The following is a 57671-nucleotide window of genomic DNA, read 5'->3' on the forward strand; positions in this document are numbered from 1 at the left end:
GTCGACCACTGGGGCCGAGGGAATGCGATAGGTCAAGAAGAACTGACTGACATCGATCACGCTGGAATCAGGCGTCACCGAGCTGACAACCTGGGTCATCGCATCGGCAGCAATCGCTTCGCCGAAGACTGGATCAACTCGATTGGCGGAATCTGCGGCGGCCTTCTTCAGATCGTTAAAACAAACGATCTGGTTGCGTCCGCTCCCCTTGGCTTCCAGCAGACATTGATCGGCGATCTCGACCAGGTCCTCAGGATCTTCCATCTCGGCCAGTGACTCAGCGATGCCCATACTGATGGTCACATTGACGACGGCAGAGTCGAGGATGATGTCGCGTTCGGAAATACGTTTCCGCAGTTTCTCGGCCCAGATGGCGGCCTGTTCGGAAGTGGCTTCTGGCAGCAAGGCACAGAACTCTTCGCCACCATAGCGACAGATAATATCGGAGTCACGCACCGAATCGGCGAACACGCGTCCCACTTCTCGCAGCACTTGGTCACCGGCGGCATGGCCGTGAATGTCGTTGACTCGTTTGAAGTAGTCGATGTCGAACAGCACACATGCCAATGGACGTCGGTAACGTCGGGCTCGGCCCCATTCCTTCGAGACCAGTTCCTCGAAGACGCGACGCGTCGGCAGGCCGGTAAGTAAGTCGCTATTGGCGAGATGCGTGAGCCGGGTTTCGAGATCGAGGATACGTTGACCAGCCCGCATACGGGCGATCAGTTCGCCGCGATCAATCGGCTTGGCGAGGAAGTCGTCGGCCCCAGCATTGAGGGCACGGGTCAGATTGTCTCGATGGCCATGCGAAGTCGCCATCACGATATACATGTAATGCGAACAAACCACGTGGCGAACGTGACGGATCAGATCGATCCCGGAACCATCTGGCAGTTCCCAGTCGGTCACCAGGAATTTGAATTCGTTGCTGGCCTCTTCCAAAATCGAGAGGGCGTCGAGGCAATTCTCGGCAAGCACGACTTCATAGCCTTCACGGCTAAGATATTCGTGCATCAGCGTGCGCATGAGCCGATCATCGTCCACGACCAGGACGCGGCCGTGGGCTGGTTTGTGCTCAAGTTGTGGACTATGAATCGTGGTCAATGTGTCGCTCTTCGAGTCGGAGACGCCCCTCACAACGCCGGTAACTGATTACCGTCTCCCAAGATTAGAATACGTTCTTTTGCCAAGCGTGAGTTACTTACTGGTAAATCCATTTTCCAGGTTCCTCCTCTTCTTTCAGCCTCTGGCGTCGCCTCGATCTGGCTGTAACGGTTATCCGGAACGTTCATCTCCTACGGCGTGTATCAGGTATGACTTCCAGCCTGCGCAGGACTGGCTCTGGTGAGTCCGGTTTGAGTGATTGCATCGTTTTGGATTGGTCGATTCCGTCTTTAGGAATCGATGTGCCATTCCACGGATCGGAGTGCGCCACATCACGCGAGTCTTCATGGATGGAAAGATGGATCGACCTCTGCCCTCAACAACCCAGGTTGGGATTGTGCTGAGTTTGGCGATTGCAATGATCGCCGGATGTGGACGCACGCCTGAACTGGCCGATCACACGCAAACACCGGCTCCCAAGGTCGTTGCCCCGAATCGTTTCCAGGCACCGGACGATGTTCGTCCTATGACCCAGTTGGCTGCTCATCTGGTCATTAGCGAAGCTCACGCAGCTGCCAGCGCGATCGAAAACTCCGACAGCAATCCAACGCGGCTACCCCCGGTCGGGCAAGATCAGAAACCAACGTCGCTCGAGACGATCCGCTTTCCTATCAGAATCGAAAAGAAGCCCTCATCGGAAAACTTACCGCAACTGGAACCTGTTCCAACTCCGGTAAAAGCCCCCGAAGCAGGATTCGATTCCTTCTTCGCGGAACCGCCACTCCCCTCGGCCGCACCCAAGCGACCTGCTTCGATTCCCGTTCAACCCAATCCAGCACCTCAACCGCAGCCAGCAATCACTCCGGCTGTCGAGGCATCTACTCCGCTGGTGTTGAACGGCCCGGAGCTGGAAATGCCTCCGCAGCCAACGCCAGCGGCCAGCCAGCCTCGGATGTCGGCGGAAGAGTTCCTTGCCAACTTGCCGCCGCAAGAGCCGCTGCCGGAACCAACCAGCCAAATGCGTGAGATCCCGAACAACACGGTTCTGCCAAACTACGTCGGTCCTGCTTCGCCGCAGAAATCGGTCCTGGAGTCGCCTGCTCCGCGGCAACCTGGTCCGCGAGCTGATTACGTCAGCCTGGCTCCGCAGCAGGTGGAACTCGCTCCGGCCAATCCAGCGATGCAAGAGATTGTGAATCTCCCCGGTCCACCGATGGATATCCGTTCGCAAATGCAGAACATGCTTCCGATCGGTCCCCAGATGGTGCCATCTCCCCAGCAGCCGACACCATCCATCGATCATGCGATGCTGGCAGTGCGTGGGCGTATGGATTCGCTGGTCAATCATGGTTTGATCCTGGCTCAGCGCGGTGCCTATTTCTCGGCTCGTGCCGAGTTCATTCAGGTGCTGCGTCTCGCTACGCAAACGCTCGATACGGCCGAGAAGTCGCATCGTCATAGCGATGCCCTGGCCGAAGCGATCGTCGCCCTGGAAGAAGCAGGCGATTTCATTCCTTCGGGTGCCCGGCTGGAAGCGAACGTCGACCTGTCGATGGTGGTGAGTTCGCACCGCACGCCGGTGCTCAAGAACCGAGACCTACAGTTTGAAACCGCGTTGACCGCGGCTCAACTCTACTTCAACTATGCCCAAGACAAGTTGTCGATCGCTTGCGGTGGCGTGCCGGAAACCGCTCGGGCCTTGGTCGGACTGGGTCGCATTCAAGAGTACCTTTACAAGACGACCGGCGATAACCGGACGTTGATTGGGCCTCGCTCGATGGCCTTGTTCCAAACCGCTTTGGCCATCGATGGATCGAACTTCGAGGCGGCGAACGAACTAGGGGTCATGCTGGCTCGCTATGGTCAACTGGAAGATGCCAAGCAGGTCTTGCTGCAAGGTGTGAAGTCTTCACCACGAGCCGAGATCTGGCAAAACCTGGCGTCGGTTCACCAGTCGCTGGGGGAAGCAGAGATGGCACAACGTGCTTCGACGGAAGCCCAGCTTGCTCGCCAGTTCTCGGAAACCAACGCCGGTCTTGATGCGGTCCGCTGGGTTTCGCCAGAAGAGATGGCCCAGCATGGCAAGGGAGACACCGGCCTCAAGCAGGCACCGAGCGGCGAAGCCATCGATCCGATTGCACGACGACAACGCACCACCCCCCGCTAGTCACGATTCACGGTCAAGGATTCGACCCAATGCGTACTTGGATATTCACCCTGAGTGGTCTGCTGATCTTCGCGTTCAGCATGTCGGCCCATGCCCAGAACATTTCGGCTTATCACCAGCCACCTGGCACGAGTGATATCTTGGTAGGTGTGGACTCGGCCGATCCGACTTGCGAAGGTGAACTTCACTGGAATGCTCGGCGACCGATTCCATGGCAGGTCTTCGCCCAAGGGGAATACGTCGGCCCCGCGCGAACATCTCACGTGCCAGAGTATCGCCTGCGTGTCGATGATGAACTCGACTTCATCTTCCGATTGACTCGCCAGGAAACGACCAGCCCCTATCGCTTGAATGTCGGCGACGAGATCAACATCGAATCGCTTACCGATCCGAACCTCAACCGCAACCTGGTAGTGCAGCCCGACGGCACGATCACCGTCTTGCTGCTGGGTCAAATCCATGCGGCCCGTCGTACGGTCGACGAACTGCGTCAGGCGTTGGACGAGAAGTACAAGAAGTACTACAAGGTGCCTGCTATCACGGTCACACCACTGAAGGTGAACACCAAGCTGGAAGACCTGCGAGCCTCGGTCGACAGTCGTGCCGGTGAAGGTGGTCAGCAGCGTCGTAGCCGTGTGACGCCCGAAGGGACGATTCAGCTTCCCGCCATCGGGAACATCCCCGCCCAAGGGATGACCCTGGACGAACTGAAACGCGAAATCGACGAACGCTATGCTCAGCAGATCGAAGGCATCGAAGTGACGCCCGTGCTGATTCAGCGAGCGGCTCGGTATGTTTACGTCCTGGGCGAAGTCCCGAACCCAGGCCGCTACGAACTGACCGGACCGACGACGGCGATCCAAAGCGTGGCAATGGCTGGCGGCTGGAACGTGGGAGCTAACCTGCGAGAGGTGGTCGTCTTCCGCCGTGCCGAAGACTGGCGTCTGGTGGCGACGAAGCTCGACCTGAAGGGGGCCCTCTATGGCAAACGCCCTGCCCCTTCGGATGAAATCTGGATTCGCGATTCCGATATCATCATCGTCCCCAAGAGCCCGATCTTGTGGGCGGATGAATTCATCAACCTGGTTTTCACCCGCGGTATTTATGGGGTCGTTCCGTTCCAAGGGGTGAATATCAGCGTGAACCGCCTGACGACCTTCTAAACGGCTGAAAATTTTAGCTTGGCGAAACCAAAAGCCCTTCGCTACAGTTAGCGAAGTAGGAAATTCTTTTCGCCAAGCCCCGATTTTCATAAGGGTTCCTGCCGTGAACCGCGCCGTTGCTGCCCTTCTTCTTGTCTGCTTTTCCGCCGGATCGCTGCTAGCCCGCGAATCGAAAGTCGAGCCGCAGCCGATCGGGAAGCAGGTCGAGGGCTTCGAGCTGAAAGACTTCCGTGGCAAGACCGTCAAACTGTCGGACTTCCAAGAGAGTCCGGTTGTCGTGCTGGCGTTCATCGGCTGCGAATGCCCGGTTGCCAAGCGGTATACGCTGACGCTGCAACAACTTGCCAACGATTTCCAAGACCAGAAGGTCGCGATTATTGCGGTCGATGCCAACCAGCACGACTCGCTAACCGAAATGGCCGCGTTCGCCAAAACGCACTCTCTGGAGATTCCGTTCCTGAAAGATTTGGCCAATCGGCTGGCCGACGAAGTAGGTGCCCGTCGAACGCCTGAGGTAGTCTTGCTCGATCAGGCTCGCACGATTCGCTATCGCGGCCGGATTGACGATCACTTCCTGGTGGGCAACGTCCGTGACGCCGCGACCCGCGACGACCTGAAGATCGCCATCAACGAAGTGCTCGCCGGTAAGACAGTCACCGTTGCTGAAACCGATCCGGTCGGTTGCCACATTGGTCGCTTGCTGGAAGCGGACGAGAAGGCCGAGGTAACCTACTCGAATCAGATCGCACGCATCTTCCAGAATCGCTGCGTCGAGTGCCACCGCGAAGGGCAGATCGCTCCGTTCGCCCTGACCGACTACGAGGAAGTGGTCGGCTGGGCCGAGATGATTGCCGAAGTGGTCGAAGACCAGCGGATGCCTCCCTGGCATGCCGACCCGAAGTATGGCCACTTCGCCAACGACCGTCACTTGTCGGCTGAAGAGAAAGACACGATCCTGAAATGGGTTGAAGCAGGAGCTCCGGAAGGAGACAGCCAGCAGATGCCCCAGCCACGAACCTTTGTCGAAGGCTGGACGCTGCCGACCAAGCCAGACGTGGTGTTGAACGTCACGAGCACCCCTTACCCAGTTCCAGCGGAAGGGGAAGTGGAATACAAGTACGCGGTGGTCGATCCTGGCTTCGACAAAGACATGTGGGTCAAAGCGGCCGAAATCAAGCCAGGCAACCTGCAGGTGGTCCACCACATTCTTTGCTTCGCGGTCTCGCCCGGGGCGCTCAAGAAAGGGATGCTTCCTTTGGAAGGGGGTGCCGGCGGATTTTTGTTTGGCTACGTGCCTGGCATGCTGGCCAAGAGCTATCCGGAAGGTGCCGCCAAAAAGATCCCGGCAGGGGCTCGTCTCGTCTTTCAGATTCACTACACGCCAATCGGCTCGCCTCAGGAAGACCTCAGCCAGCTTGGCCTGATCTTCGCCGAAGAGGAAGAGGTGAAGTACGAAGTTCGCACGACCAGCGCCGCCAATCGTTGGTTTAAGATCCCCGCCAATGAAGGCAACTACCCGGTTTTCGCATCCACCGACGAAGTGAGCAACGACGACACGCGGCTGCTCAGCTTCATGCCGCATATGCACCTGCGTGGCAAGTCGTTTCGCTACATCCTGGCGACCGAAGATGGTCAAGAGGAAACGCTGATCGACATTCCTCATTACGACTTCAATTGGCAGACCGCTTACGAACTGGCCGAACCTCGGTCGTTACCGAAGGGCTCGCAGATTCATGCGATCGCCCACTTCGACAACTCGACCGAGAATCTATTCAACCCGGATCCCGAAAAGGATGTCCGCTGGGGTGATCAGACCAAGGACGAAATGATGATCGGCTACTTCGACGTGATCGTACCGGCCGATGGCGATATTTCGGTTCCTAAGACGCAACGCCCCAAGATCGATGTCGCCTTGATTCAATCGCGTGCCAACGACATCTTAAAACGCTTCGATCGCGACAACGACGGCATTATCAAGCGCGCGGAAGTTCCCTTGCGTGGCCAGTTGCTTTTCAACCGCATCGATAAGAACAGCGACGGCGAAGTCACCAAGGACGAACTTCTGGAGTTCGGCCGAAATATGGAGCGATAACTTCGCGGTCCATTCGTCTACGAAGGACCGTTCTGCGCGAGGACATGCAGGAAGCGGCCGCCGTTGTCGTACCAACCATGCCGCGTGAAACGAGTCCACAGCAAGTCGGTCACGACCGATGCCCGGGCACCATCTTCCGATTCCAGTGTCAGGATCACGCGGCGATATGGCAGCGGATCGCGGTGGAAAAAGTCGATTCCGCGCTCGGTGATGTTCTTCCCCACGACCACCGTCGATAAATCGTTCAGGGCCTGACCGGAAGCATCGATTGGAGTCAGGTAGATCAAATGCGGGTACGGATACCGGAAGTCGCGGCGACGCTCGTTGCTGATCTTCTTCGGTAAGATTCGGCTGATCAGCTGACCTACCGTCGCACGCACCTTGGCTTCACTTGCATCAGAGCAAGTTGGAACCTTGGTGAAAGCGAACTCGGATGCGGACGGGGCGCAACTGGTCATAAGCCTGTGAACCTGGAGTTAATCGCGTAAGAAAAGTGAATCAGACGAGCGGATATCGCAGGTCGAACTGTCAAACGGATGAACGTCGGTGGGGCTAGACCGAGTTGGTACCTTCAGCGCGTAAGTTCCTCGAAATGTTTGCCCCGGAACTATTCAAAAAAATACGTCATGATTCGTTGATGGCAAATCCTCGTCCCTTGAAAAGGGCCTAGGGCGACCCCACATCGCGGTAAGCCGCGATTCGAGCAGCTTTTGGGGCAAAAAAGCTGCGGGAAGTCGTAAAGGGATCGGCTCAACTAGCTGGGGAGAAGTTGTCGATACTGGCGTCGCAACTGGGCGATTGCCAGGGGATCGCTCTCGAGGGCGGTCATCGCCATTCGCAAAATGTTCTTGGCCTGAAGCCATTCGCCCTGGGCCGTTGCGTCTTGGATCCATTGTTCGTAGATCGAACGGGTTGTGTAGCGGCTCGGCTCTGTGCCAGGGTACTGCTCAAGCAGTCGCAAGGCTTCTTCGAAACGACCAGTGCGACACCACTGCTCGATGACGGCATCGACAATCTTCTGTCGGTTCTCAGCCAGTTGCTCATCGTGCGTCGACTGCGATTCCATTTGCTCCAGGACCTTCAAGGCCTGGTCACAGTCGCGTTGGCTGACACATGCCACCGCCCAGTTATTCAAGATGGCGGTATGGTTTCGCCGAGCCGCGGCATCGTTGGGATCGAGACGCAAGGCGAACTCGAGCAATTGCATGGCCTGGGCATAGTCTCCGCCGGCAGCCGCGATGCTCGCTTTGTTGTAGGGAATCTTGGCGGCAAGACCGCGTGCCGAGAGCGTTCGAGCCTCATTTCCTGCGAGTATTGCCGGGGAAGAGTCGCGGTCGTGCGGTTCCAGCAGGAACCAGGTCGGACAGGTCGTTTCGATGTCGAGCTCGGGTCGACTCAGTAGTCGACACCAGACGTGGCCACGAGTTTGCATCGCCACGGTGGGCAAGCCAGCTTGCTCGGTCAAAATCTGAAACAAGATGGTCGCCGAGACGCAGTTATAGTCACCTTCGATCAAGGCTCCGCTCAGCGTGTTTTGATTTTCGTCGTACTTCCCATTCAGCAAACGATCGTGCATCGCTTGAAAGACCCATTCGCCGCGCTGCTGCAGAGTGTACTGGCCCCAACGCTCCGGAAGATTGTCTTCCATCCATTTCAAATGGTTAAGCAGTCGCTGCTGAGCTTCCGCCTGGCGATTGCCATCGAGGTCGGACTCGGCTGCCCAAGCATAATCAAGAAGGGTTGCCGCACTCGCTCGAATGATGGTGACGTCACGCGAAGGCATTGCCACGCTGATCGTCGTCGCCAAATAAAACAGAATCAACGTCCATAAGACGTGGTCAGATTCCTTCCAAAATCGAGCCATTCCATCACCGACCGGGATTGGGTTATCGGGAGAGTTTTACAAGTGTGCGCGCCGGTGATCTGCACGATGGAAAGCCGTCGAAGTTTTTCTGGTGCTTACCTCTTGCCCAACTGACAGATGCGGAAAAACCGCTAGAACCGGATTGTTGGACTACACAAATCGAGCAATCCGTGACCAGCCACCGGCTGATTAAATTCGCCAAGGCACATCCTTGCCCAGCGTCGGGGTGGCGTTATATTAGGTGAAGTCGCTCGCGGGTGTAGCTCAATGGTAGAGCCCTTGCTTCCCAAGCAAGTTACGAGGGTTCGATTCCCTTCACCCGCTCTTCATCAAAAAAGCCCACGCTTTCATGGCGTGGGCTTTTTTCGTTCCAAGCTTGATCGATTGGACTGGCTATTTCACTTCCAGCATGTAGTCGAAGGTCGTTGGCTTGTCGCCGGTTGGCCACTTCACCGTGACACTGACTTTGACTTTTCCCTTTTCCGAAGGCAGGACCACCACGCGTTTGTGAGCCGGTCCGAGCAGGGCCGGGCCACCGTTGACCTGCTTCAGATCGTACAACTTAGCCGTGGCAGGACCTTCGACGGCGATCTCGAATTGCGAGCCAGCAATTCCCTTTGGAGCGATCACAACGACATCTTCCGTGGTCAGCTCGACCACTTTCTTCGCGTCCAAAGCGCCTTCGATTTCCAAAATGGTCGCGGCTTCCGCAGTGGCGACGGTCCAACCTACCAGCAGCGTCAAACTGAACAGGGCAATCCAACGTTTCATCACCATCTCTCCTCGATTTGCGAATAACAGCCTGGCTTCCTCGAATCGGGAGCGGCTGATCATGTCACTTGAATCGACACCTTTCACCCGAAAGGCATCGCTACAAAACGTTACTACAGAAAACGAATGACGACGGTGTTTTGTTTCGAAGGTCGATTCGGGGTAAGCTGAAAGCATCCTTTCTGGTCCCCTTCCCTCCTCCCCTTCTTCACCATGCGAGCCACCATGTCCTATCGATTTACTGCAGTTATTGGCCTGATCTTCGCCCTGACAGCGGTTGTTTCCCCTTCGACCGCCACCGCAGCCGAACCGGTCGACGTTTATATTCTGTCGGGACAATCGAACATGGCAGGTAGTGGTGCGAAAGCGCAACTGCCGGAAAGCTGGCAAAAGTCGCTCCCTTCGGTGCAGTATTGGGATGGGAAGCAGTTCGTCGAGTTCGCTCCCAATTCGTTGAACTTGAATGGTGGCGGCCGCTTTGGACCGGAAGTCGGTTTCGCAGGCACGTTTGCTTCCCTGCTACCCAACCAGAAGATCTACATCGTGAAGTTCGCCTTGAGTGGGCAACCACTACACGCCGGGTTCAACGGAGCGAAGTGGACCGGCGAAGAGCCCGGCCCCAACCGGGGAACCTTCTACCCTGGGATCTCGCCTGACGATCCGAACATGGGCAATCACTACAAGCGACTCCGCGACCAGTTCACCAAGGCTTTCGAGGCCTTGAAGGCGGATGGCAAGGAACCGCAATTGAAAGGCGTAGCCTGGATGCAAGGCGAAGCGGACGCCAAGCAAGAGGTGTCGGCCACCAAGTACGATCAATCGATCGCGCTGTTGAAGGCTCGGATTGAAGAAGATTGCCAGAGCCAGCCAGTCCCGTTCGTCATGGGGGAAGTCCTGCCCAACGTACCTTGGATGGAACGTTTCACCCATCGCAATGAAATTCGAGCCCAGCAGGCAGCCGTCGATATGCGAAGCGGTTCAGACCTGGCGATTCGTGGTGTGTGGACCGTGCCGACTGACGGAATGCCGCTGCTAGCAGACACTGTCCATTACGACACCACCGGGCAATTGATGCTGGGGACTTCGTTCGCATTGGGCATGATGGAGGCGGCAAATCAGATGAAAATGCTTTCCGCCAACGACGATCCTGAATAAATCGTCTGCTAGCAGGCCCCCCGCTGAAATGCGTTCGCCGGCACGACTGATATTGCTGGCAAACCCAAATCGCGGTAGCTTTCTCCGGTTCCTTTTCGCCGAGCTGGCATTGGGCAATGGATGTGCCTCTGCTGCGGCGACTTTCAAGAAGCCTGGCGTTCGAATATCTCGGGCGTTTTAGGTTCCTACCGAAGATTGCACGACCCTAGCATGAAGTATCTCCTGTTCGCGATTCGCCACTGTGTTTCCAAATACCGTTGGTCAATCATTGGCTCGATGATTTGCTCCCTGTTGGTTGGGGTGCTGTGGGGAGCCAATATCGGTGCGGTCTATCCTTTCGCCGAAATTATTTTCGACGGACAGAGTCTGCATGAATGGGCCGATCGCGAAACGGTCAACTGCAACACGCAAATCGCCCGTCTGAACACCGAAATTCAAGATCTCCAGGCAGAGCTTCCGCAAGAGAACGACGCCCAAGAAGCCGCGGAGATGAAAACGCGCATTCGCCAGGCCGAAAGCGAGATCTCTGGCTGGCAAGGCAAGTTGAATAACGTCGAGAAATCGAAGCCTTACATCGAGTCGTATGCGCCCGAAAGTCCGTTCAATACGTTGCTGCTGTTAGTTGGTTTCCTGCTGGTTGGCACCATGCTGAAAGGTTTGTTCCTTTCGCTCAGCATGATGCTGGTGGCTCGGGCCACGCAGTTGACGGCGCTCGATTTGAAGCACGAACTGTTCGAGAAACTCCTCGATATCCGGCTCGGCAAAGCGAACATCTCGGCCGGCGACTCGACGACCCGTATGCAGGGCGACGTCGGCTCGATTGGTGCGGCCCTGGAAATTTTGTTCGGCAAGTCGGTTCGTGAACCTATCAAGATGTTTGCCTGCCTCGCAGGTGCGGCCTACATCAACTGGCGTCTGCTGATTCTGTCGCTGATCATCGCTCCGATCGCCGCCTTTGTGCTGTATCGCCTCGCTCGGACCATCAAAGAACTGAACGTCCGCTCGATCTTGATCAACGGCATGATCACCGGCTTCTTCCTCCAGATCATGGAAGGCTATCACGTCGTCAAAGCGTATGGCACCGAAGAATACGAGAAGGAACGCTTCGAAGCGAAGTCGCGTCAGGCCTATTGGGAACGGGTCAAAATCCAGTTCTTCAACTCGATGGTCCGCGTCAACAACGAAGTCCTCGGCCTCGGCATGGTCTGCTTGTCGATGATTGCCGGCGGTTACCTGGTGCTGAATCAAGAGACGCACATCTTTGGCATTCCTCTGGCTGATAAGCCGATGGAACTGGGCTCGATCCTGGCGTTTTACGCCTTCCTGATTGGTTGTACCGATCCCCTGCGAAAGCTGGGAGACGTGTTCGGTTCGATCCAGGCAGGTATTGCCAGTGCCGAGTTGGTTTACCCAATGCTGCAAGCCGATCCACCGATCCTCGATCCTAAAGACCCCGTTGCCATCGACAGCGTTGGTCGTGAAATCAAGTTCGAGAACCTCGAGTTCTGCTACATCGACAACACGCCGGTGCTGAAGAAATTGAACCTGACCATTCGCCAAGGGGAAACGGTGGCGATTGTCGGGCCCAATGGATGCGGCAAAAGCACGCTAATCAACCTGATGATGCGGTTCTACGATCCTGACCAAGGATCGGTCCAAGTCGGCGGGGTCGATATCCGCAACTTCACCCAGCATGACCTCCGTAGCCAAATCGCTTTGGTGACGCAGTCGACCGTCCTGTTCAACGAATCGATCCTCGAGAACATTCGTTACGGCCGCATGGATGCCACCGACGAAGAAGTGTACGAAGCCTCGAAGCTGGCCTACGTCGATCAGTTCATTCAGACGCACATGTCGCATGGCTACGACACGCTGTGTGGCGACAGCGGTAAGAATCTTTCTGGCGGTCAGCGTCAGCGAGTTTCGATCGCCCGAGCCCTGCTCCGCGATCCTGACATCATCATCATGGATGAAGCGACCAGCCAGATCGACATGGAAAGCGAACGCTTGATCCACGAGAGCCTGAAGAACTGCATCGCTGGGCGTACTGCGATCTTGATCACGCACCGAGCAAGCACACTGCAACTGGCCGACCGCATTGTCGTCATGAACCATGGCGAGATCGAAGCAACCGGCACGCATGAAGAACTGATCGAAACCAGCAAAACCTACTGCCGACTGTACGTCGAAGACGAATCGGAAGGCCAGTCGGAAGAAGCCGCCAGCGAGAAACGCTCGGCCGCCTAAGGCGTGGCCCAACCACCACGCAGCAACCACAGAAAAGGGCGTCGCTTAGACGCCCTTCTTCTTTTCTTGCATTCGCCGAACGGCTCGTTGTTTCTTGAGGCTGGTCAGAATGTTCGAGATCGGCGAGATCGACTGACCATATTTGAAGTCGAGCTTCTTGATCTCTTCGTGTGCTGCTTCGCGGGCAGACTTCTCCGTCAGAAAGCCGGTCATGTAGGCTTGCAGCAGAGGCTCGCCACCGTCGATCTTCACGCTGAAGACCACCCGATTCGAGATCGGACTGGCGGCTCGCTGGGCGATCTCGACCTGGTAGTCGAGGAAGGTTTCTACCTTGGGCGTCTGCATCCCCACGCGGCGAATCGACTTGGGTTTGCCGGTGCTATGCGACGAATGCTTGCGAAGATCGAACATGGCCAGGAACTCCTTTCCTAGAAACAACGATCAGACAAAGCTACTTGGAATTCTGTTGGTCTGGTTTCCGCCCGAAGTGAATCTGACACGCATCGCCGCAGTCTTCACCGGTATGCTTCCCGAAGCGATACCGAGCCGCGGCAACCTTCCGATACATCCACTTCCAAACCGGAAGTGAGCCCGGGATGTGCATCAGCGGCATCACCGGCCACAACAAAACCAACCGCCGCGTCAGGTACCGAAATGCTTCGGCCCCGCTATGCTGGCGACCTCGAATATCCGCCACCCACATCTCTTCCATCATTTGATCGAAGGTCAGATTGGGGGCCACATCAGCAACTCGGGCATCGTGTAGCGACAAAAACGACAACCGCTTTTGCACGTCGAGCCGGTACAGAATCTTCACCCCGCCGGTACAGATTCGACAGTGACCGTCGTAGATCACCACGTCCGTATCGGGTCGAGCGGCCGGGTCAGGCAGCCCCTTCGAGGTCTTTCGAGATTCCGTTTGCGTTACCATCTTCTCTGTCCTTGAGCCTCGTCTTGCGCGAAAAAGCAAGAATCGCTCTACCGCTTGGTATCGTCATTTTGGCAGGCGAGGCTCGTCTCATACCATCTTACCCGCAATTTCCCGAGCATTACCACTGCAACTTGGGGGCCTGTAAGTTCGGTTTTCCCTGGAAAATCAGTGGAAAATTCCGGCCCCTATCCGGTAAACTTACAAGTGCACCGATCTTGCCTGCGAATAGCCTGGGAAGATCGTAACTCTACGTCGAAAACTACAAGGACGACGTTCCATGGATACTCTTCACAAACATATCCGCAAAGCCCAGTGGCGAATGACTTTACAGCAATTCGTTGCCCGGCTGATCATTAGCCTTTCGGTGACCATGTCGCTGGCGGCCATCGCGGTTCTGCTGCCCAAATTCTGGCCGCTGGGACTCGATCGAACGGTATGGATGTGGAGCTGGATCGGCGGAGCAGGCGCCCTTGGTCTGATCCTGGCGAGCGTCTGGACCTATTTAACGCGGACATCCGCACTCGCTGCCGCCATCGAGGTGGACATTCGTTACGGCCTGAAAGAGCGTGTCTCGAGCTCGCTGTCGCTGGATGACGAAACCCGCCAGACCCCACTGGGGCAAGCCCTGATGTCCGATGCCGTTCGCCAGGTCGAACGGATCGACGTGAACGAGCGCTTCCCGATCCGTAGCGGCTGGAACGGCCTGGCACCGATCTTCATCGTGGCTGGTGCCGTGCTGATTGCGTTGTTCGTGCCAGACGCCGTGATCGATCCGAACACCGCCAACGCCAATCCAACGCGACTCGATCCAGAACAAACCAAGGTGGTCAAAAAGACCGCCGACCAGCTTCGCAAGGAACTGCAAGAGCGTAAAGAAAAGGCCGAGGAAAAGGGCCTGGAAGAAGCGAAAGAGCTGTTCAAGAAGCTGGAAGAAGGCACCAAGGGGATCGCCAAGAAGGACAAAGTCGACCAGAAGGAAACCTTGCTGGAACTGAACGACCTGGCCAAAGAACTGAAGAAGCGTCGCGACGAACTGGCTTCGAGCGCCGAATTCAAGAAGAAGCTCGAGATGCTCAAAGACCTGCTCAAGGGTGGGCTGGCCGAGGAACTGGCGAAGGCGATGCAGAAGGGCGACCTGGGCAAAGCCTTGGAAGCGATGAAGAACCTGCAGAACAAGCTGAACAACGGCGATCTCTCGAAGGAAGAACGAGAAGAACTGGCCAAGCAGCTCGGCGAGATGGGCAAGAAGATGCAGGAAATGGCGAAGGCTCATCAGCAAGCCAAGCAGGCCCTCAAGGATCAAATCGATCAGGCTCGCCAGGCCGGCAATCAGGCCGAAGCGGAACGCCTACAGCAGCAACTCGACCAGATGAACATGCAGGATGGCCAGATGCAGCAAATGCAGCAGATGGGTGACAATCTGGCGAAGGCCTCGGACGCCCTGCAGAACGGTCAGCAGCAGCAGGCCGCTGATCAGATGAACCAGATGGCCCAGCAGATGCAAGACCTGCAAGCCCAGCTCGACGAGCTGGAGATGCTGGATGGTGCCATGGACCAGATGGAAGCAGCTCGCAACCAGATGTGCAAAGCCTGCCAGCCTGGCCAGAACGGGATGATGGGGCAAAACGGCATGATGGGCCAGCGTCCCGGTAACGGCATGGGTCGTGGTCAGGGACAAGGCGATCGTCCAGAAGAGGAAAACGAAACGGGTGCCTACGACTCGCAAGTTCGTGCCGATCCGAAGAACGGCAAGGGTGTGATCGTCGATTACGTCGACGGAAAGAACCGCGCCGGACAGACCTTGATCGACATCAAGGCCGCAATGGAATCGGAATCGTCGCTCGGCAGCGATGCGTTGACCGAAACCCGCCTGTCGAGGGATCACCAGCAGAACGCTCAGGAATACTTCGACATGGTTCGCGAAGGCCGTTAATAGCCCGTCTTCGCTATGAAACAGAAGAAGCCCTGAAAGGGAAACCGGTAACTCCGGCGTCTCTTTCAGGGCTTTCTTTTTTATCTACCCCACGATCGCATCCTGATGGCAGGACCGACCCGTTCGGCTGACTAGCCGTTCATCCGCTTGGGAATCGTGAAGCTGTAGAGAATGACAATCGCTCCGCTCGACATCATGCTCCAAGGAGCCCAGTCTGGAGGCGTGAACGAACGAGGGCCACCTTCCGCGGCCATCATGGCCGAATCGACGACCAGACACTCAGCCCCGACAATGATCAGCGTGATTCCGACTGCCAAAAATAGCGACCGCCACATGGCAAATTTCCTTATTTTCCTCCGTGCGTTCCTGATCGACCTGAGACAGCTCAAGCCGCGGAGATCAACACCGTTCATCAGCGCATTTTCGAACGGCTTGTTGCGGTATTTATCGGCTAGCACCCGGGTAGCCGCTAGCGTGATTTTTGGCTGGGTACTCTAACCGATACAACCGTCGAACGATGCCTGATTCGTTCAACTAGTTCGCGTCCCATTCCGCCCCGCGAGCGCGCACCAAAAAAGCCGGCAACGCATGGCTGCCGACTTCTTAATTTGGGCTCGCAACGAATCGGGATCGGCTTATTCGACGACCCAGGTATCGCCCGAGTTGAACAGCTTTTCGAGGCTCGCTTCGCCGCGGGTTTCCTTGGCTTGCTGCACCTGGTAGTTGATCGCATCGTCGTAGCACGGAGCGTCGATGTCACGCAGAACACCAATTGGCTCTGGGAACTCAGGATGCGACATGCGGGTCAGCAAGTAAGCGAGAGTCGGATCGGCCGACTTGGCGTCGTGGAACAGCAAGTCGTCCTCGGTGATTCCCTTGCCCAGTTCGACCACTTCCGGGGTGATGCCGTTGAGACGAATCCCCTTGTCGCGATTCTTACCAAAGATCAGCGGCTTGCCATGTTCGAGTTCGAGCACGGTGTCGGCCTTCGTGTCTTTGTCGGTCGCCCACTTGTAGGCACCGTCGTTGAACACGTTGCAGTTCTGGTAAACCTCGACGAACGACACACCCTTGTGGGCGACAGCCTTTTCCAAGGTGTCGGCCAGGTGCTTGATGTGGACGTCGATCGAACGAGCAACGAAGGTAGCTTCGCACGACAGAGCGACCGACAGTGGATGGATCGGATTATCGATCGCACCCATCGGCGTGCTCTTGGTCACCTTCCCCTTTTCGGAGGTCGGCGAGTACTGGCCCTTCGTCAAACCGTAGATACGGTTGTTGAACAGAATAATGTTCAGATTCACGTTACGACGCAGCACGTGCATCAGGTGGTTACCACCAATCGACAACGCGTCGCCGTCACCGGTAATCACGAACACCGTCAGATCCTGACGGGCCGACTTCAAACCAGTAGCAAAAGCGGGGGCACGACCATGCACGCTGTGCATGCCGTAGGTGTTCATGTAATACGGGAAGCGGCTGCTGCAACCGATACCGCTGACGAAGACAGTGTCTTCGCGGCTCATGTTGAGCGTCGACATGACCTTCTTCATTTGGGCCAAGATCGAATAGTCACCGCATCCTGGGCACCAACGCACGTCCTGGTCGGTACCATAGTCCGCGGGCTTCAAAACAGGCAGTTCTGCGGATGCCATGATGGGTCGTTTCTCTATCATTGAAGGGTTATGGATTCAGGTTTCTGTGGGGGTGTTTTTTTTAGCCGAGCAGCGATTCGATCTTGTCTGCGATCTCGGTCGTGGTGAACGGCTTGCCTTGAACCTTGTTCAGACCAACCGCATCGACCAGGAACTTATCTCGCAACAGCATTCGCAGTTGGCCGAGGTTCAGTTCTGGCACCAGGATCTTGTCGAAGCTCGAAAGGAGTTCGCCCAGGTTGCTCGGGAATGGATTGAGGTAGCGGATGTGGGCATGGCTGACCGACTTGCCGGCGGCCTGCATACGAGCCACCGCGGTGCGGCACGAACCGTAAGTACCGCCCCAGCTTACCACCAGGACCTTGCCCGATTCGGCACCCATTACTTCCTGCTTCGGCACCACGCTGGCGATGTTCGCGACCTTTTTGGCTCGCGTCAGCACCATGTGATGATGGTTGGCCGGGTCGTAACTGACGTTGCCGGTACCATCCTGCTTTTCGAGACCACCCACGCGGTGCATCAGACCTGGCGTGCCTGGGATCGCCCATGGCCGTGCCAGTTCTTCGTTACGCTTGTAGGCCATGAAAGGCGGATCGTCTTCGTTACGTGGGCCTGGGTGTTTGACTTCAATCTTCGGCAGGTCGGCGACGTTCGGGATTCGCCATGGTTCACTACCGTTAGCGATATAGCCGTCGGTCAGCACGACGATCGGGGTCATGAAGCGAACGGCCAGACGCCAGGCTTCAATCGCCACGTCGAAGCAGTCGGCAGGACTGCGAGCCGCGATCACGGGGATGGGCGATTCACCGTTGCGGCCGAACATCGCTTGCAGCAAGTCGGCTTGTTCTGTTTTGGTCGGCAGACCGGTGCTCGGTCCACCACGCTGCACGTCGACGATCACCAGCGGCAGTTCCAGCATCATCGCCAGACCCATCGCTTCGCCTTTCAAGGCCATGCCAGGACCGCTGGTCGTGGTCAAAGCCATTTCGCCCCCGTAAGCGGCACCAATGGCCGAGCAGACCGCTGCGATTTCGTCTTCGGCCTGGAAGGTGAGGACGTCGAAGTTCTTGTACTTGCTCAGTTCGTGCAGAATATCGCTGGCAGGCGTGATCGGGTACGAACCCAAAAACAGCTTCTTTTCGCTCAGCTTGGCCGCGGTCATCAAACCCCAAGCCAAAGCCTGGTTGCCGGTCATATTGCGGTAGCGGCCCGGAGCCAGCTTGGCCTTATCGACCTTATAGCTGCTGCGGAAAGCGTCGGTCGTTTCACCGAAGGCATGGCCAGCTTTCAGGGCGCGGCGGTTCGCTTCGGCGACGTTGGCCACCTTGGCGAACTTCGCATCGATGAATCGCAGGGTCGGTTCCATCGAGCGGCCATACAGCCAGAACACCAGGCCCATGGCGAAGAAGTTACGGCAACGATCCGCTTCCTTCACGCTCAGATCGAGACCGTCAACCGCACCACGAGTCATGCTGGTCATCGGAACGGCAAACGTTTGATAGCCGCTCAACGATTCGTCTTCAATCGGGTTGGTTTCGTAGCCGGCCTGACCGAGCGACTTCTTGTCGAACGCATCGCTGTTGATGATCAACACGCCATTGCGTTTCAGGTCGCCGAGGTTGGTCTTCAACGCGGCAGGATTCATCGCCACCAACGCGTCGACCGCTTCCCCTGGGGTGAAGATGTCGTGCGAGGCGAAGTGAATCTGAAAACCACTCACGCCAGCAAGCGTTCCACGAGGGGCACGGATTTCAGCCGGGAAGTCCGGGAAGGTGGCAATGTCGTTGCCAGCCAACGCCGACGTGTTGGAGAACTGGGTACCAGCCAGCTGCATCCCGTCGCCCGAGTCGCCACAGAAGCGAACGGTCGCTTCTTCCAAGGGCTGAATCTCTTTTACGATCGTGGTTTCGTCAGTAGTGGTGGACATGATTATTAGGGGTTTCCGGGCAACAAACGGGGTTTCTTACTTGGAATTATTAAGAGGCGGCGTCCTGCGGCAAATGTCGCGAGCCGGCAGCTCTTCATTGGGATAGGGGTGCGATGTCGGCAAGGTGGGCGAAGGTACAACGATTGGTGAAATTCTAGTCAAACAAATAGTACCCAAGGACGCCACGCAATTCGGGCTCGCGTTCCTCCCAATTCGGGAAGAGTGCTGGCAGAAGAGAACGGATTCTCTCGCATGGACTAGACCACACAAGTCGCCGTCAGATTCGACCGCAAATCGGGCGAAACCAGGAGAGCCATCGGCCAGACGACCGGTGCTTCGGACGCAACTAGGGCCGAAAGGCATTGGCCGAATGCCATGTTGATGGCGAGGATTCACACGACGACGGTTCGGCGAACGGTCGCGACATCCTTGCTGGACGGACTCCGTTTCGTGCTTCATGGCCCTTGGGCAAATGCCAATGGATTGCTGCCATCAATGACAGCGATCCGACTTCGATCGGTTGGTTTGGTTTTTGAAATCTCAGCGCGTCGTCAAACGGCGCCCACTAATTGAAATTTCGACGAGCTACCCCGACTTTTCTGAGGCAATTTTGCCGGTTATGCCGATTTTTCGGGGTTCAATTCCCGGTTTAGTCTACCAATCTCCCCGTTTTGGTGTAACAAGACGACCAATGAAACCCGGGTAAATTGGGTAGAAATTGCCGTTTTCCAGCAAATCGGACATGTTTGTCCATTTTATAGAAGCGATCTTACGGCTTACTACCCCGATTCTCAAAAACATGCCTCAGAAATGAGGTCATCTCGAACGAACCGCAGGCCCCCGAGTCCCCCTATAGCCCGTCAATTACCGCCTAGTCGAAGTCGTCAATCGGCGGAGGGGGCATTCCTTCTTTCTGATAGAACTTCGTCAGATCGATCCCGCCTCGGTTTTCTTCTTCGAGCAGTTTGATGCGGGCCTCAAGTCGTTCCATCCGCCGCATCATCTGGGGGATCAGGAACAAGCTCTCGTCGACCTTCTTCTTGGATGGGACCTTCGGATACCCCAACTGACGCTGCAGGGCCGAGAACAGCAGCATCGGGTCCCGCTTGCGATTGGCCAGCGCAATCCGCCCTTCCCGTTCCCCGAACAGTGGCGGAAAGTCCGAGCCTGGCAGCTTTCCACCACGGCGGATCTGCTGCGTGATGTAATGCTCGCTGCGGGTGTAGATCATGTCGGCGATGTCGATCAAACCGATGCGTCGGCGATTGATCTCCAGGAAGTTTCGCCACGCGTCGTCGTACATCGGATCGAGCAGCATCGCCGCGAAGCCGGTGTCGTACTTCAAACGATGGCGACAGATCGCCTCGAACTGAAAGAGGAATAACGACTGCGGTGTCGCATGCTCGGCCCTTAGTTTGGCTTCGAGCTTTAAGATCTCGAGCCCGGTCTGAAAGTCGAACTTCCCATGATCGTCCTCGGCCGAGGCGACGATGTAGGTTTGAAAGCCGGAGAAGTAATGCCCCAGCCGCTTCATCGCCGGGCCGAACTGGCCACTATGCCGCAGTTCGGAAGCCATGAAATCGATTGCCATCGGCAGGTTGGTGGTGACGAGAATTTCGTCTCTCACCGACATCAGTATCTCTTGCATGGGGCGATTGTCGGTCAGCCCGTGCTGGATACCTTCGAAGAAATGCCGCTGCTCGATGTATTCCTCAACCTCTAGACCTGGTCCAGGGTTCGGCGCTTCGCTCATAGTTTTCCTGTCTGTGGCCTGGGCTGGCGGCGCAATGTTGCAAGATAAGCCCCAGGCGGAAGGACCGATGCTGGTGTGGCACAGAACCGCTCCGAGCACCTCGGTTACGACTCTTCGAGTTTGAGATGTCCGTCGAGGAATTTCAATGCCTCTCGCTTGGCATTGGGATCGATGAAGGTCGACAGGTGCCCTCGCCCTTCTGATTTAAAGAAGGTGGTCGGGATGCCCAGGTTGGTGAGCTTCGCATGCATCCGCTCGGCGTTGTCGATCGGAACAACCTCGTCTTCGGTGCCATGAAAGAAGAAGATTGGTGGACACTTGGCGGTGACATGCGTCAGCGGCGAAGCCTCGGTATAGGTCTCGGGAACGTTGGCTCGCGAGCCTCCAAGGAAGAATTTCAACCGTTGACTATGCAGCGGTTCGTTCGTGAAATCACAGGGAGCGCCTCCGGCGACCACCGCCTTGAGCAGCGGTGTTTCGCCATCGTCTTCGGCATCCATCGTGGCGACCAGGCAGGCCAGGTGACCTCCGGCCGAATAACCCCAGCCAGCTATGCGGTTTGTGTCGATGTGAAACTCTTCGGCGTTGTTCACCAACCAGTCGAGCGCGGCCTGACAGTCTTCGAGCTGGGCCGGGTAGATGTGAACAGGGGCGAATCGATACGTAATTGTCGCTACAGCGTAGCCATGATTGGCCAGAAACATGGCGTGCGTTGCCATGTGACTTCGTGAGCCACCAGCCCAAGCCCCTCCATGGATCATCAGCACGGCAGGAAAGGGACCTTCCCCAGGAGGCAGATAAACATCGGCTTTGAGTATCTTGTCTTCCCGCTCGGCGAATACCTGATTAGGCAGGTAACGAATCGCCCCCATTTCGGCCTGGAGGGTCGAACGCCAGGTAGCGAGAAAAAGAATTGCGAGTATGAAGGTTTTCAAGCCTGTCACGACCGACTCCGTCAAGGTGAACTATTCCGCGATAGCACGGGTCCTATAATGAGTTATTCCGCTCCCGTTGCCCATTATTAACCCTGTGGGCAATATTAACCCCGAGCATCGTGCCAGGCATCCCTTTTAATTCGGCGATGCCCCCAAGTTTTCAGGAGAGTGCTTCCCGTGAGCCACCGATTTTCTACCGTCCAGGCTGCCGTCGACGCGATCAAAGCTGGCAAAGTTATCATCGTTGTCGATGCCGAAGACCGGGAAAACGAGGGGGATTTTGTCGCTGCCGCCGAAAAGACGACCCCCGAAGTGGTGAACTTCATGATCACCCAGGGGCGAGGCCTCTTGTGTGCGGCTTGCCTGCCCGATGTCTGCGAACGGCTCGATCTGCCACCATTGGTCGAAAACAACAACGCTCCCTTGCGAACCGCGTTCACGACCCCCATCGATCACAAGAACGCCAAAACCGGGATCACTGCCAAGGAACGTTCCGAAACGATCATGGCGATGGTCGACCCCCAATCGACCGAAGACGACTTCGTCCGCCCTGGCCACGTTTACCCGCTGCTGGCCAAAGAAGGTGGCGTGCTGCGACGCGCTGGGCACACCGAAGCCTCGGTCGACCTGGCCCGCATGGCAGGCCTGACGCCGGCTGGTTCGCTGTGCGAGATCTTGAATGAAGAAGGGGACCGGGCCTCGCGCGACGAACTGATCGCGCTGGCCGAGAAGTTCAATCTCGAGATCATCTCGATCGAGCAGCTCATTTCGCATCGTCGCGTCAATGAAAAGCTGGTGGAACGAGGTGCAGAGGCGAAGCTGCCGACCAAGTTCGGCGAGTTTGACATCATCGTTTACGACGTGAAGTACGAAACCCAGGAGCCGGTCGTGCTGGCCATGGGGGACCTCAGCTCGGTCGAAGCTCCGCTCGTGCGACTTCACAGTAGCTGCTTCACCGGCGATTTGATTGCCTCGCTCCGCTGCGATTGTGGCGACCAACTGGAAATGGCCCTGCGAAAGATCAGCGAAGAAGGCGTCGGTGCCTTGGTCTACTTACCGCAGGAAGGTCGGGGCATCGGCCTGAAAGCCAAGATCCGCGCTTACGCCCTGCAAGATCAAGGTCTCGATACGGTCGAAGCGAACCACGCGCTCGGTTTCAAGAGCGACATGCGAGACTATGGCGTGGGGATCCAGATTTTGAAAGACCTCGGTCTATCGAAGATTCGCCTGCTGACGAACAATCCCAAGAAGACCGACGCGTTCATCTATGGCGGGTTCGATCTGGAAGTGGTCGATCAGGTGCCGATTCACCCAACGCCAAATCCGCACAACCAAAAGTATCTCGACACCAAACGCGACAAGATGGGGCACCGCCTGCCGTAGGCATCACAGGCGTGCGGCACGTGTTAGTTGCGTGCCATACAGACGCTGTCGACAATCTGCCCTTCGCGAAGCACGGCCAGGCCGGCTTGGCCTTGATTGGCGGCCCAAGCGGCATCGGGCGTCGAGTAATTCCAAAGCTCGTCGCCAGGGACCATTTGCTGAAAGAGACCGCCCGCCTGATTCAGGTAGTGGCGAGCCATTTCAGCGACGGCAGGGTCTGGGTTAGAACAGGTCGCCAGAATTTCGTCGACCGTAGTCGGCGCGGTGAGCCACTCACGTGGGATCGCTTCAGAATTCATCGAATCCGCCTAGATATAGAACATTTCGTCAGGCTGTTCCGCTACGCGAGCAGCGAGACTGGCCAGGGTAACATCTTCCAGAATCTTGGTGCGTTCCTGACAAATCTTACCCCACACGCCGCATAGTGCCTGGGCAGCAGGCGTTGGCCGCTGCAGGTTCGATTCTGACTGATCGCCACTTCCTTCGATTACTTGAAAGATATCGGCCAGCGTAATGCGATCAGGGGCCTGCGCCAAACGATATCCCCCGGTTGAACCACGGGTACTTTGCACGAGGCCCGCCGCTTTCAGTTGAGCCATGATCTGCACGAGAAACGGCTGCGGAATGCCTTGGGCTTCGGTGATCTCGCGCAGCCGCGCTGGCTGGTCGGCTTCGTACCGGGCAGCCAGTTCGATCATCGCGATGCAGGCATATTCGCTTTTTGCCGAGACCGTCATTTCACTACTAGGCGTTGGGGCTGTCGTCTAAGGTGTGCAAACCACACTCGGTCTTTCCAGTTCCGCTCCATCGGCCGGCACGTTCGTCTTCGCCTGCCAGAACGGCACGCGTGCATGGCCAGCAGCCAATGCTGGTGTAGCCTTGATCGTGCAGCACGTTGTAAGGCACGCCATGCTCGGTAATCATTCGCCAGACCCAGCTCTTGGTCTGGTTGGCCAGCGGATTGATCTTCACCAGGCCGAACTTCTTATCCCAGCCAACAATGCTGGCGCGGGCCCGGTCTTCGCTCTGGTCGCGGCGAATGGCACTGATCCAAGCATGCTTCCCTTCCGCACCGCGCTGCAGCACTTTGATCTTACGATCGAAGCAGCATTGGGTCGGGTTCGTCTTATAGAGCGGGCCGCCATGAAGCTGCTCGTACTCTTCGACCGTGTGCTCCGGCTTGAGCAACTCGACATCGATGCCGAACTTCTCGCGAATCTGGTCGCGAACATCGAGCGTTTCCTGGAACTGGTAGCCCGTGTCGAGATTGAAAACCGGAGTCTCCGGGGCGACCTGCGAAAGGAGATATAGAATCACACACCCTTCTGGACCGAAGGCGGTTCCCATCGTCAGCTTGGTGCCAAAACGATCCGCTCCCCAGTGAATGATCTCTTCGGGGGTGGCGGTTTCGAGCCGCTGCGACGCTTCTTCCAACTCGGCCATCAGCTCTGGAGTGGGCTGAAGCATGCCGGAAGTTGTTTGCTCTTCTTGATTTACGTTGCTGGCCGACATGGCATTCACTTGAAACGGGTTGTCCGTGGTAAGGCTTGTCAGTTGCATGGGTTACGTGCCCTTGGGTGTCATTGTTAACTAACATGACCAACTTAGTCAACAATAGATCCGATGCCGAGAATCTTCATCGGTTACACCTAGGGACGATCTCCAGGTTGATTTGTGCCGGTTCTAGCGATTGCGGCAGAGAAGGGAACAACAGCCCGTTTAAAACGCGTCGCTCTCCGAGAGCTTCTCGATCATTCCGATCAGCATGAGGGCGGTTTGCGATTCTTCGTCGGTCACGTAATCAGCCCCGACCAGGTGCAATCGCTCTCGATTGCGCTGATAGCGGCAGCGAGCCAGAATGGTGCAGCGACGGTTCATCGCTCGGATGCTTTTGACAATCTGCACCGATGCCTCGTCGTCAGGCACGGCCACCAAAACCAAGTTGGCGTGGGCGATCTCGGCTTCTTCCAGTGTCTTTCGCTTGGTGGCATCGCCGGTGACGGCTCGAAAACCAGCTTGAATCAGCGGATAGGTATTCACCGAATTCAGATCGATGAATCGAACTTCCGCCCCGGAGATTTCAATCCGCGAAGCCACTTGCCGGGCAACGGGACCAACGCCGATGATCACCGCCTCGCGAATGGTCTCGCGGGCTTCAATGGCCTTCTCTTCTTTGCTGGTGTGCAAGGAAGGATCGTTACCCAACTTGCGGATCCCCCAGCGAATGAACCCTGGCGTCAGAATCATCGTCCCAATCGCCAGCACGAGCATCTGGTTATAGTGCGACTCTTGCACGAGGTTTCGCGTCAGACCTTCCGACAGCAGCAGGAAGCTCATTTCACCCACCTGCGAAACACCGAGCCCCATCCAAAGAGCCACGCGCCAGCTCATGCCGGAAGCTCGAATCGCCAGGCCGGCACCAAGTGTCTTCACCAGCACGACCAACGGAAAGCCAATCAGCACCAGCAGCGGATCATGAAGCAAGGCTTCAATATCGAGCAGGGCCCCCAGCGAGATGAAGAAGACCGCCGCAAAACTTTCGCGGAAAGGAAGTGTCAGGGCATCGACCTGCTGGGTGAAGCGATTTCCTCCCAGGATCAGACCGGCCCCAAAGGCACCAAAAGCGGCCGGAAGCCCCAGGATATGTGCCACAAAGCAGCCACTTCCCAGCAAAGCCAACGCAAACAACAGCAACAACTCTCGGCTTCTCAGCAGCGAGAAGAGCGGCAATGCGAATCGATGCGTAACAAATGCCAGGACCGGAATGGTTGTCAAAAACAGGATCGTCACGATCCCCAGCCGCACGAATTCCAGCGGCGAATAGTTCTCGGTCGCGGCGATTAGCGGGACGGCCAACATCAGCGGAACGATCGCCATGTCTTGGAAAAGCAAGATACCGACGCTACGTACGCCAGCCGGCGACGAGGCGACATTTAGTTCGTGTAGGGCCCGAAAGACGAGCACTGTCGAGCTTAAGGCCACAGATGCTCCCAAGAGCGAAGCTCCCTGCCAGGGCAGCCCCAGCAGGATGAACAGAAAGCTCACTGGCACCGCGACGGCACACATCTGGACGAAGCCGGCCACCAGAATCCACGGCCCGACATGCCGCATTTCTTCCCACGAGACTTCCGTGCCGATCGAGAAAAGGAGAAACAACGCCCCCATCTCAGCCAGGTGCTTCAGATCGTGATTCTCGGTATGCAGAATCTGCAACGCCCCGTTCCCGATAATGGCACCAGCAATCAGGTAGCCAACAATCGTCGAGACATGCAGGTAGCGACAAATGGCACCCGACACGAAGCCGGCAGCCAGAATGACGATCAGGTTGAGTGCCAGGATCTCTAACGGGTCCACAAGTCCAAAATCCCTGGAACAAAGAACAAAGGTGCTTCCATCACGCGTTGGCCCCTTAGTTTTAAGCGGCCTGGCAAGTTTTATCGATTGGGTTGCCCCTTACTTTCCGGCGTTTCTAGCGAGAAAGCGATGATTGTTGACGTCGCTTGTGTCTATTAAACTGCAAATCCCATTTCTACTGACAGGCCAACTCCTTTTTAGGCCTGCCTGGATCTGCCCTTCCCCTGTCACCCAATCCTGCATCGTTCAAAAGCTCAACTATGTCTAACAAGACCTACCTCGCAGTCGACCTGGGAGCCTCCAGCGGTCGTGTCCTCGGTGGACGTTTCGATGGCTCGACGCTTCAACTGGAAGAAGTTCACCGTTTCGAGAATGGCCCGATCGCTTTCGCCGGGCATCTGCACTGGGACCTGTTGAAGCTTTGGCAAAACATTAAGGACGGCCTCACCGCTTCGGGAAGCAAGTTTGGCAGCGAGATCAGCAGCATTGGCGTCGATACATGGGGCGTTGACTTTGCCCTGCTGGGCCGCAATGACGAACTGCTGGGCAATCCGTACCACTACCGCGATCCGCGTACCCAAGGCATCTTCGAACGAGCCTTCGCCAAGGTGAGCCGCGACGAGATCTTCGCCGAGACCGGTTTGCAGTTCATGGAAATCAACACGCTGTACCAACTGATCGCCATGCGGGAAGCCAACAGCTCGATCCTAGAATCGGCCGAAAGCTTCCTGATGATGCCCGACCTGTTCCATTGGCTGCTAACCGGCGAGAAGGGGAACGAGCTGACCAACGCGTCGACGACGCAGCTCTTAAACCCCGTGACCAAGCAGTGGTCGAAGAAGCTGATTGAAGGCTTCGACCTGCCAGAACGGATCTTCGGCGAGATTGTCGACCCCGGCAGTGTTATCGGTCCGCTCCGGACGACCGTGCTCGAACAAATTGGCTTGAACGGCACGCGTGTCGTTCGCCCTGGCACCCACGACACCGCTTCGGCCGTCGTCGCCGTGCCGGCCAAGAGCTCGCCCGGCGAGATGCCCAACTGGTGTTACATCTCCAGCGGAACCTGGTCACTGATGGGTGTCGAAACGCCGCATCCGATCATTAACGAGCAGTGCGCCGAGTTTAACTACACCAACGAAGGAGGCGTCTACGGGACGACCCGCCTGCTGAAGAACATCGCCGGCTTGTGGCTGGTGCAAGAGTGCCGCCGTATCTGGAAACTGGGTGGCCACGAGTATGGTTACAGCGACCTCGTGCGGATGTCGCAGGAAGCCACGCCGCTGGCTTCGTTCGTGAACCCAGACCATTCCGACTTCGCCGCGCCGCAAGATATGCCGGCGCAGATTCGGGACTTCTGCGAACGTACCGGACAGATCGTCCCGCAAGCCGACGGGGCTGTCATTCGCTGCGTGCTGGAGAGCCTCGCGATGCGGTACCGCGTGGTCCATCGCAAGCTACAGGATCTGACTGGAACCAAGATCGACACGATCCATATCGTTGGTGGCGGAACGCAGAATCAGCTTCTTTGCCAGATGGCCGCCGATGCGTGCAACTGTCAGGTCGTGGCCGGCCCAGTCGAAGCGACCGCGATCGGTAACCTGATGCTTCAGGCCGTCGCTTCCGGCGACATCGGTAGCCTGGCGGAAGGCCGTGAAGTGATTCGCAACAGCTTCCCGGTTGTCACCTATACGCCGAAGACCCCAACGATGTGGGACGACGCGTTCCCACGATTCGAGAAAACTTGCAGCTTCTAATCAGGCCGCCGAGTTTTCGAGAAGAACTTTCTCTATTCGCTGACAGTGGCCAGCAAGAGTCGATTCACCTTTACTGGTACCAGAACAGACTTCCCACCTAAACCACTGCGACAAACCGCCTCGCCGAGAAGTAAGAAAGAGTAGCACCATGATCAAAGTCGGAATCGTTGGCGTCGGATTCATGAGTTGGATTCATTACCTGGCCTATCAAAAGGTCCGGGGAATGAAGGTCACCTCATTCTGTTCGCGCGATCCGAAGAAGCAAAAAGGGGACTGGCGCGGGATCAAAGGCAACTTTGGTCCGGCCGGCGAGCAGATCGATGTTTCCAAGATGGCGGTCTATGCCACATTGGAAGAAATGCTGGCGGACGATTCGATCGATATGGTCGACATCTGCCTCCCCCCTGCTCTGCACGAAGAGGCCACGATCAAAGCGTTGAAAGCAGGCAAGCATGTGCTGGTCGAGAAGCCGATCGCGCTCGATCCGGCGGCCGCCAAACGGATGCAGAAAGCAGCCGACAAGTGCGGCAAGCTGATGCTGACCGCGCACGTGCTGCCATTCTTTACGGAGTTCAACTTCGCGTTGGAAGCGGCTCGTTCAGGCAAGTTTGGCAAGGTGCTTGGTGGCCACTTCAAGCGTTTGATCAGCGATCCGACCTGGATCCCAGATTTCTACGATCTGGAAAAGGTTGGCGGTCCCCTTCTCGACCTGCATATTCACGACGCTCACTTCATTCGCTTGATGTTTGGCATGCCCACCAGCGTGACCAGCGTCGGCCGCATGCGTGGCGACTGCGTCGAATACTGCACCACGCAGTTCGGTTTCGCCGACAGCAGCTACGTGGTGACAGCTACCAGCGGCGTGCTGCATCAGCCGGGACGTAGCTTCACGCATGGCTTCGAGATTCATTTTGAAGAAGCAACGCTGCTGATGGACTTCGCTGTGATCGACGACGCCCCGGTCGTGGCGATGCCGCTAACCGTGTTGCCGAAGAAGGGGAAGTCGAAGCAACCGAAGCTGAAGGGTGGCGACCCGGTCGATTCGTTCGCTGCCGAGCTGAAGGAAGTGGAGCAGAGCATTCTGTCTGGCACCCCGTCCAGCATACTGGGTGGCGACGTGGCTGTCGACGCATTGGTACTTTGCCAGAAGCAAGCCGACTCGATTGCCAAAGGCAAGACGGTCCGCGTCTAAGGTGCCAACTTGCCTGGAGACAGGCTTCTACGGTCGACGGTGCGGCGAATCCAATTTTCAGGGGATTCGTCGCAAGATTGGTCGAGATGGGGCGAATCTCAGTGCATAGCATTGTTTCTCCCGAAGATCGACCGATGGCATTATTCCTTATTTCCCATGGCTGCGGCGTGCTTGCCCTCTGCATCCTGGTGAACTTCTGGTGTGCCCTTAAGGTCGGTTCCGACCTGGACGACAACCGAGCCCTGGGCGTGGCGATGCACACATCGTTCGTCACGGGGAATTGGGCCGCGATCTTCGGTGCTGGCTGGTCGCGCACGGATGAACCGGAAATGCTATTCACGATGGTTACCTGGACAACCTCCTTGGGAACCTTCGGAGGAACGTTGGTCCTGGCATCGCTACTTTGGGGCTATTTGTTCTGACGAGGATCGCCCTGGCAGCCCGACCTATTGAAGCAAGAAATCAAGGAACTTCTGGCTATGTTAGAAGCGATCGGGATTATCTTCGAGTTCATCGGCTTTTTCCTCGAACTCTTCGTCGCGTTGAGCAATAAGAAGAAGTAACGCGTCGACGCGTCTTGAAATTCGGTCAAATCCCCCGAAAACTGGTTGCCTGCACAAAAACGGCAACGTAGATATCTCCAGCCGGACCATGCTTCCGGAGTCGCGTTAAAACCGCTTCAATCCTGGGGAGCCGTACGAGATGAATGCCGTCGAAACGATGCTGTATGCCCTGGTCTGGGTCATTGCGATCGTGAATTTCATTTGCTTCTTCTACGTTATTTTGAAAATGTTTCAGAACAATGACGTAGGTCTAGCGCTGATCTCGCTGCTACTGACGCCCTGCTCTGGGCTGGGGATGCTGATTGTCTTCATCGCTGGTTGGGCCTATGTCGTCCGGTACGACACCTTCCGTTTTATGGCGTTCTGGAGCCTGCTCTCGTTCTCGCAGCTTCTGTTTGCGATCGCGTACGTCCTGCTGGAAATCCAGCAGCACGGGCAACTACCGATGATTGCCGGCGCGGATTAAGCAAATCGGAGATTCTCCTTCACTCCGCCATTGAATTTGCTTGCTCGGCCCTGAAATCGAGCAGTAGAACGAAGAACGGTGCTGCTTCACCGCGAAGCGGCAGTGGCCATGTTATCGGGGGAATTGCATCATGCTGGTTCTACTGTTGGCCCTCTCTGGGCTCATGGGCTTGGTTTCGATCGGCTGCTTCATCGTCATTGTCATGCAGATGTTTCAGCACGGGGACGCGACCCTGGGGATCGTCTGCCTGGCCACGCTCTTGTGCGGCCTCCTTGGCTTTCTGATCGCATTTGTGATGGGCTGGATCAATGTTGGTAAGTACCAGGCCAACAAGGTCATGATGATCTGGACCTTCTGCTGGATCGGCCAAATGGCGATCGCCGTGATTGGCAATAGCAGCGGCGCTTTCGGCGGCTAAAACAGCCACTACAACACTACAGAAATACCGAAAGGGCACCTCGGCGAGTACGAGGTGCCTTTTTCTGTCATATTGGCAGGCCTGGCCGTTACGTCGTAAACACCCTGCCACGGCGGCAAAGAGAAGACCCTAAGGCTTTTCTAAACAAGCACTTACATCGCAGCGACAATCCTATGGCACGCTTCTTGCATACTTGATTCCCCACGCAATCGTTCGCGCAACAATGGCAGGCGGTCGCGGTTTAGACCTACCGCGCCTCGTCCGTCCACCATTCATATCCCGCATCGGCGTCTCCTGATCGGAGGAGACACTAAGCCCCTAAGTTTTCTGGAGGAAGGCAATAGCATGGCAACGGCTACGAAAAAGAAGGCTTCGAGCACGAAACAACGTCTGCAGCCACTGGGCGATCGCGTAGTGGTTCGCCGCGACGAACTGGAAGAAAAGACCGCTGGTGGGATCTTCCTGCCCGAGACCGCCAAGAACAAGCCATCGCGTGGCGTGGTCGTTAGCGTCGGCACCGGCCGTCTGCTGGAAGACGGCACCCGCAGCCCGCTGCAGGTCAAGGAAGGCAACAAGGTCATCTTCAGCGCTTACGCTGGTAGCGACACCTTCACCGTTGGCGACGACGAAGTCATCCTGCTCCGAGAAGACGACATCCTGGCCGTCATCGAAGGCTAAGCCGACGTCCTTCTGGACTATCTACCCGTACACACACTCAGACGAATCAAAATACCTTTAGGAGATACCATCGATGGCCAAGATCATCGCCTTTGATCAGGAAGCACGCGAAGCCATCCGTCGCGGCGTATCCAAGCTGGCGAAAGCTGTCAAAACGACCCTCGGTCCCAAGGGCCGTAACGTCATCATCCAGAAGAGCTTTGGCAGCCCGACCGTCACCAAGGACGGCGTGACCGTCGCCAAGGAAGTCGAACTGGAAGACGTCTACGAAAACATGGGCGCCCAGATGGTTCGCGAAGTTGCCAGCAAGACGAGCGACGTCGCTGGTGACGGTACCACCACCGCCACGCTGATGGCCGAAGCGATCTTCAACGAAGGTCTGAAGGCTGTTGTCTCGGGCGTTAACCCGATCCAGATGAAAGCTGGTATCGAAAAGGCTGTCGCCGCCATCACTGCCGAGCTGAACAGCATGGCGATTCCGATCAAGAAGAAAGAAGAAATGGCCAACGTTGGCGCCATCGCTTCGAACAACGATCGTGAAATCGGCGAACTGCTGGCCGACGCCATGGAAAAGGTCGGCAAGGACGGCGTCATCACCGTCGACGAAGGCAAGAGCCTGGCCACGGAAGTGGAATGGGTCGAAGGTATGCAGTTTGATCGCGGCTACCTCTCGCCTTACTTCGTCACCAACCCGACCACCATGCAGGTCGAACTGGATGACTGCTACATCCTGGTCTTCGAAAAGAAGATCAGCAACATCAAGGACCTGGTTCCAGTTCTGGAAGCCGTGGTTCAGCAGAGCAAGCCCCTGTTGATCATCGCTGAAGACGTCGACGGCGAAGCGTTGGCCACCCTGGTCATCAACCGTCTGCGTGGCACGTTCAAGTGTGCCGCCGTCAAGGCTCCTGGTTACGGCGATCGCCGCAAGGCCATGATGGAAGACATCTCCATCTTGACCGGTGGTACCGCGATCTTCGAAAGCCTGGGCATCAAGCTGGAAAACCTGGGCCTGGCCGAACTGGGTCGTGCCAAGAAGGTGATCATCGACAAAGACAACACGACGATCATCGAAGGTGCCGGCGATACCCAGAACATTAAGGATCGTATCGCTCAGATCCGTCGCGAAATCGAAAATTCGTCCAGCGATTACGACAAGGAAAAGCTGGAAGAACGTCTCGCCAAGCTGGCCGGCGGTGTCGCCAAGGTCAACGTTGGTGCCGCGACCGAAAGCGAAATGAAGGAAAAGAAGGCTCGCGTTGAAGACGCTCTGCACGCAACCCGTGCCGCTGCTGCCGAAGGCATCCTGCCAGGTGGTGGTGTTGCTCTGCTGCGTGCTTCGTCCAAGGTGAAGGGTGCTGACCTAAGCCACGACGAAGAAATCGGCTTCAACATCGTTATCCGTGCTTGCCGTGCACCGATCACCACGATCGCCACCAACGCTGGTAAAGATGGCAGCATCATCTGCGAAAAGATCCTGGATAGCAAAGGCAACCAGGGTTACAACGCACTGACCGACACCTACGAAGACCTGGTGAAGTCGGGCGTCATCGACCCAGCCAAGGTTACCAAGACCGCTCTGGCCAACGCCGCCAGTGTCGCGACCCTGCTGCTGACCAGCGATGCCCTCATCGCCGAGAAGCCAAAGGCCGACAAGAAGGGTGGCCACAGCCACGACGATATGTACTAAACCGATCTAGTACATCGATCCATGCAAAAGCCTGCCAGAGTGCTCTCTGGCAGGCTTTTTTTATTTGGGTACCGTTGGTATAAATTGTCCCCGATTTTCTTCACTTTCACACATTGCAATTGAGACCTCGCAATGGACAAATACCAACACCCATCCTTAGGAACGTTGTTTCTTGAAGACGACCAATGGCTGACCGAAGAAGGCGAAGTCACCTTCGCTGACGAGGTCATTCGCATCGTCTTCGCCCGTGGTACCGAGGAAGGCCCGTCCGATGCCTCGCTCGACGGTTTCGAGTGGATAGATGCCAACTGGAGCAAGGTCCTGACGCTGATCGAGGACCAGGCCTTCGAGTTCTATCAAAGCTACGACAACTCGGTGGAAGACTTCCCAGAGTTCGCCAAGCCTGCCGATATCTGGGGATCGGAATACCTGCTCGGACTTCGCATCTTTTCGCCGGAAGAGTTCGAGGTCACATTGCAATTCGACTGGCAAGAGGAAGACGACGAACACGAGATCACCTTCTATATCGAAGAGGGGGAATGCAGCTCTTATTCTCAGGACGGCTAGGCTCGTAGCAGACCGAATCAAAAAGCCTCTCCGCAGCGATCGGCCGAGGGGCGAATGGGTTGGCGACGCGGGATCTCATTTCGGTTGACAACCGTCCTCAAACACTCAAATTTCAACCCGTTTTTGTCGACCTTACGCCCCCATGCGCAGGAGGGAGCGACGAACTGACCTACTAAAATAAACAGCAGTGCTTTAGCTCCATTGCCTGCGTCTCGAAGGTCGTTGCATCGATGATTTCCCCTCGTAAATTCTCTTGGCGTCGTCTGAACCTGGTTCTGACATTTTCCCTGCTGCTCGGTATCACGATGAGCGATCTTGCCTCGGCCGAAGAACCTGCCCCATCCAACAATCCGATCTTCGAGGGTTGGTACGCCGATCCGGAAGGGATCATTTTTGGCGATACCTACTGGATCTATCCGACCTACTCGGCCCCGTACGACCAGCAAACGTTCTTCGATTGCTTCTCGTCGAAAGACCTGGTGCATTGGACGAAGCATTCCCGCATTCTCGACAACACCGAGATCAAGTGGGCCAAGCGAGCGATGTGGGCGCCCTCGATCATCGAGAAGGATGGCAAGTACTACTTCTTCTTTGGTGCGAACGACATCCAGAACAATCAGCAACATGGGGGCATCGGTGTCGCCGTGGCCGATCATCCCGCTGGTCCCTTCAAAGACCATTTGGGCAAGCCACTGGTCGACAAATTCCACAACGGTGCCCAGCCGATTGATCAGTTTGTTTTCAAAGATGCCGACGGCACCTACTACTTGATCTACGGTGGCTGGCGACACTGCAACATCGCGAAGCTGAACGACGATTTCACCGGCTTCAAGCCGCTACCCAACGGGCAGATCTTTCAAGAGATCACGCCGCAAGGTTACGTCGAAGGTCCGTTCATGTTCATCCGCGATGGCAAGTATTATTTCATGTGGTCAGAAGGTGGTTGGACCGGTCCCGACTACAGCGTTGCCTATGCGATTGCCGACAGCCCCTTCGGACCGTTCAAGCGAATCGACAAAGTGCTGAAGCAAGACGCTCAGGTAGCCACCGGCGCCGGGCATCACTCGGTGATTCATATTCCCGGCACGGAAGAATACTTTGCCGTATATCATCGTCGTCCGATCGGCCAAACCGATGGCAACGCGCGGGTCACCTGCATCGACGTAATGAAGTTTGACGATCAAGGCAAGATCTTGCCGATCAAGATCACGCACGAAGGTGTAGCCGCTCGCCCGTTAGTAGACTGACGGCACAAACACATCTTCCGGCAGCGACTTTCGCTGATAACCTTCGGCATGCTCACGTGGCGGCAGCGAGATCGGCTGGTTGGGCACTTCCGCGTAGGGAATCTGCTGCAAGAAATGATGAATACAGTTGAGGCGAGCACGCTTCTTGTCGTCCGCCTCGACGACCCACCACGGTGCCTCTGGGATGTTCGTCCGGGCAAACATTTCTTCTTTGGCCCGCGTGTACTGCTCCCAGCGTCGACGCGACTCGAGATCCATCGGGCTTAGTTTCCACTGCTTGAGAGGATCGTCGATCCGGCACTGGAAGCGAAATTGTTGTTCGTGATCGCTGATCGAAAACCAATACTTGATCAGGTACATGCCAGAGTTCACCAGCATCCGTTCCAGTTCCGGGACCGTTTGAAAGAACTCTTGCAACTGCTGTTCGTTGCAAAAGCCCATCACGCGTTCGACACCGGCGCGGTTGTACCAACTGCGATCGAAGAGCACGATCTCGCCACCGGCCGGAAGATGCCTGATGTAACGCTGGAAATACCACTGGGTCTTCTCACGCTGATTCGGAGCAGGCAACGCCACCACGCGGCAGACTCGCGGGTTGAGGCGTTGGGTAATGCGTTTAATCGCACCTCCTTTGCCCGCCGCGTCGCGTCCCTCAAAAAACACCGCCACCTTGGCTTTCGTTTCAACAACCCAGCTCTGCAGCTTGATCAACTCGCGTTGCAGTCGCAGCAGTTCTCGAAAGTAAACGCGTCGAGGCAAGCGACCATCCTCGCTGATCGCTTCGCGAGGTGTGGCCCGTTCCATCAGGGCATCTTCTAACTCGGCTTCAAATTCTTCGTCAAGAGAATCGAGAATTTCGTCGTGCAGACGTTGTTGTTCCAACTCGTGGTCCGAATCGGTCATGATCGCAGGTCTCGGCGGCAGAGGTTTTCATCCAAAGGGCAGCTCCCAGGAGTTTAACAAACCGGACGGAAGATCGCCGTTAAGATTTTGAGAACCGGGCCGCTCATCGCCTATTTTGCTGCGTCCTGCATGCTGCTGATGCCTGATAAATTCGTTCCGTTCCGCATGTCGAACAAAATCTTTGGAGCTTCTTCCGAGATCGCCATCACCACCGGATGCACCAGCTTTCGCTGCGCCGTGATGGCAAAGAAGTGACTGCGAACATCTTCCAGCGTTCCGACCAGTTCGACGTTGTATTGACGTCGAACGCGATCGAGAACCGCCGCTGGCGTTGGAAACACCCCTGCCCCACCGCTGCCAAATTCATTGAGCATGGCGCTGTCGTCGAACTGAGCGACGACACGCGGCGAGATCGCGTTCTCGTCAAACCATTGATTCAAATGGCATCGCAATTGAGTGTGGGGCGAAGGCAGCAAAAGCGGCGCTTGCTTCAACGAATTGGGGAAGTCGCCCCGCAGCTGTTCGGCGAGCGACTCGACGGCACAGAAGGCGATTGGACTATCACCCAGTGGATGATTGAAGCTTCGCGACTTCCGTTCCGATGCGATCGGCCGGTCCGAGATGATCACATCGTGCTTGTGCCGAACCAGGTCCGCGACCAACTGTTCCATCGGCGCTTCGTGATATTCAATCTGCACCTGCGTTGGAAACCGCAAGACGACTTCCAGCAAGCGATAGGTGATCAGCTTCGGAACGTACATCGGCACGCCCACACTCAGCCTCAATGCTCGCTCGGTCGGCAAGCCCCGCAAGCTGCCGAGCATTTCTCGTCCGGCGGAGAAGATCTCGTCGGCGTACTCGAAAACAGTTCGTCCTACTTCGGTCAGTTGCAGGTCGCGACCACTGCGATCGAACAGTTCGTGCCCTAAAGTTTTTTCGAGCTTGCGAATCTGCGAACTGACCGTTGGCTGCGAGAGATGCAAGTGATCGCATGCCGCCGTAATGCTTCCTTGCCGAACGGCACTCCAAAAGTAAAAGAGGTGCAAAAAGTTGAGGTCCTGCAGTCGTTCAATCATCTGGCCGCTTCGTCCATGGAATCGTGTTGGCCGGGGGTTTTCGGCCGGGGGACTCTTAAGGTGGGGTGGTCCGGGAAATTGCTGCTTTATTTTAACGGTACAGTCCACCCCCGACCTTACGGCAAAGGTGGCCCCAAGGGCAGTTTTCGACAGATTTGAAGCCATTGGCCATTGCAGTCATAGAATTTTTGCATGGCTCACAAAGACAGACACACGACATAGAAAATTTGAATGTTCGCCTACGAAAGAATGACTGTGATCTTCCCTTAGGCATTCGCGTATAAACAACAAGCCGCCGCGGGCACCAGGGTGGCACCCAACCAAGCTCTGTTCCGAATCGTTTGAGAATGGATCGCTTTTCTAACTTGCAGGAGTAGCAACCGGATGCTCAAAAGCGTACTGCTTCACTTGAGCGGATCGTTTGGCTGCGATCGCGTCATCGAGCTTGGTGCCAGAATTGCCCAGTGCAATGGTGCCCGGCTGCGTGGCCTTTCGGTGCTCGACACCAGCTCGTTGCAGTCCGCGGGGCAGTCCGTTTCGGCAGCGCACGCCATCTCCGACTTTGGTCGGTTGGCCCATGCCGAACGTGGCCAGGCATACTCCCACGAACAGCTCAGCGAAATCGCCGAGAAGTTGGAGGTACCGTTCGATTCGATCGGCATTGCAGGAAACGCGATCGAAAGTCTTGTTCGTGAAGCACAGTTTCACGACCTCCTGGTAACCGCGGCCCCCGCTCAAGACAATCGCTCCCCGGTCGATATGCCCGCATGGCAACTGATCGACCTGGTGGTGAAAGGTCGCCAACCAACGTATATCTCGCGAGGAATGAACACGCAGCCGAGAAGGGTCCTGTTGCCGTACGACGGCACCGAGGCGGCGGCTCGTGCCATCCGCAGTTTCTTAATCCATGACCCGCTCCAAGATTCGCAGTGTCGACTGCTTGGTGTCGGCCTGGCCGCTCACGAGCGTTCCAAGTCGCTGCAAGCGATGCGTGAGTATTGCGAGGCAAGGCGACCCGACTTGGAAGTCGGTTGTTTGCCCGGTTCGGTCCGACGCGTTTTAATTCCTTACGCATCGAAGTGGGGAGCCGACGTCATTGCCCTGGGCGTACCACGGACGTATGGCCTATGGACCAGGTTCCTGGGGCAGTTATCGCTGGACGTACTGAATCGGACCCACTTGGACTTGTTCCTGGTGGGCTAATAACCACTTAAGTTCCCGCCCGCTGGGTCACTTAGAAAGCCTGATAAATAGTAGACGTATGATTCGAGATGGATTCTGGACCGAAGTATTCAAGCTACAGGGATCGGTAACGCCTTACATCGCAGGCCGCTTGATTGCGTTCACGTTGTTTGGAGGATGTGCCTATTTCTTCTTCGACATCTTTAAAATTCATAACGGCCTGGCAACGGCTCACTATGAATACATCGGGGCCGTGTTAGCCTTGCTGCTGGTGATGCGAACCAACGCCGGTTACGACCGCTGGTATGAAGCCCGCAAATTGTGGGGAGGCATCGTCAACCAATCGCGAAATCTCGCCCAGATTGGCTTGATCTATGGCCCACAAAATCGGGAGTGGCGCGAAGCTTATGCTCGTTGGGTCGCTGCCTTTTCGCGTTCGTGCTGCCACAGCCTACGCGACGAAAAGAAATACGACGAAATCGCTCAACTGGCCGAGACAGTTGGTGTCGAAGAAACGCGTCGCTTGAGCGATGCCAATCACATGCCCATGTACGTGGTTCGTCGTGTCGGCGAACTGCTGAAAGAAGCAGTCGAAAAGGGTGATCTCGACCGTTTCTATTTTCTTCAAGCCGAAGCGGAACGGGCTCGCTTGATCGACCACCTCGGCGGGTGCGAGCGAATCTTGAAGACTCCACTAGCCGCGGCCTTCTCGATCAAGATTCGCCGCTTCCTGTTCCTCTACCTGCTGTTCTTGCCGATCGCGATCGTCGATGCTGCGGGGATGCTCACACCACTGATTGTGTTCCTGGTGGCTTATCCACTGCTGGCCCTCGATCAGATTGGTGTCGAACTGGAAAACCCCTTCTCGAAGTTGCGGTTGAACCATCTTCCGCTAGACGAGATCTCGGACAACATCCGCGACAACGTGTTGGCTTCCCTCGAAGATCTCGCACCACTGGTGCCTTACGCCAGGTCGCCGGCGATTCGGCCCTACAACGAAAAGCCTCGTCCAGCTGCGATTTCATCGATGGAAGATTACTCACCGATTCCCATAATACCTCGGCCAGCTTTGGAGAGCTAAACAAACGCGGCACAGACTACGGCCGCTCGAATAGCAGCAAGACCGGCTCCGGGGAGACACTGATCAATGCCGAAGATCTGTCGAACCGGAGCTGGTTGTGCTGGCCATCGATTCGAATCGAATCAATCGCTGTGTTCGGAGGGACGGAGACTTCTGCGGTCTTCGTCCCTTCGTCATTCCAGAGCACCATCAGGCAACGCTTCTGCTCGTCTTCAAACAGAAACTCCTGCGTTCCGTCGGGGTGCTGCTTCTCCGAGACGAACTTCTTCGCCGCCAGGCTATTGATCATGTGGTAATAGGTGATCGCGTCGAGGCGAGGATTGTAGTTATTGAACTTGCAATCAAACACGCAGTGCGCGTCGCCGAACTGCCCGCGAGCGTTCCCTTTCTTGTCGGGATACATGATCGTGAACCAACTGACGGTCTCGCCCCCTTCGGCAAAGAAGACCGTGCACTTCTTGATCAGTTCGATCGACACCGATAGCCGAGCTTGCCCTTGGCTGTTCAGGCCCAGCTCGGTCGAGTGAATCGGTTTCACGGCATCGTACTTCTGCATCAGCTCGCGATATTCATGCATCGTCCGCCGGACTTTGGTGTAGTGCTCGTAGATGTGGAAGTCGTACGAATCGAGGTAGTTCTGGTACCCGGCTCGAAAGTACTCGTCGTTCGGCTCGACCGAAGTTCCGATCACATGGATTTTCGGGTCGAACGCTTTGACTGCTTCGTACACTGTTTTGTAGGCCCGAACGTTATCGAGCACGACTTGTCCTTTGCCGTGTGGCTCGTTCCCCATGGCAATCATCGCGAGCCCTTCATCCGCATACGCCTCCAGGAAGTTGGTCATCCCTTCCCTGAGGGACTCTTCGCTGACCGTCTTGAAACCTTCGCGTTCCACCGACGAAGCTGGCGTGCCGGTGATCCACTTCGCGTTCAGCTTCTGCACCGTTTCCAGTCCCGGTAGATGAGGCTTGTAAGGGGGCTTCTGCGACCAGCCTCCCCATACACCCATCATGCGCAGCCCCAGCCGATCGGCGAGATAGAAGTAATCGTTGACGCGGCTATCCCAGTTGCGGATTGTGAAGGGAATCTCTTCCGGCGCGTACTGTTTGCTGATTGCTTCCGGCAAGATTGCGAAGCCTGACAACTCGGTGACCGGGTTGCCTTCTCCCTGTGGCACGGAAACATGCAACTCGTAGAATTGCCCCACATTCAATGGGCTCGCATCGAGTTGGACGGCCGCCTGAAACTCGCGTTGGTTGGCACCAGGCACTTCGACCAGCGGGACTTCTTCAAGCGTCAGTACCACCTCACCGCGATAGTCGCGAACTTCCAGTCCCAGCCGACGATCGGCCTGCGGCAACGGTTTGTTGGTCGGAACCTTCACCTCGAAGGCAACCGCGTCGCCGGGATAGAACAAATTGCCAATCGCTTCGGAAGCAATCCGGATACTTTCGACCACTGATGAGGATGGCTGCACCACGAGCCGGGCCGCCGAAAGGTCGTCGACCTGAAACGTTCCGTAGGTCTTGTTCAACTGTACATGCCACTGGGCGGCGGAAGCCTCGGCCGGCAGCTTCACGAGTTGCCGCTTGGTACTCCATCCCTGGTTTCCGAAACCAATGCCCAGCGGCAACGTTTCCAGTAGCTCCCCTCCGCGATTGAAGACCTGAAGTTCCACGGCCCCATGGAACGAGTTGTCCGGCGAATGCAATTTCGATTGAACCCGATAAGCCAGCTCCCACGAACCAGGTCGCACTGGAAACTTCGCACTCGTCGCGGAAGTGGATGACTGAATTGTTTCGAGCGTTCGCGTCAGCGTCAGTTGATCTTTTTGCGAGACATCCCCTTCGATCTGCCAAGGCTGCGTAGCATTGCCATCGAAGGCTTCACGCCAGGCCTGGCCCGAGACCTCTCCTTCGACCGTTGCTTGCATCTGGATGTTGGCGAGATCGAGCCGCATCGGTTCGCTGGCCGAGCGCGGGTTGAGCATGATCTCGACCAGTTGCACGCCTCCGTGCCAGCGACCATCTTTCGCCCCGCCCCAGTGTTCGCCCCCGGCGATCTTCTGAGGATCGATCGAAAGCGACTGCCACTGGCCATCCGCTTTCATGGCGATGCCATGTCGCTGATGCGTTTGGTTTGTGCTGTCCACGAGACGGATCGAAAACTGCTTGACCTTGTCAGATCGAACCCACAGGTCGATCGATTCCGTTTGCTTGACGTCGATCTCGGGAAATCTTTTTCGCACACCAACGTACCGGCCTCCCTCGGTGAAGTCGACTTCCAGTCGCAAGGCTGACTCGCTTTCGCGACGACCTTCGATCACGCTTAAGCTGCCGGCGGCACCAGGGAACTCGGAACCAGGGTTGTATTGCCAGCCTCCGTTCTCGCCAGCGGTGAAATCGGAAAGCGGGATCGTCGTGGCAACATCGACTTTCGGCGGAGGCTCTGTCGCGCGCACGTTGCGGATCGCGATGCTTCCCTCGCTCATCGCTTCTTTGCCAGCGAGGATCACGAACAGCTTCGCCGGTTGATGCCATCGTCCGTCGTTCGCGCCGCTCCACTTCTCGTAGCGAGTGACGATATCCATCGGCGTGCCAGCCTCGAGCGAGGCAAAGTACCGAGCGACCGGAAACACATACGTTTGCCAGCCACCTTTGTCGTTTAAGCGAATGTTCAATTGATGACACTGCCCGGTCCCGTCGATCAGCCGGGAGGTCACATTGTCCACGCCACTGGGGACTTTGATGTCGAACGAGATCGATTCCAGCGGAATCTCAGCCAGACGCCGGGCCGCCTGAACGTACATCCCGCCTTGCGAGAAGTCGCCATGCAAAACGAGCGTGGGGGCGTCTTCTGTCTGTAGTTCCAGCTTGCCAACCGCACCGGGAAATTCTTTCCCATTGTCGAAGGTCCAGCCCCCCAGCGGTTTCGCCGAATCGATCAGAGGAAGCGGCTGCTGAGCGGTTGCCGTCGTGGCCGCGGCGAGAACCATCAAGATGACAGGAAGCGAACGAATCATGGCGTATGGCAATCAGTTGAGGGCGAACGGAAGAATATCGGCCACTGGCCGATTTTCGAGGCGGAATGGTTTGACCCTGCCCACTTGCGCGAAGACAATAGCGAACGTTCGATGCCCTGCCCACCTATGCCCTGCCTTGCCCGAAGGTTACATCATGCTCCGACTTTTTCCCATCGCTCTGCTCGCGATCTTCCCTTGCCTGCTCTCTCCGGCGACCGCCGCCGAGAAGCAGCTTCCCAACATCGTGATGATTCTGACCGACGATCAGGGATGGGGCGATCTTAGCATTCAAGGGAACACCAACCTTTCGACTCCGAACATCGATCAACTGGCGAAAGAAGGTGCCCGCTTCGACTGGTTCTATGTCTGCCATCTGTGTGCTCCGACGCGAGCCGAAATGCTGACCGGTCGATTCTATGCTCGCACCGGCGTCCGGGGCGTTTCGACTGGCCAGGAACGTTTGAACCTCGACGAGAAGACACTCGCTCAATACCTCAAGGAAGCAGGCTATGCGACCGCTGCGTTTGGCAAGTGGCACAACGGGATGCAGTTCCCTTACCATCCCAATGCTCGCGGTTTCGACGAGTACTACGGCTTTTGCTCCGGTCACTGGGGGCACTACTTCAGCCCGGAACTCGACCACAACAACACGCTGGTTCGTGGCGATGGCTATGTGACCGACGACTTCACGAACAAGGCGATGCAGTTCATCGAGAAGAACAAAGACAACCCGTTCTTCTGCTATGTCCCATATTGCACGCCTCACTCGCCGATGCAGGTTCCGGATCAGTTTTACGACAAGTTCGCCGACGCCGATCCAGCGATGAAGAATCGTGATCCAGAAAAAGAAGAGCTCGGCATGACACGCGCAGCCTTGGCGATGTGCGAAAACATCGACTGGAACGTCGGCAGAATTTTGAAGAAGCTCGACGAATTGAACCTGGCGGAAAACACGATCGTCATTTACTTCAGCGACAATGGCCCCAACAGCTTCCGCTGGAACGGGGACATGAAGGGACGTAAAGGTTCGATCGACGAAGGGGGTACCCGCGTGCCATGCTTCGTACGATGGCCAGCTCAGATCAAACCGAATACCCGCATTGGCAAAACGGCCGGTGCGGTCGACCTGTTGCCGACGCTGCTCGATTGTGCCGGGATCGAAGTGGAATACGCCAAGCCGATCGACGGTCGCAGCGTGAAGCCACTTTTGACCGGCAACTGGGAACGCTGGCAAGATCGTCCGATCATCGCCGTTCGCAACAAAGAGATCAGCGTCCGCACCCAGACCAGTCGCCTCGACGCGCAGGGGCATCTCTACAACATCTTAAACGACGTCGGCCAGCGCGAAGATATTTCTGGCACCAATCCAACCATGGTCAAACGGATGCAGGCCGTTGCCGACAAATTCCGAGGCGAGGTACAAGAGACGTACTTCGCGAAAGATGACCGTCCTTTCACCGTCGGCTACACCAACAATACACCCCTTCCAGCCCGCGATGGCAACGGTCACGGCGGGATTGAGCGTTCGGCTCGTGCTCCGAATTGTTCGTACTTCACCAACTGGAAGACTACCGATGGCCGTGTGACGTGGGATGTCGAAGTGGGCGAACCAGGCGAGTACGAAGCGGTCGTCTATTACACCTGCCCCAAGGAAAACGTCGGAGTCGAAATCCAGGCCGAACTGCTCGGCCAGAAGACTTCGGCAACCGTGACCGAAGTTCATGATCCTGAAAGCTATGGCCCAGAACAGGATCGCTTTGATCGCGGCAGTGAGTCGCCAGTGAAAGATTTCAAACCACTTTCGCTCGGCACGTTGAAGCTAGAAAAAGGGCGTGGCACACTTACCCTGTCTGCCTTGAAGATTCCAGGCGAAGGTGCGATCGAAGTCCGATCCGTGTGGCTCAATCGCAAATAGTCTTCGTCCCATCCAACTTCCTCTTCGAAGAGAAACTAAGTCATGAAATGGTTTTCGGCTCTGCTGCTTGGCATCTGTTTTTTGACGGGGATCGAGGCAATCGATGCCGCGCCGGTGAAGGTCTTTGTCCTGTGCGGTCAATCGAACATGGAAGGGAAAGGGGCGATCAAGCACCTGGAGCAGTTGCTGGCCGATCCCAATACGGCGGAAGCGTATAAGCATCTGCGTGATGAAAACGGCTGGGTCGAACGAGACGATGTCTGGATCAAGTACAACGACGATCGCGGGCAAGGCAAGCTCGCCCCTGGGTTCGCCACACCGACCAATCGCTTTGGTCCGGAACTTGGTTTCGGCAACGTTGTGGGCGACGCGTTCGACGAGAAAGTCCTGATCATCAAGTGTGCCTGGGGTGGCCGAGCTTTGGCGGTCGAGTTCCGTCCGCCAAGCTCTGGCGTGGGGAACTACACCCGGCGTAATCGCGAAACGAAAGAAATGGAACCGCTGCCCAAGGAAGACTACGGCGTCGCCTATCGCGATACGATCCGCATCGTGAATGAAACTTTGGCCAACATCGATCAAGTTGTCCCGGACTACGACAAGTCGCAAGGGTACGAACTGTCGGGTTTCGTTTTCTTTCAAGGCTTCAACGACATCATCGATCAAAAGAAAACCGACGAGTATGGCGCGAACCTGGCCAACCTGGTGCGCGACGTTCGCAAAGACTTGAACGCACCGAACTTGCCGTTCGTGATTGGTGAACTCGGCCAGCAGGGTGTCGAGCCAGAAAAACGCTACGCGGAAAAGCACTTCGCGTTTCGCAAATCGCAGGAAGATGTCTCGAAGCTGCCAGAGTTTGCCGGGACGGTTCGCTACGTGAAGACCAGCCCCTACGTGATAAGCGACGGCGAGTCGTTCGACGGTGGGTATCACTATTACGGCCGAGCCGACAGCTTCTATAACTTCGGCAAAGCCTTTGGCGAAGCGATGGTCGACATGACCAAGAAGCAGTAGTCCGCTGTCAGGCGAATGTAAAAACGAAAGGCGTTCCGCGACGATTTGCCACAAATGTGCTTGGCAATCGGCGGAACGCAGCAGGCCGAACGATCTGTCACAGTCGCTACCCTCCCCCAAAATTGGCCGCGAGTACCGCTGCCGATTGGCTTCTCGTAACCGGCAACACCTTGCCACTGCCGCCTGCCTCAGCTAAGATTTCTCTACTGAGAATTACTCTCAATTAGCAGGCAACATATGCTTCCCGAAATTCCTCTCAGCATGGTTCAAAGCGGCGCAGTCGTCCGCATTTCGCAGATCGTCGGCGGATGCGACGACGTCAAGCGAATGGCTGAACTTGGACTGCAGAGTGGAACCGAAGTCGAAATGCTTCAGAGTGGTAGTCCCTGCATCCTTCGCGTAGGGCAGTCGAAGCTTTGTTTTCGACAGTCGGACATCCTCAACATTCTGGTGAATACGGACGAGACGTAATGTCGAAGCTGTCGCAACTTGCGGTGGGTCAGGAAGGGGTGGTCGCTTCGATCGACGCCTCGAATATCGCCGCCGTGCGATTGATGGAAATGGGCATGACCCCTGGCTGCCCGGTCAAGATGATCGGCTCGGCCCCATTCGGAGATCCGTTGGAGGTGGAGATTCGCGGTTACCACCTCAGCCTGCGTCGTACCGAAGCCGACCTCGTGGAACTCGAGAGTTAGTTATTGGTATGCCCTCTGCCGTTGGCGTTTGAGTTGACTTCGATACGCCCTGATCCCGCATTCCCAAGCCGCCAACCCCCAACCTAAACCGCATGTCTGTCGACGCTCCTGCCCAAACTCTTACCGTAGCCCTGGTCGGAAATCCCAATACCGGCAAATCGACCCTGTTCAACGGCTTGTCAGGCATTCGTCAGAAGACCGGCAACTATCCGGGCGTGACGGTCGAAAAGAAGCACGGCACGTTCAATCACCATAGGCAGAAGGTCAACCTGATCGACTTGCCCGGCACGTATAGCCTGGCACCACGCTCGCCCGACGAGATGGTTACCGTCGACGTGCTGCTGGGTCGCCAGGCCAACGAAATCAAACCGAACGCCGTGCTGGTGATTGTCGACGCCAGTAACCTGGAACGAAACCTCTACATCGTCAGCCAAGTGAAAGAGCTCGGCCTGCCGACCATCGTCGCGCTGAACATGGGGGACATCGCGGCCGATCGTGGGATCACCGTCGACGCCGCCAAGCTGCAGGAGCGTCTGGGACTTCCAGTGGTCGTCACCCAGGCCAATCGCCGCGGCGGACTGGAACAGCTTCGCGAAACGATTATCTCGCTCCTTGAAAAACCGGCGACTGCCGCGGACAGCCCTTTCCCAGCCGAGTTCCGCGAGAAAGTCGATCAGTTGCACGCGCAGCTGGGCAAAGTCTCGCCCGACACGCCTCGCTACCTGGCCGAGCGTCTGCTGCTCGATACAACCGGCTACCTCGAAAAAGAAATGCTCGGGGGTGGGCAAGATCTGCACAACTGGATTGTCGAAGCCCGGCAGTCGCTGGCCCAACATGGCCAGCCGATCCCGGCGATCGAAGCGATCTCTCGCTATAAGTGGGTTCAACAAGTTCTCGAAGGTGTCGTCACCCGCGAGGCCAATCGCCGCGTCACGCTGTCCGACCGCATCGATAAGGTGCTCACCAATCGCATTGCCGGAACGGTGTTCTTCGTCGTGATCATGACGTTGATGTTCCAGGCCGTCTTTTCGGACCTGGTGGCCGGGAACTTGATGGATGGCATCGAATGGATCTTTGAGCAAGTCGCTGGCGTGGTCGATGCCAATCTGGCCGATGGAGCCTTGAAGTCGCTTTTGATCGACGGTGTGATCGCCGGGGTCGGCGGCGTGTTGGTGTTTCTCCCTCAGATCTGCATCTTGTTCTTCTTCATCGCGATCCTGGAAGACTGCGGTTACCTTGCTCGGGCCGCCTACCTGATGGACCGCTTGTTCAGCAAGATTGGCCTGAGCGGCAAGTCGTTCATTCCGCTACTGTCGTCGTTTGCATGTGCCATCCCGGGCATCATGGCGGCTCGCGTGATCGAAAATCGTCGCGATCGTTTGATCACGATTCTGGTCGCTCCGCTGATGAGCTGTAGTGCCCGTATGCCGGTTTACATTCTGTTGACGGCAGCGTTCATTCCTGATGAATCGTACCTGTTCGGTTTGATCAGTCTGCAAACGCTAGTGATGCTCAGCATGTACATCCTCGGAATCCTGGCGGCCGTCGGTGTCGCATTCACCTTGCGAAAAACGATTCTGCCGGGCGAAACACCTCCATTCGTGATGGAACTGCCCAGCTACAAGTTTCCGTCGATCTCAGGAGTCCTTAGCGTGATGGTCGAGAAGGCTTGGGCATTCGTTCGCCGAGCAGGCACGCTGATCTTCGCGATGACCGTGATCGTGTGGGCGTTGTCGTACTTCCCTCGTGACGAGAAAGCCGCCGTGGCTCCGTTCGCGGATGAAGTGGTGCAATTGAACGCCGACCTCGAAACGGCCAACGAAAAAGAGGCGATCGCCATCGAAGAACGTCTCAGCGAAATCCAGAACGAAGTCGACGGCGAACTGCTGCGTCACAGCTTCCTGGGGATGGCCGGTCACTGGATCGAACCCGCCGTCCGGCCACTGGGTTGGGACTGGCGAATTGGCAGCGCGGCGATTGCTTCGTTCCCGGCTCGCGAAGTGATCATCAGCACGATGGGTGTGCTTTACAATCTGGGTGGCGACGAAGACGAAGAGTCCCAGCCGCTGCGAGAAACGATCAAATCGGCGAAGTGGGCCGACACCGAAGAGAACGTGTTCAACATTCCGGTCGCCTTGTCGATCATGGTGTTCTTCGCACTGTGTGCCCAGTGTGCCGCCACACTGGCCGTGATCAAGCGAGAAACCAACAGTTGGCGATGGCCGATTTTCACCTTCGTTTACATGACGGTACTGGCTTACGTTGGTGCATTGGTCACCTACCAGGTATCGGCCCTGTTTCTACTGAACTAGCTCCCTTTCCACCTCCGATAAAATAGGATGGCAATCGGCCGGACGCCACTGGTTTGACTTCCAAGCCAGCCCTGCAACGATTCCATCAAGGAGTTCCCCCACATGTGGCAAAACGGGATAGTACTGTTGATCGTTGCTTCCGCCGTGCTTTACGTCGGCTGGAATATCTATCGCGGAATCGTTAGCGCCGCCGGCTCTTGCAGCAGGGGTGGCGGCGGGTGTGGTGGCTGCGGTTGCAAGTCGACTGCTGGCGGGGGGAATCTGGTTCAGCTTGGCTCCGATCTTGCCAGTCCCGAGTCGGCAACTTCCCCAGAAGATGCATCTGCGGTAAGCTCGGAGCGGATTTAAGCCGAGACGCACCGCTCTGAAAGGACACCATGGCCGAGCCAATTGCCTATTGGGAAGGAACCTGGAAACCGCATCGTGAATTGACCATTCCGCTAAACGACGCAGGCTTCCAGCTTGGCACAACCGTGGCCGAGCAATTACGAACCTTCAACGGCAAGATCTTTCGCCTGGACCAACATCTCGACCGGCTCTGGCGAAGCCTCGAAATCCTGGGGGTCCAATCGCCTGAGTCGCGTGAATCGCTGACGGACGTCGTTCATCAGATTATCGAGCACAACTTTCCGCTGCTGCCAGCCGGTGCCGATCTGGGTGTCTCGATCTTCGTCACGCCAGGCCCGCTAGAGCAAGTCAGCCGTCCGCATAAGACGGGTCGCCTGGCCGTCCATACACAGATGGTCGCCTTCAAGACCTTCGCCCATCTGTACGAAGCGGGGCAGCCGCTGATTGTTCCGTCGACACGTCAAACACCGGTCGAATGCTGGCCTCGGGAATTGAAGGTTCGGTCGCGAGTCCATTACTACCTGGCCGATCTGGAAGCAAAACGGGAAGATCCGACCGCTCGGGCAGTCCTGCTCGACATGGATGGCTACGTGATGGAGGCCACCACGGCGAACATCGCCAAGTATCATCCCAACACCGGGCTGGAGCTTCCACCCGCCGAACTGGTGCTGCCTGGCATTAGCATCGCAACGCTGACCGAACTGGCCAAGCGACTCGATATTCCGGTCACGCATCGGCAGCTCACGCCAGAAGACTTCGCCACAGCGGACGAGGTGCTGCTGACCAGCACTTCCCCCTGCGTGATCCCGTGCAATACATGGAACGGCAAGCCAATCAGCGTGGGCAAACCTGGGCCGATCTTCAAGCAATTGATCGAGGCCTGGGAAGAAATGGTCGGGCTGAACGTTCGCGAGCAGGCGCTTCGATTCGCAACCTAGATGTCGCGACGCATGTCGACCGTGAGCGGGATCTTCTTGTTGGCGTACCAGGTTTTCCAACCAGCTTCATTGAACTGGAAGTCGACCTGGTCACCCAAGATCTCTTTCAATGCGACCAGGACGGCAGTGTTGGTCAGATCCTGTTCGACGATCTGGGCCTTCGGCTGTCCGAACGACATGCCTCCACCACCCTGGTTGCTGAACGCGGCGTTGGTACGCCCAGGGTCGCCACCCTTGGTGACCTGAAACTTGTGCGTCGTGACCAGGGCATCCATCAGCGGCAAAACACTGGCCGGATGCTTGAGTCGGCCGAGAACGATCGCTGCTCGATTTACCTGCGTGTTATCCGAGCTCTTAAGCTGCTTGATCAGGTAGGCAACCGCGACTTGATTATCGCGATTCTCGAGGCCGATCGTGGCCAGGTCGCGAACGGTATCGTTCGGATCGTTCGCCGCCAGGCTGACCAAGGCCATCGTTGTCTGAGCCGTCTTGATGTTGGAAAGGCCTTCGACCACTAACTGCTTGATCGAAGCATTGTCTTCGCCATCGAGGAGTTCGACGAGGGCCAGACCTGCGTAAGGATCTTTCACCGTTCGCAAACCGTTGGCGGCCTCTTGAGCACGATCACCACCACGCTTGAGCCACGACTTCCAGATCCGTACCTGTTTACGCCATTCGACCTGTTTGTCTTCGTTCGAGCTCTCTTGCTCTTTCATCTTGATGTCTTGTGGGAACCGCCAGCGACCACCGTCGCGAACGTAGCCCTGCTGACGCATCCAGTCTTCGCGGATGATCCACTTGTTCTGGAATCGCTCGTAGCCAAGGGCCTTGCGGGCCGCTTCGTTATCGGGGTCTTGCTTCAAGATTTCGTTGTAATGAAAGTCTCGCTTGTCCGGCAGGTTGTTCTCGTCGCACCAGCGCGCCATCTGAAACTGCCCTTCAATCGTGTCGGGCATGCGAGGCAGAAACTGCTCGTACTGTTTGAGCTGGGCCGAGAACGCCACCACATCACGAACCGTGGTCTTCCCCAGCACCAGCGTGCCAGAGTCGGTCTTCACTTCGTACGTCGTGCGAGGCGATTGATCCGGGTTGAGAAGTGTCCCTTCGATGGTCCCGCCGCTGGCCATATGAAAGATCTCGGCCTGGGCCACGGCGCAGCTTCCCCAGAAGAGGCTCGCCGCAGCGACCATCTGAAAGAAAGGCGAGTTGGCAGGGCGTCGAAACGTCACCAGCGAATTCCTGAAAGGGACCATGGGTCCTGAAAACCTATCCCTAAGTATACGAACCAGTTACCTTCGGAACCAAGATTTGGTGACAGAAATCGGAAAATGCGGGTTTTGCCGCTCATTTGGCCCCAGTCTTAGTGGTAACCAAGGCGGCATAATCAGCTAATCGTCTTCGATCTCGATATTTCCGAGGACGGTGCCTTCTTCCATATCGGCCGTTTGTTGCAGCAATTGCCCCGAGATTTCCCAGTAGACTTCCATGCTGGTGGGTGAAAGGTTTTCGACATCCTGCTCGCCTCCCAGGAATAGCGGCACCTCGAATCCGATGCATTCGTCGTGGCTTGGCGGCTCGCCTCCCGAGGCCAGCCACTCGTCGTAGAACGACTTTCCGAGAGCATCATCCGCGAATTCGATGAATTCCCGGTTATGCAACTCAAGGAAGTTCGAAGGGATCTGGAAGATCTCACCCGAGCCTATTTCGAACAACAATATCTCGTATTGCCCCTCGGTTTTCCGCGCTGCATCCAGTGCGAAGACACGCCCCTGCCAGTCGAAACCGAAGCACATAATGCGTTTCTGATAGCCAGGAAAGGCATGCGAAACGATATCGTTCCAGGTCGGAATCTCGGTCACCTCGAACAGTCGATAGATTCCCTTGCCGAATGAACCACCAGAACGGCTGGCAAAAAACTCGGTGATTCCGTGGGCCAGCGGTTCGATCTTGTCGAAAGCGGCCGTCGGGCAGGTCGATGGCGAAGGAAGCGGGTCGCGCGGGAAGGAACTGTCGAAGAGCATGCTGAGGCATCCTGAATAGTCGGACAGAATGCGGCGTGACACGACGTTTTCGTGCCGCCAATCTGCCTCTATCCTGCGCCTGCGGCCACCCAATAGCAATAGAATCGGTGGCCCATTTGGCGGAATCGCTCCGCCCGAAGCCACTTAAGACGTTTGGGCCAGATCGTCCGATCGGAAGGCTTCGATGATCACTTGTGGCACCTTAGCCGGCATCCGCTTCTCGAGATCGACGAAGGCCCAGTTCGTCTGAGCGATCGCTACGACCTTCTGGTCGCTGCGTCGAACGATCTCGTACTTACGCACACAGGAAGCTCGGCGGAACGAATCGACCCAGGTCACGACTTCCAACTGATCGTTCTCGAAAGCGGGAAAGCGATACTCGATCTGATGGGCCCGAACGACCCAACTGCAGCCGAGCTCGCCGTATTCTTTATGCCCCCAACCTTTTTCCAAAGAATGAGCCACCGCGGCATCCTGCATCCACTTCAAGTAGACGAGGTTGTTCACGTGCCCTTGGACGTCGATGTCATCGGCAACGACTTCGATTGGATAACGATGGATGTTGGTGAGCATGAGATTTGAACGCGATTAAGCTCCGGCGGTGATTCGCCGTGGAGTATGTAAGTTTCGCACGTCTACGACATGCATGCCAGCGGCCTGGCCTGCTTCGATCCCCAGTTGGGCATCTTCGTAAACGCAGCATTTTTCAGGGGCGACATTCAACCGGCGAGCCGCTTCCAGGAACACATCCGGAAACGGTTTGTGCCGTGTGGTATCTTCCGAAGAAACAAATGCCTGGAAGTAGTGCCGCAGTTCAAGCTGATCAATGATGCGATCCATCACCCATTTCATCGCACCTGTGGCGACGGCCATCGGCACTTTGCCATGATTGGCTCGCAAGACTTCGATGACCGGTTCAATGGGTTCGACTTCCGAGATCAGCTCAATGAACGCGTCTTCCTTCTCATGAGCACAAGCCAGAGGATCGATAACAACGCCCTGCTCTTCGGCCAGCATCGCGAAGATACGTTCCGATGGCACCCCCCCGAGCGCGTAAAAGCGATCTTCCGATAATTCCAGCTTGTGTTTCTCGGCCGTTTGCCGCCAAGCCAGAAAATGTGCCGGCATGGTATCGGCCAAAGTGCCGTCCAGGTCGAAGATATACCCCGCGAACTCCATTGATCCCTCTCTTTAGGGTCCGATTTTGCTTACTGTCTGTTTCTGCCCATTGTAGATCGTCCCACGTCGCAATGAAGGCCATTTGAGTTGACTCCCGGGTTTCCGCGTGGCGATAATGGGGCTTCCCTCCGCCTTGTGCAACGATCCTCCCCTCTCGCACCTTCTTAAGGGTACTGCTGAATGCGTCTGCCGATTTTCCTTTCTTTCTGTCTGACACTGCTTCTCGGGAACACTTTGTCGGCTGAGGACAACTGGCCCGAGTTTCGTGGTTCGGATGGGAACGGTACCAGCCTTTCGGCGGACGTGCCGACCGATCTGTCCGACTCCAGCAACATTGCCTGGAAAGTCGAACCACACGGCAAAGGTTGGTCGTCTCCCGTGATTTGGGGAGACCAGCTGTGGATCACCACCGCCACTGTCGATGGCAAGAAACAGTACGCCCTTTGCTACGACCGCAACAGCGGCGAAACCATTCACGACTTGCTACTGTTTGAAAACGAAAGCCCTGACGAAGCGCACGAAACCAACAGCTATGCCTCGTGCACCCCAGCGATCGAAGAGGGACGAGTCTACGTTCACTTCGGCAAATATGGCACGGCCTGCCTCGATACGAAGACGGGCGAGAAGCTATGGGAACGCCGTGACTTTGAATGCAATCACCACCGTGGCCCTGCTTCGAGTACGGTCATCGACGACAAGCACGTTTACGTCGCCTACGATGGATTCGATTTGCAGTATGTCGTGGCTCTCGACAAGAAGACCGGCGAGACCGTCTGGAAGGTCGATCGCAATATCGACTACGGCACCGATAATGGCGACCGCAAGAAGGCGTACGGCACGGCGCTGCTGATCAACCATGAAGGACGCCGCCAATTGATCTATCCGAGCGCCGTCGAAACGCAGGCCTTCGATCCTGACACTGGGAAGATTTTGTGGACCGTGCGTCACGGTGGCATGAACGCCGCGATTCGCCCGGTCTATCGCCACGGCCTTGTCTACATCTTTGCCGGCGACGGCCAAGACAAGCTGGTCGCCGTCGATCCTTCCGGAAGCGGGGATGTCACGCTGACGCATGTTGCCTGGCGCGCAGGCAAAGGAATCCCGCTTCGCCCAGGCCCCGTTTTCGTCGACAACAAAATCTTCCTGCTGGAAGATAAAGGGGTCGTTTCATGCCTCGATGCCAAGAATGGCGATACCCTGTGGGTGAAGCGAATCGGCGGGAACTATCGTGCTTCACTCTTATGTGCCGGCGACAATCTGTATGCATTCACCGACGATGGCCATGCCACCGTCTTCAAAGTTGCGGACGACTACGAAGAAGTCGCTCAGGCCGACTTTCCCTCAGGCTTCCAAGCCTCCGGTGCCGTGGTCGGCGATTCACTTTACCTCCGCAGCGTGAAAGGGTTGTACTGCTTCCGGAATCCGAAGTAGTCCCCTTCAGACAGCGTCTCATCTCCCCAAACTTCTCTTCAATAACAAGGCCCAGCCAACGATGAGCAAGGTCACCTGGTCGATTTGTGCCCTTACCTTGGCCGCGTTCCTATACCTTCCTTTGCAAGCGGCCGAGGAGGGCAAGAACAATGTCCAACAAACACGATCGCAAAAGGTTCGTGGAGACCGCGAGAAGGTTCTCTCGGACGGCTATTGGATTTACAACGATTTCGAGAAAGGTTTGGCCGAATCGAAGAAGACCGGCAAGCCGCTGCTGATTGTCTTACGATGCATTCCGTGCGAAGAGTGTGTCAAGCTCGACGAAGAGATCATGGAGAAAGATCCTGAGCTTCGTCAGCTGATGGATCAATACGTTCGCGTTCGAATCGTTGGCACCAACGGTTTGGATTTGAACTTGTTCCAATACGACTACGATCAGTCATTCGCCGTCTTTTTGATGAATGCTGACAAAACAATCTATGGCCGCTTCGGCACGCGATCGCATCGAACCGATTGGACGAGCGACGTTTCGATCGATGGTTTCGAGAAAGCTCTGGCAACCGGGCTGGAGTGGCATGCGAACTACCCTGAGAACAAAGCGATGTTCGCTGCCAAGCAGGGTGGCAAGCCCCTCTTCGCGGCCCCTGAAAAATCGCCGGCCTTGAAAGACAAATACACCTCGGCACTCAACTACGAAGGGGACGTCGTCAAAAGCTGTATCCATTGCCACCAGATCGGGGACGCTCAGAAGTCGTTCTTCCGCGATCAAGGAAACGTCATTCCGGATCAGTACCTCTTCCCCTATCCACACCCGAAAGCGATTGGCCTGATTCTCGACCCAAGCGAGACCAATCTTGTGGAAGCCATTACGGCTGATTCGATCGCCGAAAAGGCAGGACTGAAACCAGGCGACCGCATTGCATCGCTCGATGGGCAACCGATTCTGTCAATTGCCGACGCCCAGTGGGTGCTGCACCATGCGGACTCCGCCGATGAAATCGACGTCACTTATGTTCGTGGCTCCGAAAAAGGCGAGACGGTTCTTTCGTTGCCAGAAGGCTGGCGTCAGCAAGACGACTTGAGCTGGCGGGTTAGCTCGTGGCCGATGCGCCGGATGGTACTCGGCGGACTGGTACTGGAAGAAGCCAATGCCGAGCAGCGAGCCCAGGCCGGCATCACCGACCCGAACCAGATGGCACTTCGCGTTCGTTTCATGGGTCGATACGGCGACCATGCATTGGCAATGAAAACGGGCTTCCAAGTCGACGATATCCTGATTGAATACGACGGTCACACCGACCTGATGCGAGAAACGGACCTCTTGGCGTATGCTGCTCAGAACTGCTTGCCTGGTGAGAAGGTCGCGATTGAATTCGTCCGTGGAGGGGCGAAGAAGAAGCTATCACTGAAGATGCAAAAGTAGTCCGCGCATAAATCAGGCCCCGCAAAGTGTGTCACCTTGCGGGGCCCTCTCATGCATTAATCGTAGCTAGTCAGGCTTTGACTAGTTACCGGCTCCGACAGCAGCACCGATACCGGCACCGATCTGAGCACCCTGTCGACCGCCGATGGCACCACCGATACCGGCACCGATGCCAGCACCACGGCGAACGTCTGGGTCAGCGAACGATCGATCGTACATGCGGTTACCACCGTTCATGTAGTAGCGACCGTTGTTGTCGAAGTAGTACTGGCGACCGTTGTCGTAGTAGAAACGGGTACCGTCAGTATCGCGGTAGTAGTAACCGTTGGTGTAAGGCGAACCACGATAGCCGGTGGTCGTACGTGGCTGGTAGTTGTCGTACCAACCGCCGCCGTGACCGTAACCAGGACCGTTGTATCGGGTCCAGTTACCACTACGGTAGACCATCCAGTAGTTGTTCGGAGTCCAGTACCACCAGGCACCGTTGTGGTTCTTGAAACGCCACTTGGCATTACGATCCGAATCACGACGACCGTCGCGGTCACGACCATCTCGATCGCGACCGTCACGGTTACGCATACGAGCATCGACGTCAGCGTTTAGGTTCGCATTCGGACCGACGTTAGCATCGGCATCCAGATTGGCGTTCGGCCCGAGTTGGGCGTCAGCATCCACACCGGTACGTCCTGCGGGCGTGTTCACATCCACATCGACGTCAGCTTGGGTCGGTGGCATCGGAGCGTCGACGTCAGCGTTCGCTTTGATGTTCGAGTCGACATTAGCATCGACGCCGGCATCAACTTTGGTGTCTTTAGGCAGATTGGCATCCACTTGCCCTTTCGCTTGGCCTTCGATCGAATCGGTTAGGCTTGGAGCAGGAGCGTCGCCAGGCGTTGGGGTCGAAGGGACTGCGGGAGCCGAGGCATCGGCCGCAGCATCTGCACCTGCTTGAGCACCACCGGTGACGGTGTTACCAGCAGCTTCGACAGCGCCGCTCGCTTGCGATCCAAGGTCGGCGCCCAGGTCCTGGGCATGCAGCGAACCTGCGAATGCCAAACCAGTGGCGGCGATCAAACCGAGCATCCAATTGCGGGGCGAAACGGTCATAGTATAGATCCTTTCTCGTAGGAGGGTACTTCCTGGTTCGTAGATGAGCGAGGGACTCCCTGCTTCATCTGGGATCGACGGTGCGTGATACGCTGTGCGATCTTGAACGACTTGTTGATGGTGAACCTACGAGGCAAGGTGTGTGCCATTTCTGTTTCAGATCTCCCCAAATCTTTCTTGACTGGGGCATTGTCAGACCGGAAAGGGTCTATTTTTCCAGTGTTTTGTCACGAGACATTTTTTCTGGAGCGTTTCGCCGCTCCGACCGACAAGCTTGCGTTGGTCAGGAAGCAATCAATCTGGACTGGATCAATTCAGACCAAACAAAAAAAGAGCCGCCTGGTACATCAGGCGGCTCTTTTCTATTTGACTGCTAACGATTGCGAGGCTAATCGTTCAGCTTCTTCAGCTTGATGTTTTTCCAAGCCACATCGTAGGGACCTTGGTCCTTGCCGATGCCATGCACCTGCAGACCGATAAAGCCCTTCGGGTGAGTCTTGTAAATAGGTTCATCCGTCAGATCTTCGATCTGAACACCGTTGATGAAGGTCTGGATGCGAGGGCCCTTGGCGATCACTCGGTAGTGATTCCACTCGCCACTCTTGAAGTTCTTGTGCTTCTTCAGACGTTCTTCTGGCGTCAACCAACCACGACCGGTTGCTTCGCCATAGATATAACCAGCTTCGGCTTCGCCTGCTTCGATTTCGACCTGAGGACCGTTGACGCGACCGTCGTTGGTGTTGCCTTTGGTCTGCGAACGGATCTGAACGCCCGAGTTCAAACGGTCGTGAACCTTCACATCGAACTCGAGTTCAAAGTCGCCGTACTCTTCATCGGTGCACAGGAACGAGTTTGGGCTACCAGTGTTGGTGGTGCCAACGATCGTGCCATCTTTGACTTCGTACTTGGCGGTGCCGTTCTTCTGGGTCCAGCCCGAAAGATCTTTGCCGTTGAACAGTTCGATCCAGCCTTCTTCAGCTTGGGCCGTGGTGACGAAGCCCAGCAGCAGCATACCGATCGT

At 56.5% G+C, this 57671-nt stretch carries 51 protein-coding genes and 1 tRNA gene (2 of these 52 cut by a window edge); 28 read left to right on the top strand and 24 right to left on the bottom strand.

Annotated elements, in window-relative coordinates; all coding sequences use genetic code 11:
* Positions 1–1137: the 5' portion of a diguanylate cyclase gene (locus AB1L30_RS26765; RefSeq protein ID WP_367017632.1), read on the bottom strand. It extends 519 nt beyond the left edge of the window; the window shows 1137 of its 1656 coding nt (coding positions 1–1137); it begins with the start codon at positions 1135–1137; its stop codon lies beyond the left edge, outside the window.
* 325 nt (positions 1138–1462) lie between these two features.
* Between AB1L30_RS26765 and AB1L30_RS26770 the strand changes: the two genes are divergently transcribed.
* The 3 genes from AB1L30_RS26770 (at position 1463) to AB1L30_RS26780 (ending at position 6526) form a co-directional block, all read left to right on the top strand.
* The gene (locus AB1L30_RS26770; RefSeq protein ID WP_367017634.1) at positions 1463–3271 is read left to right on the top strand and encodes a hypothetical protein; all 1809 of its coding nucleotides are present in this window, start codon (positions 1463–1465) and stop codon (positions 3269–3271) included.
* A gap of 29 nt (positions 3272–3300) precedes the next feature.
* On the top strand, positions 3301–4434 hold the full coding sequence (locus AB1L30_RS26775) for a polysaccharide biosynthesis/export family protein (protein WP_367017636.1): 1134 nt from the start codon (positions 3301–3303) through the stop codon (positions 4432–4434).
* Positions 4435–4537: 103 nt separating this feature from the next.
* The gene (locus AB1L30_RS26780) at positions 4538–6526 is read left to right on the top strand and encodes a redoxin domain-containing protein (RefSeq protein WP_367017638.1); all 1989 of its coding nucleotides are present in this window, start codon (positions 4538–4540) and stop codon (positions 6524–6526) included.
* Between the two features lie 17 nt (positions 6527–6543).
* Here the strand turns inward: AB1L30_RS26780 and AB1L30_RS26785 are convergent, their stop codons facing one another.
* Positions 6544–6984 (bottom strand): hypothetical protein, encoded by a 441-nt coding sequence (locus AB1L30_RS26785; RefSeq protein ID WP_367017640.1) that lies wholly within the window; start codon positions 6982–6984, stop codon positions 6544–6546.
* 296 nt (positions 6985–7280) lie between these two features.
* On the bottom strand, positions 7281–8390 hold the full coding sequence (locus AB1L30_RS26790) for a hypothetical protein (RefSeq protein ID WP_367017641.1): 1110 nt from the start codon (positions 8388–8390) through the stop codon (positions 7281–7283).
* 253 nt (positions 8391–8643) lie between these two features.
* Between AB1L30_RS26790 and AB1L30_RS26795 the strand changes: the two genes are divergently transcribed.
* Positions 8644–8714: transfer RNA gene (locus AB1L30_RS26795), tRNA-Gly, on the top strand.
* A gap of 69 nt (positions 8715–8783) precedes the next feature.
* Here AB1L30_RS26795 and AB1L30_RS26800 read toward each other — a convergent pair.
* The gene (locus AB1L30_RS26800; RefSeq protein ID WP_367017643.1) at positions 8784–9161 is read right to left on the bottom strand and encodes a hypothetical protein; all 378 of its coding nucleotides are present in this window, start codon (positions 9159–9161) and stop codon (positions 8784–8786) included.
* Positions 9162–9386: 225 nt separating this feature from the next.
* On the opposite strand from AB1L30_RS26800, the gene AB1L30_RS26805 reads away from it, so the two are divergent.
* Positions 9387–10316 carry a sialate O-acetylesterase gene (locus AB1L30_RS26805; RefSeq protein ID WP_367017645.1) on the top strand — a complete coding sequence of 310 codons (930 nt, stop codon included), beginning with the start codon at positions 9387–9389 and terminating at the stop codon, positions 10314–10316.
* A gap of 210 nt (positions 10317–10526) precedes the next feature.
* Positions 10527–12563, top strand: coding sequence for an ABC transporter ATP-binding protein (locus AB1L30_RS26810; RefSeq protein ID WP_367017647.1), 2037 nt, complete (start codon positions 10527–10529; stop codon positions 12561–12563).
* Positions 12564–12608: 45 nt separating this feature from the next.
* Here the strand turns inward: AB1L30_RS26810 and AB1L30_RS26815 are convergent, their stop codons facing one another.
* Together AB1L30_RS26815 and AB1L30_RS26820 are read right to left on the bottom strand one after the other, a co-directional pair.
* Positions 12609–12974 carry a hypothetical protein gene (locus tag AB1L30_RS26815; protein ID WP_367017649.1) on the bottom strand — a complete coding sequence of 122 codons (366 nt, stop codon included), beginning with the start codon at positions 12972–12974 and terminating at the stop codon, positions 12609–12611.
* A 40-nt stretch (positions 12975–13014) separates the two neighbouring features.
* Entirely contained in the window at positions 13015–13494 is a 480-nt protein-coding gene (locus AB1L30_RS26820) for a DUF393 domain-containing protein (protein WP_367017651.1), read from the bottom strand.
* A 277-nt stretch (positions 13495–13771) separates the two neighbouring features.
* Here AB1L30_RS26820 and AB1L30_RS26825 point away from each other — a divergent pair, with 277 nt between their 5' ends.
* A complete protein-coding gene (locus AB1L30_RS26825; RefSeq protein ID WP_367017653.1) occupies positions 13772–15427 on the top strand; it encodes a hypothetical protein in 1656 nt (551 codons plus the stop codon).
* A 131-nt stretch (positions 15428–15558) separates the two neighbouring features.
* Here the strand turns inward: AB1L30_RS26825 and AB1L30_RS26830 are convergent, their stop codons facing one another.
* From AB1L30_RS26830 to AB1L30_RS26850, 5 genes are all read right to left on the bottom strand, one after another.
* Entirely contained in the window at positions 15559–15762 is a 204-nt protein-coding gene (locus tag AB1L30_RS26830; protein ID WP_345094473.1) for a hypothetical protein, read from the bottom strand.
* Positions 15763–16062: 300 nt separating this feature from the next.
* On the bottom strand, positions 16063–17082 hold the full coding sequence (locus AB1L30_RS26835) for a 2-oxoacid:ferredoxin oxidoreductase subunit beta (RefSeq protein WP_367017654.1): 1020 nt from the start codon (positions 17080–17082) through the stop codon (positions 16063–16065).
* 61 nt (positions 17083–17143) lie between these two features.
* Positions 17144–19009 carry a 2-oxoacid:acceptor oxidoreductase subunit alpha gene (locus AB1L30_RS26840; RefSeq protein ID WP_367017656.1) on the bottom strand — a complete coding sequence of 622 codons (1866 nt, stop codon included), beginning with the start codon at positions 19007–19009 and terminating at the stop codon, positions 17144–17146.
* 871 nt (positions 19010–19880) lie between these two features.
* Entirely contained in the window at positions 19881–20762 is an 882-nt protein-coding gene (locus AB1L30_RS26845; protein WP_367017658.1) for a hypothetical protein, read from the bottom strand.
* Positions 20763–20866: 104 nt separating this feature from the next.
* Positions 20867–21706 (bottom strand): alpha/beta hydrolase, encoded by an 840-nt coding sequence (locus AB1L30_RS26850; protein WP_367017660.1) that lies wholly within the window; start codon positions 21704–21706, stop codon positions 20867–20869.
* 168 nt (positions 21707–21874) lie between these two features.
* On the opposite strand from AB1L30_RS26850, the gene ribA reads away from it, so the two are divergent.
* Positions 21875–23080 carry a GTP cyclohydrolase II gene (gene ribA, locus AB1L30_RS26855; RefSeq protein ID WP_345094482.1) on the top strand — a complete coding sequence of 402 codons (1206 nt, stop codon included), beginning with the start codon at positions 21875–21877 and terminating at the stop codon, positions 23078–23080.
* Between the two features lie 23 nt (positions 23081–23103).
* Here the strand turns inward: ribA and AB1L30_RS26860 are convergent, their stop codons facing one another.
* The 4 genes from AB1L30_RS26860 to AB1L30_RS26875 form a co-directional block, all read right to left on the bottom strand.
* A complete protein-coding gene (locus tag AB1L30_RS26860) occupies positions 23104–23379 on the bottom strand; it encodes a hypothetical protein (protein ID WP_367017662.1) in 276 nt (91 codons plus the stop codon).
* A gap of 9 nt (positions 23380–23388) precedes the next feature.
* The gene (locus tag AB1L30_RS26865) at positions 23389–23817 is read right to left on the bottom strand and encodes an Rrf2 family transcriptional regulator (protein ID WP_367017663.1); all 429 of its coding nucleotides are present in this window, start codon (positions 23815–23817) and stop codon (positions 23389–23391) included.
* A 7-nt stretch (positions 23818–23824) separates the two neighbouring features.
* On the bottom strand, positions 23825–24640 hold the full coding sequence (locus tag AB1L30_RS26870) for a phosphoadenylyl-sulfate reductase (RefSeq protein ID WP_367017665.1): 816 nt from the start codon (positions 24638–24640) through the stop codon (positions 23825–23827).
* Positions 24641–24799: 159 nt separating this feature from the next.
* On the bottom strand, positions 24800–26434 hold the full coding sequence (locus tag AB1L30_RS26875; protein WP_367017666.1) for a cation:proton antiporter: 1635 nt from the start codon (positions 26432–26434) through the stop codon (positions 24800–24802).
* A gap of 260 nt (positions 26435–26694) precedes the next feature.
* On the opposite strand from AB1L30_RS26875, the gene AB1L30_RS26880 reads away from it, so the two are divergent.
* From AB1L30_RS26880 to AB1L30_RS26920, 9 genes are all read left to right on the top strand, one after another.
* Positions 26695–28188: a rhamnulokinase family protein gene (locus tag AB1L30_RS26880; RefSeq protein ID WP_367017668.1), complete on the top strand. Its 1494-nt coding sequence runs from the start codon at positions 26695–26697 to the stop codon at positions 28186–28188.
* A 148-nt stretch (positions 28189–28336) separates the two neighbouring features.
* Complete coding sequence (locus AB1L30_RS26885; protein ID WP_367017670.1) at positions 28337–29380, top strand: Gfo/Idh/MocA family oxidoreductase; 1044 nt, start codon at positions 28337–28339, stop codon at positions 29378–29380.
* Positions 29381–29514: 134 nt separating this feature from the next.
* Entirely contained in the window at positions 29515–29802 is a 288-nt protein-coding gene (locus AB1L30_RS26890; RefSeq protein WP_367017671.1) for a hypothetical protein, read from the top strand.
* Between the two features lie 280 nt (positions 29803–30082).
* Positions 30083–30409 carry a hypothetical protein gene (locus tag AB1L30_RS26895; protein WP_345094498.1) on the top strand — a complete coding sequence of 109 codons (327 nt, stop codon included), beginning with the start codon at positions 30083–30085 and terminating at the stop codon, positions 30407–30409.
* A 130-nt stretch (positions 30410–30539) separates the two neighbouring features.
* A complete protein-coding gene (locus tag AB1L30_RS26900; RefSeq protein ID WP_367017672.1) occupies positions 30540–30827 on the top strand; it encodes a hypothetical protein in 288 nt (95 codons plus the stop codon).
* A 345-nt stretch (positions 30828–31172) separates the two neighbouring features.
* Entirely contained in the window at positions 31173–31505 is a 333-nt protein-coding gene (locus AB1L30_RS26905) for a co-chaperone GroES (protein WP_367017674.1), read from the top strand.
* 73 nt (positions 31506–31578) lie between these two features.
* Positions 31579–33192: a chaperonin GroEL gene (gene groL / locus AB1L30_RS26910; RefSeq protein ID WP_367017676.1), complete on the top strand. Its 1614-nt coding sequence runs from the start codon at positions 31579–31581 to the stop codon at positions 33190–33192.
* A 132-nt stretch (positions 33193–33324) separates the two neighbouring features.
* Positions 33325–33759: a hypothetical protein gene (locus AB1L30_RS26915; RefSeq protein WP_367017677.1), complete on the top strand. Its 435-nt coding sequence runs from the start codon at positions 33325–33327 to the stop codon at positions 33757–33759.
* A 230-nt stretch (positions 33760–33989) separates the two neighbouring features.
* Complete coding sequence (locus AB1L30_RS26920) at positions 33990–35006, top strand: glycoside hydrolase family 43 protein (protein WP_367017679.1); 1017 nt, start codon at positions 33990–33992, stop codon at positions 35004–35006.
* Here the strand turns inward: AB1L30_RS26920 and ppk2 are convergent.
* Positions 34995–35909 (bottom strand): polyphosphate kinase 2, encoded by a 915-nt coding sequence (gene ppk2, locus AB1L30_RS26925; RefSeq protein WP_367017681.1) that lies wholly within the window; start codon positions 35907–35909, stop codon positions 34995–34997. The two genes, AB1L30_RS26920 and ppk2, sit on opposite strands and share 12 nt — an antisense overlap.
* A 110-nt stretch (positions 35910–36019) precedes the next feature.
* Complete coding sequence (locus AB1L30_RS26930; RefSeq protein ID WP_367017683.1) at positions 36020–36985, bottom strand: LysR family transcriptional regulator; 966 nt, start codon at positions 36983–36985, stop codon at positions 36020–36022.
* A 384-nt stretch (positions 36986–37369) separates the two neighbouring features.
* Here AB1L30_RS26930 and AB1L30_RS26935 point away from each other — a divergent pair, with 384 nt between their 5' ends.
* Both AB1L30_RS26935 and AB1L30_RS26940 read left to right on the top strand, forming a co-directional pair.
* Entirely contained in the window at positions 37370–38188 is an 819-nt protein-coding gene (locus AB1L30_RS26935) for a universal stress protein (protein WP_367017685.1), read from the top strand.
* A gap of 58 nt (positions 38189–38246) precedes the next feature.
* Positions 38247–39248, top strand: a complete 1002-nt coding sequence (locus AB1L30_RS26940; RefSeq protein WP_367017687.1) for a bestrophin family ion channel — start codon at positions 38247–38249, stop codon at positions 39246–39248.
* 16 nt (positions 39249–39264) lie between these two features.
* On the opposite strand, the gene AB1L30_RS26945 is transcribed toward AB1L30_RS26940, so the two are convergent.
* Entirely contained in the window at positions 39265–42270 is a 3006-nt protein-coding gene (locus AB1L30_RS26945; RefSeq protein WP_367017689.1) for a hypothetical protein, read from the bottom strand.
* 154 nt (positions 42271–42424) lie between these two features.
* Between AB1L30_RS26945 and AB1L30_RS26950 the strand changes: the two genes are divergently transcribed.
* From AB1L30_RS26950 to AB1L30_RS26980, 7 genes are all read left to right on the top strand, one after another.
* Positions 42425–44185, top strand: a complete 1761-nt coding sequence (locus AB1L30_RS26950; RefSeq protein WP_367017691.1) for an arylsulfatase — start codon at positions 42425–42427, stop codon at positions 44183–44185.
* Positions 44186–44227: 42 nt separating this feature from the next.
* On the top strand, positions 44228–45196 hold the full coding sequence (locus AB1L30_RS26955) for a sialate O-acetylesterase (protein ID WP_367017693.1): 969 nt from the start codon (positions 44228–44230) through the stop codon (positions 45194–45196).
* 237 nt (positions 45197–45433) lie between these two features.
* Positions 45434–45667 (top strand): FeoA family protein, encoded by a 234-nt coding sequence (locus tag AB1L30_RS26960; protein ID WP_345094520.1) that lies wholly within the window; start codon positions 45434–45436, stop codon positions 45665–45667.
* Positions 45667–45891 carry a ferrous iron transport protein A gene (locus AB1L30_RS26965; RefSeq protein ID WP_345094522.1) on the top strand — a complete coding sequence of 75 codons (225 nt, stop codon included), beginning with the start codon at positions 45667–45669 and terminating at the stop codon, positions 45889–45891. The genes AB1L30_RS26960 and AB1L30_RS26965 overlap by 1 nt, the downstream gene beginning before the upstream one ends.
* A gap of 92 nt (positions 45892–45983) precedes the next feature.
* Positions 45984–48203, top strand: coding sequence for a ferrous iron transport protein B (feoB, locus tag AB1L30_RS26970; protein WP_367017695.1), 2220 nt, complete (start codon positions 45984–45986; stop codon positions 48201–48203).
* A 102-nt stretch (positions 48204–48305) separates the two neighbouring features.
* Complete coding sequence (locus tag AB1L30_RS26975; RefSeq protein WP_367017696.1) at positions 48306–48551, top strand: hypothetical protein; 246 nt, start codon at positions 48306–48308, stop codon at positions 48549–48551.
* A 29-nt stretch (positions 48552–48580) separates the two neighbouring features.
* Entirely contained in the window at positions 48581–49489 is a 909-nt protein-coding gene (locus tag AB1L30_RS26980) for an aminotransferase class IV (RefSeq protein WP_345094530.1), read from the top strand.
* Here AB1L30_RS26980 and AB1L30_RS26985 read toward each other — a convergent pair.
* The 4 genes from AB1L30_RS26985 to AB1L30_RS27000 form a co-directional block, all read right to left on the bottom strand.
* Positions 49486–50718: a HEAT repeat domain-containing protein gene (locus tag AB1L30_RS26985; protein WP_367017698.1), complete on the bottom strand. Its 1233-nt coding sequence runs from the start codon at positions 50716–50718 to the stop codon at positions 49486–49488. The two genes, AB1L30_RS26980 and AB1L30_RS26985, sit on opposite strands and share 4 nt — an antisense overlap.
* A gap of 159 nt (positions 50719–50877) precedes the next feature.
* Positions 50878–51552, bottom strand: coding sequence for a T6SS immunity protein Tdi1 domain-containing protein (locus AB1L30_RS26990; protein WP_367017700.1), 675 nt, complete (start codon positions 51550–51552; stop codon positions 50878–50880).
* Between the two features lie 102 nt (positions 51553–51654).
* Entirely contained in the window at positions 51655–52083 is a 429-nt protein-coding gene (locus AB1L30_RS26995) for an acyl-CoA thioesterase (protein ID WP_345094536.1), read from the bottom strand.
* Between the two features lie 15 nt (positions 52084–52098).
* Positions 52099–52689 (bottom strand): HAD-IA family hydrolase, encoded by a 591-nt coding sequence (locus AB1L30_RS27000; protein WP_367017702.1) that lies wholly within the window; start codon positions 52687–52689, stop codon positions 52099–52101.
* 180 nt (positions 52690–52869) lie between these two features.
* On the opposite strand from AB1L30_RS27000, the gene AB1L30_RS27005 reads away from it, so the two are divergent.
* Both AB1L30_RS27005 and AB1L30_RS27010 read left to right on the top strand, forming a co-directional pair.
* Positions 52870–54120 (top strand): PQQ-binding-like beta-propeller repeat protein, encoded by a 1251-nt coding sequence (locus AB1L30_RS27005; RefSeq protein ID WP_367017704.1) that lies wholly within the window; start codon positions 52870–52872, stop codon positions 54118–54120.
* A 61-nt stretch (positions 54121–54181) separates the two neighbouring features.
* Positions 54182–55543 carry a Trx7/PDZ domain-containing (seleno)protein gene (locus tag AB1L30_RS27010; protein WP_367017705.1) on the top strand — a complete coding sequence of 454 codons (1362 nt, stop codon included), beginning with the start codon at positions 54182–54184 and terminating at the stop codon, positions 55541–55543.
* A gap of 81 nt (positions 55544–55624) precedes the next feature.
* On the opposite strand, the gene AB1L30_RS27015 is transcribed toward AB1L30_RS27010, so the two are convergent.
* The gene (locus AB1L30_RS27015; protein WP_367017706.1) at positions 55625–56650 is read right to left on the bottom strand and encodes a hypothetical protein; all 1026 of its coding nucleotides are present in this window, start codon (positions 56648–56650) and stop codon (positions 55625–55627) included.
* 388 nt (positions 56651–57038) lie between these two features.
* Positions 57039–57671 carry the 3' portion of a DUF1080 domain-containing protein gene (locus AB1L30_RS27020; protein ID WP_367017707.1) on the bottom strand. It continues 18 nt past the right edge of the window, so the window shows 633 of its 651 coding nt (coding positions 19–651); its start codon lies beyond the right edge, outside the window; its stop codon occupies positions 57039–57041.

Source organism: Bremerella sp. JC817 (assembly GCF_040718835.1).
Lineage (GTDB): Bacteria > Planctomycetota > Planctomycetia > Pirellulales > Pirellulaceae > Bremerella.

Bases quoted from the DNA above. Each gene is read 5' to 3' on its own strand.
- AB1L30_RS26770 (WP_367017634.1), top strand. From the start codon at position 1,463: ATGGATCGACCTCTGCCCTCAACAACCCAGGTTGGGATTGTGCTGAGT.
- AB1L30_RS26775 (WP_367017636.1), top strand. From the start codon at position 3,301: ATGCGTACTTGGATATTCACCCTGAGTGGTCTGCTGATCTTCGCGTTC.
- AB1L30_RS26785 (WP_367017640.1), bottom strand. From the start codon at position 6,984: ATGACCAGTTGCGCCCCGTCCGCATCCGAGTTCGCTTTCACCAAGGTT.
- AB1L30_RS26790 (WP_367017641.1), bottom strand. From the start codon at position 8,390: ATGGCTCGATTTTGGAAGGAATCTGACCACGTCTTATGGACGTTGATT.
- AB1L30_RS26800 (WP_367017643.1), bottom strand. From the start codon at position 9,161: ATGAAACGTTGGATTGCCCTGTTCAGTTTGACGCTGCTGGTAGGTTGG.
- AB1L30_RS26805 (WP_367017645.1), top strand. From the start codon at position 9,387: ATGTCCTATCGATTTACTGCAGTTATTGGCCTGATCTTCGCCCTGACA.
- AB1L30_RS26810 (WP_367017647.1), top strand. From the start codon at position 10,527: ATGAAGTATCTCCTGTTCGCGATTCGCCACTGTGTTTCCAAATACCGT.
- AB1L30_RS26815 (WP_367017649.1), bottom strand. From the start codon at position 12,974: ATGTTCGATCTTCGCAAGCATTCGTCGCATAGCACCGGCAAACCCAAG.
- AB1L30_RS26820 (WP_367017651.1), bottom strand. From the start codon at position 13,494: ATGGTAACGCAAACGGAATCTCGAAAGACCTCGAAGGGGCTGCCTGAC.
- AB1L30_RS26825 (WP_367017653.1), top strand. From the start codon at position 13,772: ATGGATACTCTTCACAAACATATCCGCAAAGCCCAGTGGCGAATGACT.
- AB1L30_RS26830 (WP_345094473.1), bottom strand. From the start codon at position 15,762: ATGTGGCGGTCGCTATTTTTGGCAGTCGGAATCACGCTGATCATTGTC.
- AB1L30_RS26835 (WP_367017654.1), bottom strand. From the start codon at position 17,082: ATGGCATCCGCAGAACTGCCTGTTTTGAAGCCCGCGGACTATGGTACC.
- AB1L30_RS26840 (WP_367017656.1), bottom strand. From the start codon at position 19,009: ATGTCCACCACTACTGACGAAACCACGATCGTAAAAGAGATTCAGCCC.
- AB1L30_RS26845 (WP_367017658.1), bottom strand. From the start codon at position 20,762: ATGAGCGAAGCGCCGAACCCTGGACCAGGTCTAGAGGTTGAGGAATAC.
- AB1L30_RS26860 (WP_367017662.1), bottom strand. From the start codon at position 23,379: ATGAATTCTGAAGCGATCCCACGTGAGTGGCTCACCGCGCCGACTACG.
- AB1L30_RS26865 (WP_367017663.1), bottom strand. From the start codon at position 23,817: ATGACGGTCTCGGCAAAAAGCGAATATGCCTGCATCGCGATGATCGAA.
- AB1L30_RS26870 (WP_367017665.1), bottom strand. From the start codon at position 24,640: ATGCAACTGACAAGCCTTACCACGGACAACCCGTTTCAAGTGAATGCC.
- AB1L30_RS26880 (WP_367017668.1), top strand. From the start codon at position 26,695: ATGTCTAACAAGACCTACCTCGCAGTCGACCTGGGAGCCTCCAGCGGT.
- AB1L30_RS26885 (WP_367017670.1), top strand. From the start codon at position 28,337: ATGATCAAAGTCGGAATCGTTGGCGTCGGATTCATGAGTTGGATTCAT.
- AB1L30_RS26890 (WP_367017671.1), top strand. From the start codon at position 29,515: ATGGCATTATTCCTTATTTCCCATGGCTGCGGCGTGCTTGCCCTCTGC.
- AB1L30_RS26895 (WP_345094498.1), top strand. From the start codon at position 30,083: ATGAATGCCGTCGAAACGATGCTGTATGCCCTGGTCTGGGTCATTGCG.
- AB1L30_RS26900 (WP_367017672.1), top strand. From the start codon at position 30,540: ATGCTGGTTCTACTGTTGGCCCTCTCTGGGCTCATGGGCTTGGTTTCG.
- AB1L30_RS26905 (WP_367017674.1), top strand. From the start codon at position 31,173: ATGGCAACGGCTACGAAAAAGAAGGCTTCGAGCACGAAACAACGTCTG.
- groL (WP_367017676.1), top strand. From the start codon at position 31,579: ATGGCCAAGATCATCGCCTTTGATCAGGAAGCACGCGAAGCCATCCGT.
- AB1L30_RS26915 (WP_367017677.1), top strand. From the start codon at position 33,325: ATGGACAAATACCAACACCCATCCTTAGGAACGTTGTTTCTTGAAGAC.
- AB1L30_RS26920 (WP_367017679.1), top strand. From the start codon at position 33,990: ATGATTTCCCCTCGTAAATTCTCTTGGCGTCGTCTGAACCTGGTTCTG.
- ppk2 (WP_367017681.1), bottom strand. From the start codon at position 35,909: ATGACCGATTCGGACCACGAGTTGGAACAACAACGTCTGCACGACGAA.
- AB1L30_RS26930 (WP_367017683.1), bottom strand. From the start codon at position 36,985: ATGATTGAACGACTGCAGGACCTCAACTTTTTGCACCTCTTTTACTTT.
- AB1L30_RS26935 (WP_367017685.1), top strand. From the start codon at position 37,370: ATGCTCAAAAGCGTACTGCTTCACTTGAGCGGATCGTTTGGCTGCGAT.
- AB1L30_RS26940 (WP_367017687.1), top strand. From the start codon at position 38,247: ATGATTCGAGATGGATTCTGGACCGAAGTATTCAAGCTACAGGGATCG.
- AB1L30_RS26945 (WP_367017689.1), bottom strand. From the start codon at position 42,270: ATGATTCGTTCGCTTCCTGTCATCTTGATGGTTCTCGCCGCGGCCACG.
- AB1L30_RS26950 (WP_367017691.1), top strand. From the start codon at position 42,425: ATGCTCCGACTTTTTCCCATCGCTCTGCTCGCGATCTTCCCTTGCCTG.
- AB1L30_RS26955 (WP_367017693.1), top strand. From the start codon at position 44,228: ATGAAATGGTTTTCGGCTCTGCTGCTTGGCATCTGTTTTTTGACGGGG.
- AB1L30_RS26960 (WP_345094520.1), top strand. From the start codon at position 45,434: ATGCTTCCCGAAATTCCTCTCAGCATGGTTCAAAGCGGCGCAGTCGTC.
- AB1L30_RS26965 (WP_345094522.1), top strand. From the start codon at position 45,667: ATGTCGAAGCTGTCGCAACTTGCGGTGGGTCAGGAAGGGGTGGTCGCT.
- feoB (WP_367017695.1), top strand. From the start codon at position 45,984: ATGTCTGTCGACGCTCCTGCCCAAACTCTTACCGTAGCCCTGGTCGGA.
- AB1L30_RS26975 (WP_367017696.1), top strand. From the start codon at position 48,306: ATGTGGCAAAACGGGATAGTACTGTTGATCGTTGCTTCCGCCGTGCTT.
- AB1L30_RS26980 (WP_345094530.1), top strand. From the start codon at position 48,581: ATGGCCGAGCCAATTGCCTATTGGGAAGGAACCTGGAAACCGCATCGT.
- AB1L30_RS26995 (WP_345094536.1), bottom strand. From the start codon at position 52,083: ATGCTCACCAACATCCATCGTTATCCAATCGAAGTCGTTGCCGATGAC.
- AB1L30_RS27000 (WP_367017702.1), bottom strand. From the start codon at position 52,689: ATGGAGTTCGCGGGGTATATCTTCGACCTGGACGGCACTTTGGCCGAT.
- AB1L30_RS27005 (WP_367017704.1), top strand. From the start codon at position 52,870: ATGCGTCTGCCGATTTTCCTTTCTTTCTGTCTGACACTGCTTCTCGGG.
- AB1L30_RS27010 (WP_367017705.1), top strand. From the start codon at position 54,182: ATGAGCAAGGTCACCTGGTCGATTTGTGCCCTTACCTTGGCCGCGTTC.
- AB1L30_RS27015 (WP_367017706.1), bottom strand. From the start codon at position 56,650: ATGACCGTTTCGCCCCGCAATTGGATGCTCGGTTTGATCGCCGCCACT.